Genomic DNA, 57,263 nt, shown 5'->3' with positions numbered 1-57,263 from the left:
GACATCGACCGCTGGATCGAGCAGCAGAAAGAAGTCTGCCGTGATGAAGGCAGGAACTGACGTGGCCGCCTCGCTTTCGTCCGAGATTCACGACGTTTTGCTCAAGACGCAGGACACCTATTACAAGTTGATCCTGGCCGTCGGGCCAGCACGTACGGGCAAGACCGCTGCCCTCACGGAGCTGGCCGCGAAGCACAAGTGGCCACGAATCAATGTCAATCTCTGCTTATCGGAGAAGCTTCTTGAACTGACGCATCGGCAGCGGGCTGTCCGAGTCGCGGGCATTCTTAACGACACAGTGCGAGACGAGACCTCCAACGTCGTTTTGCTCGACAATATCGAGCTACTTTTCGCTCCGGAGCTAGCGCAAGATCCCCTCAAGCTGCTTCAGTCATTATCTCGAAACCGGACGATCGTCGCTGCGTGGCCGGGCAACTTTGATGGTTCCTCACTGACATATTCGGAGCCCGGCCATCCCGAAGCCCGGCGATATCTCACACCCCAAGCGGTGATCGTAAAGGCCAGCGAAACTAATCTGCCGGACATTGAATCGTCTGGGAAGGTGACAAAATGAAATACTCAGATCTTATTCAGTTCGAACCAATTGAAACGGTGGTCCAGCTCCGCGAAGCAGATACCGCCGCTGATGCCCGTCGTCTAGTCGAAACATTTGTCATCTCCGACCGAATGGCCGATCTGCTCAGCGAGCTTGTGATTCCGCAGCTGCAGTTCAGCAAGCCAGCAGACAACAAGGGCATTCTTGTCGTCGGCAACTACGGTACGGGTAAATCGCACCTGATGGCCGTTGTCTCGGCGATCGCCGAGCATGCCGATCTCGTTTCCCGAATGACCAATCCAAAGGTCGCTGAAAAGGCCGCTGATGTCGCCGGCCGCTTCCGCGTCATCCGCGCCGAAATCGGTTCCACTACGATGTCTCTTCGGGAGATAGTGTGCTCGGTTCTGGAGGACGGATTGGCGCGGCTCGGAGTCATCTACGAATTTCCGTCCACCGATGATCGACATGAGAACAAATCCGCATTCCAGGAAATGATGGCCGCGTTTCAGGCCGCGCACCCCGATCGCGGCCTCATCCTCGTCCTCGACGAACTACTCGACTATCTGCGCTCACGCGCTGACCAAGCCCTGAGTCTCGACCTTTCCTTCCTCCGGGAGCTTGGAGAGGTCTGCAAAGGCTCTCGTTTCCGCTTCATTGCAGGTGTGCAGGAAAGCCTGTTCGACAATCCGCGCTTTCAATTCGTCGCCGACACGCTTCGGCGCGTTAAGGATCGCTTCGAGCAGGTCCGCATTGCTCGTGACGATGTCGCTTTTGTCGTGGCTGAGCGAATTCTGAAAAAGGACGCTAAGCAGCAAGCGCTGGTCCAAGAGCATCTGAAGCAGTTCGCGCCACTCTACGGCTCGATGAACGAACGAATGGAGGAGTTCGTTCGTCTCTTCCCCGTGCACCCGGCCTATCTCGACACGTTCGAACGCGTCTACGTGGCCGAAAAGCGCGAGGTGTTGAAGACGCTCAGCGCCGCAATTCGCCGCATCATCGGTCTGGAACTCCCAGCAAACGACACTGGACTCATTGCTTTCGATTCCTACTGGGGCGTGTTGCGAGACAATCCGTCATTCCGATCCGATCCCGCCATCAAAGAGGTCATCGACCGCAGTGGTGTTCTTGATGCGCGCGTCCAGCAAGCTTTCACCCGACCGCAGTACAAGCCAGCAGCGATCCGGATCGTGCACGCGCTTTCGGTCCATCGTCTGACGACGTCCGACATCTACGCACCGATTGGAGCGACGGCGGAGGAGCTGAGAGACGATCTCTGTCTGATGCTGCCCGTTCCCGAAAGGGACGCCGGGTTCCTGCGCACACTAGTTGAGACAGTGTTGAAGGAGTTGCTGCGAACGGTGAGCGGTCAGTTCCTGAGCTTCAACAAGGAAAATGGGCAGTACTTCCTCGACTTGAAGAAGGATGTCGATTTCGATTCCCTCATCGAGAAGCGAGCCGAGACCCTCGGCGATGCACAGCTGGATCGCTACTACTTCGATGCCCTGCGGCGTGTGGTCCTCGAAGACCCGGATGCCGCGCCATACGTCACCGGCTATCGCATTTGGGAACATGAGATCGAGTGGCGGGAACGACGCGCGGGCCGAAGCGGGTATCTGTTTTTCGGCGCTCCAAACGAGCGCTCGACTGCGCAGCCCGCACGCGATTTCTATCTCTATTTCCTGCAGCCCTTCGACACACCCTATTTCAAGGACGAGAAGAAGGCTGATGAGGTCTTCTTCAAGCTGAAGGATCGCGACGACACGTTCGACCGGATGCTGCGCCTCTATGCCGGCGCGCGTGAACAGGCTGCCGATGCCTCGGGCAGCAACAAGAGGATCTACGAGGACAAGGCCGGCGACCATCTCCGTACCCTGACATCGTGGCTCCGCGAACATATGCCGATGGCTGTCGAGGTCGTGCATCAGGGACGGTCCAAGACGCTGCAGGAAGTCGTCCGTGGCAAACTTCCGCCCAATGCGACGGTCAAGGATTACGTCAACACGGCGGGCTCGGCGCACTTGGCGCCCCACTTTGCCGATCGAAGCCCGGAGTATCCCATCTTCAGCGTCCTGGTCACGCGCCAGAATCGCGACCAGGCTGCTCAAGAGGCGCTACGGTGGATCGCCGGTGGCATAAAGAGCAAGCAGGGCACGGCAATTCTCGATGCTCTGGAATTGTTAGACGGCGAGACGCTCAAGCCGCGCAACTCTCGCTACGCCAAGCAGGTGCTCGACGCCTTGAGCCGGAAGGGCCAAGGCCAGGTGCTCAATCGATCCGAGTTGGTCGCGTCGGAAGCAGGCGTCGACTACTGGACGAAATTTCGCATCGAACCTGAGTTTCTGAGCGCGGTCCTGGCCGCGCTCGTTCACAGCGGAGACATCGTCCTCAGCCTTGCCGGCAAGAAGGTGGACGCGGCCGGCATCGATCAATTCGCAAAGGTTGGCATTACAGAGGTCACCGAGTTCAAGCACATCGATCGCCCGCGCGATCTGCCGCTGGGGCCACTCCAGGATCTGTGTGATTTGCTCGACGTGCCCAAGGGCCTCATCGTCAATCCTGCGAACCGGGATGACGGCGTGGCCAAGATTCAACAACGCGCCGGCGAGCTACTCGGCAAGGTCGTCGCCGCCCAGGCACGGGTCCCCGAACTGATCTTCTGGGGCCGCCCCATTCTCTCCGATCAGGAGCAGAAAGACTGGAAAGACCGGCTCGGCAGCCTGAAGGGGTTTCTCGAGTCGCTGCAGCCGTTCAACACGTCCGGCAAGCTGAAGAACTTCCCGCACGACTCGGCGGCGGTGCTCGGCCAGAAGCCGGCGATCGACCTCTCTCGCGAAGTCGACGAGCTTGGCGCAGTTCTTCAGCAGACCAACCCGCTGACCTCCTATCTCGGCAAGGCGGAGGCGCTGCTCGACGCCGGTCATCCGTGGCAGGATGCTGTTCGAACCGCACGCGCCGATCTCATGGCCAAGATCGCTAGCCCCAAGCAGCGCTCGGAAGCCGATTTCAAACGATTTTTGACCCAGACGCTGGGCGATCTGAAGACCAAATATCAGGATGCCTATCTGGCCGCGCATGAACGTGCTCGCCTTGGTGCCAACGACGACAAGCGCAAGGCGAATCTCGCCAAGGATTCACGCCTCGCTCAGATTCAGAGAATCGCCAATGTTGAAATGATGCCGACGCCGCAGCTGCGGGATTTCGAGAACAAGCTGTTTGCGCTGAAGACCTGCTTCCAGCTTGGGCGTCCAGACCTGGACAGCGATCCCATCTGCCCGCATTGCGGCTTCCGTCCGGCGGAAGAACCGGGAGGCGGCGCCAGTGCCAAGAAGGCGCTGACCGACCTCGACGAGGTGCTGAACGCCATCGTCCGCGGGTGGACGGACACGCTACACACCAATCTCGAAGACCCGACCGTGGCTGGAAATATCGAACTGGTCAGCGATCCCGTTGGAAAGCGTGAGCTTCAAAGCTTCCTGAAGAGCAAGACACTGCCAGATCCCGTTAGCCCGGCTTTGGTGACGGCGCTGCGGGATGTTCTTGGTGGCCTGCAGCCGGTGACATTCGGCAGCGGCGATCTGCAAGCCGCACTCTCCGAAGGTGGCCTGCCATGTACCATGAGCGATTTGAAGGAGCGCTTCGATCGCTACGTCGCCAACCTGACCAAGGGCAAAGATGCGTCCAAGGTCCGTATTGTCATCGAATAGGTAGGACCAATGTCAGATGGAGCCACCACGCCAGATTCTTCGGCCTTCCGACGGGCCTCTCTGATTTACCCGCAGCCGGTGGCCATTGCTTGCGGGCGCGTGTTGCGTGGCAGGTCTCATTCGGAGCGATTGGATGCATGTTTGCGTGCCGGTGAAGTGCTCACGCGTTACATCGCAGCAGTGGCGCTATCATCCTTCGCTGCACGCGAGGGCGGCGACGGTCTAAACATCTCTGTCTTAGACGGGAATTTGGCGTTCGGCCACTTCCTGTCCACTGCACAGCAGATAGCTAACATCGAAGTACCTCACCCCTTGGGTCCCTATCTGGCTGCCGGGTTCAAGCCAAAGAAGGGGCAAGTGACAGGAGTTACATACTCTGCGCTGGAGGCGCTGCTGAACCTGCGAAACGAGCTTGGTCACCAGCTCCAAACCATCAACTCTCCCAAGGCTCAAGCGTTGCTCGAAGAGCGCAAGCCAGACGCACGGCTCGCCGAAGCACTGAAGGGCGTTGATGGGCTGCTGATGCTTCCACTGTTCGTCGTCGAAGATCAGCAACTCGTCCAAAAGGTGATCCGAGCCCGCCGCCTTCTGCTCATGGGGGAGTCTGCCGACCCTTCACCGGACGAGGTTGAAGTCACCGAAGGGGTCGACGAGCTTGGTGTTCCATATGTTTCAATCAACGCAACTCTTCTGAGGCTTCCGCCCATCCTCGTTTGGGCGCTTGTCCAACAGCGGGCGAATACGCGTCTTCTCTTTTTAGACAAAGTAGGTCCGCAGACGAGCCGCTATAAGACTGTGGAAGGTGACGAGATAGGTGGGGCGTCGGACCGCGCTGCAGAAATCTCCGCGCTGTGTGGGGGAAAGAAACGACAAGGCGAACGCGTCGAGCTCCGCGATGGTCGGCATCTCGCGCGCGAGTGGGGTGAAAGGCGTCGCCTGATTGAGGACACCGGAGCACGAGGCGAAGGGCTTATTCCATGGGATCATTTCGATCTCGGGACCATCAATTGGTTTGTCAACCGTCTAACGCCAAAGGCAGACGGCTCGCCAGCCGGAGTTATTTGCGAACGCCTGCTCGACGGCCGGACATCGATTAACGCCCACGAACGGCGACAGCTTGTGCTGCTGTTCGGCACGCCTGCGTCCGCGCGTGAGGAACTTCGCCGCGATGTGATGGATCTTCAGGTTATCACCGACCCCCAAAAACGATGGGATGATCGCCTGCTGATCGAGCGCGCCAATCTGTTTGAGACGCTGCGACAGGCGATCGACTTCCTGGCCCGAAATCTCCGGACCATCGGCCTCACCGTGGAGGGACTAACGAACACCACTGGCGCGCCGGACTATATCGCCATTCGCGAAGCGCTCGTGAACCAATTTATCCATCAGGATTATGCTGATCAAACCGCATGTGCACGGGTAGTAGTTCGACCACACGAAACGGTTCTCTTTAACGTCGGCCATTCGCTGGTCGATGTAGCTCGCCTGGAAGAGGGTGGCAGCAGTCAGGCACGTAATCCCCTCGTAGCGAGGGCAATTCGGCTAATCGGCTTTGCGGAGATCGCAGGTTCTGGCTTGCGTCTTCTGCACAGTGCATGGCGCGGTGCTCACCGACCACCTCCAAGAATCGTCTCGGACCGCGATGCAAACAATTTCACGTTGACCCTTGATTGGCGGCCTCCTGCTAAACTGCATGATGAATTGTGGCACCGCCTCGGTGTGAAACTAACGTTGAGCCAGGCGAAGATTCTCAGACTCGTAAAGTCACAGCCACACGCGACGATAGAGACGCTGAGTGAAGCCAGCGGCATGGAGCCGGACGCTGTGCGTGCTGATCTTGACCATCTTGGGTTCCAAAAACTGCTGGAGTGTCACGGCGGTCACTACACCGTGGCGGAACATCTGCGGGAGATCATATGAAAAGGCGGTCCAAAGGAAACGGTGATCTCTTCATTGAGGAGTCAGGGCAACTCCGTTTGGTCGACAAGTCGGTGGAGCAGCAATCGTTGGAGAAGGGCAAGGTCGAATGCCTCGGGATGACCTTCGACAGCGAGGATGCCCGCCGGGGCTATTTCACCGAGCTGCTGCGGGAGAAGCTGGCTGATCCGGAGTTCCGCAAAACTCCCGGATTCCCCAACGGGACCGATGAGGACATCATCCGAATGTCCGATCCGCCTTGGTATACGGCTTGCCCTAATCCCTTTCTCACAGACTTCGTACGCGCATATGGCAAGCCTTACGATCCGAAAGAGCGCTATGAGCGCGATCCGTTCGCGGTCGACACGAGCGTCGGGAAGACTGATGCGCTCTACAAGGCACACGGCTACCACACGAAGGTGCCGCATCTCGCGATCGTCCCTTCGATCCTTCACTACACAGAGCCCGGCGATATCATCCTGGACGGTTTCGCCGGCTCGGGCATGACGGGTGTCGCCGCCCAGTGGTGCGGTTCGGCGCCGGCGGAATATCGTAAACAGATCGAGGCGGTGTGGTCGAAACAGGGACTATCGAAGCCGACATGGGGTGCACGCCGGTCGATCTTGAATGATCTGGGGCCGGCAGCCACGTTTATCGCCGCGAACTACACGTTGCCATTCGATGTGGCAGCATTTTCCCGAGCCGCGCAACGTATACTCACCGAAGTCGACAAGGAACTCGGTTGGATGTACGAGACACTCCACTCAGATGGAAAGACCAGGGGCCGCATCAACTTCACAGTCTGGAGCGAGGTTTTCAGCTGCCCAGAATGCGCTGGCGAAGTTAACTTCGTGGAGGAGGCTCTCGATCCGTCCACAAAGCGTGTCCACGATCACTTCCCTTGTCCGCACTGCACCGCTGTCCTGACAAAGAGCCGCTTGGAAAGGCTGTATGAGACGAGGTTTGATACGGCCATTGGAAGGAATATTAGGACCCCCAAGCGCCGAGCGGCCTTGATTGACTACTCAGTCGGCAACGCCAGGTACGAGAAGATCCCTACATCCGATGACGCGGCGGTGCTTGACAGAGTCGCGGCCATGCCTTTGCCAGCAGAGGTGCCCACGCAGGCAATACCCTACATGCACATGACTCATGAGCGCGCCCGTATGGATTCTGCTGGCGTTACTCACGTGCACGATTTCTTCTTGCGTCGCCAGGCTCAAGTGATGGCTCTCGCCTGGCGGAAGGCGTCTTCAGTCGAAGACTTTCGCATTGCCAATATGCTTCGGTGGTTCCTTGATCACGCTATTTGGGGGATGTCTATTCTTAACAGGTACAAGCCAATCCAGTACGGTCGTCCTGGAGGATCACAGGTTAACAACTATCTGGATGGCGTATACTATGTACCGTCCCAGATTGCGGAGTGCAGTCCTTGGTACAATCTTAGCCCCCGTGCGAAACGGTTACCGACGGCTTTTTCCGAGGGCTCATCTCATTCACGAGGGGTATTTGTCAGCACCGGAACGTGCGCGCGTCTAGGCCTTCCGGATGATTCAGTGGACTACATTTTCACGGATCCCCCGTTTGGCGAGAACAAATATTATGCAGATCTGAATTACCTCGTTGAGTCGTGGCACGGCGTTTGGACAGATGCCGCTCCTGAAGCAATTGTGGATCGCGCCAAAAAGAAGACCATCGCTGAGTACCACGAGTTGATGCGCGCCTGCTTCGATGAATACGCTCGCGTCCTGAAACCTGGACGCTGGATGACAATCGTATTCAGCAATTCATCAAATGCAGTATGGCGGGCCATCCAAGAGGCGCTCGGAACCTCCGGCTTTGTGGTAGCCGACGTCAGGATGCTCGACAAGCAGCAGGGGTCCTTTCGTCAGGTCACGAGCACCGCGGTCAAGCAGGACCTCGTGATATCCGCCTATAAGCCGACCGAGGCTTTAGCTGAACGCTTTGCGTTAGGAACGTCGTCGCCAGAAGGTGCTTGGGCTTTCGTGACCGAGCATCTTGGCCACGTTCCGATTTTCTCCAGTGTTGAAGGCGTCGCTGATGTGGTCGCGGAGCGCACTGCGCAAGTGCTTCACGATCGGATGATCGCCTTCCACGTGCAGCGCCAACTCTCGGTGCCGCTTTCGACCGCGGAATTTCTCGGAGGCTTGACTCAGCGCTATCCCGAGCGCGACGGCATGTACTTCCTGCCAACGCAGGTTGCTGAGTACGACCGCAAACGAAACACGGCCGCCGAACTACGTCAGCTGAGCCTATTCGTCATCGATGAGGCGAGCGCCATTCAATGGGTGCGCCGCGAGGTTCAGGACAAGCCGCGCAGCTTCCAGGACCTCCAGCCCGCGTTCATGCGCGAAATCCAGAACTGGGCGAAGCACGAGCAGACGGTCGAGCTCAAGGAAATTCTCCGACAGAACTGCATCCATTACGACGGCAGTGGACCGGTGCCGAACCAAATCCATTCGTACCTCTCCACGAACTTCAAAGAGTTTCGTAATCTCGCCAAGGATGATCCGGCGCTGACCACCAAGGCGGCGGATCGCTGGTACCTACCTGATCCAGGAAAGCAAGGTGATTTGGAGAAGCTGCGCGAGAAGGCGCTGCTGACTGAGTTCGAGACGTACAAGCAGGCGAAGGAACGAAAACTGAAGCTATTCCGCACTGAAGCGGTGCGTGCCGGCTTCAAGGCCGCCTATGAGGGACAGGACTACAAGACAATTGTCAGCGTCGCGGCGAAACTACCGGAGAACGTGCTGCAAGAAGATGAAAAGCTGTTGATGTACTACGACGTCGCGAGCATGCGTCTCGGTGATGAGTGAGGCGACGTATGCAGGCGGGCGAGTGGTGGCACAGCATTGACCATGATGAACCCTGCCGAGTCGTCGATACAGACACTCTTTGGGGGCAAGCAACATGCCTGGTCTGGCTGCCGCGACGGGGGACTGCCGTCCGGGTGCTGCAGAATCGTCTCGATCCTCTGCAGTCAAGTGAATCTCATCTTCTCGATCGCCTTTCCTATGTTAGCGCCGCCGCTCGCATCGCCGATTCTCTGGAGCGGCACGCATTGGTCGCTCCGCTGGAAGGTACGGTCATCCCGCTGCCCCACCAGCTCCGCGCTCTTCAGCGCGCCATCTCCGGGGATCGCATTCGCTATTTGCTCGCCGATGAGGTTGGGCTCGGCAAGACGATCGAGGCAGGTCTGATCCTGCGGGAGCTGAAGATCCGTGGGCTTGTGCGGAGAATTCTTGTCGTCGCCCCTGCTGGATTGGTCTTGCAGTGGCAATCGGAAATGAAGAGCCACTTCAACGAGGACTTCCGGCTCATTCTTCCCAGCAGCCTGAGCGCGCTCCGTCAGGCGGGCGCCATCGACGAAGACGAAAACCTGTGGCGCTTGCACCAACAGGTCATCTGTCCGCTCGACTCGGTGAAGCCGATCGACTCCCGCCGTGGCTGGAGCCAGGAGCAGCTAGCCCGCTACAATCGTGAACGGTTCGAAGACCTGGTCTCAGCCGGGTGGGACCTGATCATCATCGATGAGGCCCATCGCATTGGCGGCAGTACCGAGCAGGTCGCCCGCTTCAAGCTGGGTGATGCCCTTTCGCAGGCGGCGCCATACCTGCTGCTACTGTCGGCGACGCCGCATCAGGGGAAGTCGGACGCCTTTCGCAGGCTGATCGGGTTTCTCGACGCGGACGCTCTACCCGGCGACGACGCGATTTCGCGCGAAGCGGTAGCCCCCTTCGTCATCCGTACTGAGAAACGCCGCGCGATCGACGCCGAAGGGAACCCGCTTTTCAAGCCGCGCTTCACGCAGCTGGTACCAATCGAATGGGGGGCGGCGCACGCGGAGCAACGGGCGCTCTATGATGCTGTGACGGAGTACGTTCGCGACGGCTACAACCGCGCGATGAAGGAAAAGCAAACCGCCGTCGGCTTCCTGATGATCCTCATGCAGCGGCTGATCACGTCAAGCACCGCGGCAATCCGCACCTCCCTGGAACGAAGACTGGCCGTGCTCGATCTGCCTCAGGGCCAGCTTTCGCTGTTCCCCGAGGACGTGGGAGAGGACTGGTCCGCGCTGGATGGACAGCAACAGCTCGACACTATCCTGAAGACGCGGCTGAAGGGGATCAAGGACGAGCGTAGAGAGGTGGAGCTTCTTTTGTCGGCTGCGCGACGCTGTGAAGCCAGTAGACCCGACGTCAAGGCTGAGGCGCTGCTCGAGCGCATTCAGCAGCAGCAGCGCGAGGAAAATGACCCAATCCTGAAGGTGCTGATCTTCACGGAGTTCGTTCCGACCCAGGTTATGCTTGCCAATTTCCTTGAGCGCCGCGGTTTTACCGTCGTATCTCTCAACGGCGCGATGGACTTGGAGGACCGGCGGCAGGCGCAACGCCGCTTCGCGACCGACGCGCAGATCCTCATCTCCACCGATGCTGGCGGCGAAGGTCTAAACCTGCAATTCTGCCATGTTATCGTGAACTATGATCTCCCGTGGAATCCGATGAAGATCGAGCAGCGGATAGGCCGCGTCGATCGTATTGGACAGAAGCATATCGTGCGGGCGATGAATTTTGCGCTCGAAGGCACCGTCGAGCTTCGCGTGCGGGACGTGTTGGAAGAAAAGCTGGCGAGAATTCTCGAAGAGTTTGGTGTCGACAAACTCGCAGACGTGCTCGACTCCGAAGAGGGCGGCGTCCCATTCGAGGAGCTTTTCGCTCAGGCAATCATCGCGCCCGAGGAGGCCGAGCGCCGTGCATCCGCCCTTGCTGATGAGATACGCCGTCGCGCGGAGGAAGCCCGAGCCAGTTCAACACTGCTTAGCGCAACGGAGCGGTTGGACCCTTCGACGGCTCAGAAGATCGCAAACCATCAGATGCCATATTGGACCGAGCGCATGACTCTAGCCTATCTGCGCAGTCAGGAGTCGACCGGCGCGTTCGTCAAGCCGGCCGTCATCGGCCACGATCTTCGCTGGCCCAATGGAGATACATTCCCTGCGGCTGTATTCAGCCGTGACGCCGCGGATCAGCCAGGTGCCACGCTTATTTCACTTGAAGACGAGCGGGTACGCGGACTCACGAATAGTCTACCCATTTTCGCACCCGGCCAACCGATACCCAGTATCCTGGTCCCCGACGTTTCCAACAAGACAAGCGGCTTCTGGTCATTGTGGCGGATCAGCCTGCATACGCCTGGTGGGCGGGAGCAGCGCTTCCTCGCACTGTTCCTGGCAGAGGACGGCCGCGTGTTTGGCCCGACGGCGCGCACCATCTGGGAACGGTTGATTGACCTGCCGGACAGCTTGAGCCAAGCGGGTGAGGAGATCTCAGGTTCCGCCGCGGTGGATGCGTTTGATTCCAGCCGCAAGGCTGCAGAAGCGCAGGGTGCCTCAGTCTTTGAGGAGCTCGCCGCTGCTCATCAAACGAGCATCATGCGTGAGCGTAAGAAGGCCGCGCACGCATTCGCATCGCGTCGCCGTGCAATCGAGCGGCTCGGGCTACCTCAGGTCCGGGCTCACCGCCTTCGGACCTTGGAGGAGGATAATCAGGCATGGAACCGAGAACTCACGACGCGGGAAGCTGCGCTCCCTGATCTCGCGGCAGTCCTCATCGCTCGCGTGGCGCCGATGGGTGGCAATTCATGAGCACCTCGTCGCCTAGCGGCACATGGCGCGAGCCTATTCTGGCGCAGTTCAGCCACGACATCGCCAGTGTCGCGCGTTTGACCGTCGTGGCGGACCCCGACGAGCTACTGACTGAGCAGGGTATTGTTGACGGTATCCGCCAGCGCGGATTCGAGATCGTGCCATTCGAGGACCATGTCGCATTTCGATACGCCTATGAGCGACGTTTCCGGGAGATTTGGGACAACGGCAACGAGACGAACCTTGTCGTCGTTTTGCGAGCGGCGCGTTCGGACATCAGTGGACTTCCTTTTGACCTGCTTCAGCAGGCGGAACGTGACCGACGGTTGCTTTCGTTCAGTCTCGCGGAGCTGTTCCCTTCACTGGCACCTCATGTCCTTTCCGAGCTCGATCGGAATGAGCTCGATGCCGTGTCTACCGCCCAGCAGCTTTTCAAGCCAGAGGCTATGGGCGAGAACGCGACACGGGATTTTCTTCTGAGAAACGTGTTTCGACTCGATCCTGCGCAAATTCAAAGCGATGCAGACCTGCTCCGCGCCCTTCTGCGGCGCCACTACAGCGGCAAGATAGTTCCGAAGTCGTTGGACGAGCGGTTGATCCACCTGCTGCGGTCCACCGGGCGATGGCACGATTGGCCGCTCGATCAGATTTTACCTAGCCGCGCGAGCTATCTAGAGTTCTTGCAAGAGAGATGGCCCATCTTCTTGCAGCGTCGGTTGGACTGGCAAGAAGGTGGACTGCGCGAGGAGCCCGAACCCTACGATCTAAAGTTCTCAGGTCCAAAGCATCTCCCCTTCGACCACGACGATGTGCGGGTCTACGTCGACAATCTCTTCACGGACGGTTTGCTAATCCCGACGAACAGAGTTTCCCGATCGCTTGTCGACGGAACGTGGATGGCTGTCGGTGTGGCGGGATCCGAGTCCGCCGACCACACATCGCGCTTCCGAAGGCTCCTTGATCTATCGCACTCCAACAGTCCATTGCTGAGCAGCGATCACCATGACTGGGTGCAGGCTGCAGTCCGGTGGGCCGAGATTGTTGCGTTGCGTTGGTCCCTGCACGGAGATGTGGCGTCCGAGGACAAGGATCGCTTCAACGCCGCGCACCAACTGATTGAGCAGAGCTTTTACGCGTGGATGGTCACGCACTACGCCTCTCTGCACAGCCTCTCTTACCTGCCGCGGCCGGTCATGGTTCATCAGATTCCAAAGTACATGGCGCACCGGCTTACCGCGAAGGGAAGCACGACGAAGCTGGCCGTTGTTATCATCGACGGTCTGGCCATGGACCAGTGGGCCGTTGTCCGTCAGGAAATGCCGCATGGGAAATGGGTGACCGAGGACTTCGGCGTCTTCGCTTGGGTGCCGACGCTTACGTCAGTGTCGCGCCAGTCGATCTTTGCGGGCGATCCTCCGTTCTTTTTTGGGCAAAGCCTCTACACGACGGGCAAGGAAGAGCAGCACTGGTCTCGTTTCTGGGAAGATCGCGGTCTCCGGAAAGGCGACGCCGTCTATGCCTGTCAGGGAACGTTGGAAGACGACTATGCCTTCATCGCCAGGGTTAGCGGGAAGCTCGACGAGCCGCGCTGCAGGATCGCAGGCATCGTAGTCGGGACAATCGATCAGATGCTGCACGGCATCGTCACCGGCACCGATGGCATGCACGCGGGGGTCCGTCATTGGGCCAAGAGAGGTGCCCTCTGGCGTCTCCTGGACGCTTTGCTCGATCGTGATTTTGAAGTAATCCTAACTGCCGATCACGGAAACGTTGAAGGCATCGGGATCGGAAAGCCCAACGTTGGCGCAACTGCCGACGAGCGCGGCGAGAGGGTCCACGTGTTCCGGGACGTGCTGCTGCGATCCAACACGTCGGTGACTTATCCCAGTGCTCTGGAGTGGCCGAGCATCGGATTACCTGAGGACTATCATGTTTTGATCGCCCCACCGCTACGCGCCTTTATTGCTGACGGAAGAAGAACGGTGGCCCACGGCGGGATCTGCATCGAGGAAGCCATAGTGCCCTTTGTGACGGTGGCTAAATCGGTATGAGTGTTAGAAAAAAGACTAAGATCGGTTTCGATCGAACGATACATCTTGAATGGCTTGATATTGCCGCCGCGCGACTCTCAAGGGGCGAGGATGTGCCGGAAATTCGTAAGGTCCTATGGGAATTTCTCGAAGATCTCGTTCCGGGCAACACCAACAGCAGTGGACGCGGAAAGACTCTAACGGTTTTGACCCGCATCTGGCTAACTGTAGGCGATCAGGTCGGGCCGTTACGCACCACTGCTCTTAAGCGCCTGACGTCGGCAGGTGGTGAGAACCGTGTGGCCATTCACTGGGCTATGGTCATTGCTACGCATCCGTTCTTCTTCGATGTCGCCACGCACGTTGGAAAGCTCCTGGCATTGCATGGTCAAGCTAACAGAACGCAGATCAAGCGCCGAATGACGGAATCGTGGGGTGATCGCTCTACGTTGGAGCGCACGATCCAACATGTCCTCAAGTCCATGACTCAATGGGGGGTGCTACATGCGGGATCGGAGAAGGGATCGCTCGTCACTTCTCGTACCCCGATTCAGACGTCCGAGGAGATCGCCGAACTTTTGATCCATAGTGTCTTGTTGAGCCAGGGGCGCGGCATGTTGCTATCTCAGTTAGCTAACAACCCAGCCCTCTTTCCGTTCAAGCTGCAGCTGAACGCATCAACGCTCAGAAAGCACCAAGGCCTCCGACTCCAGCGTCAAGGCGATCAAAGCGACTTCGTCGAGTTGGCCTGAAATATTGTGGAACCGAATGTAAACACGACCCCCTGCTGAAAGTGAGCCTTCATGCGCCGGTAAAAGGCGATCAACTGGGATCGGGGTCCAGCGCGGCCGAATAGCACCCCCGCAGAGTAATCGGCCCAGTATGTGTTGTGTCAGCCTGCGTCAACACGAACACGCCGCCTCCAAGTTTCCTCCATCTTTCGCAAAAGTCGTAGTCCTCTGTCCGGAACTCATTTCCAACGACACCGAGCCGGAAAAACTCGATCTGAACGCCATCAAGGTCGTACTGCTTACATTTTGGCTGCATGATTTCGAAGACACCATTGCGAATCAACGCTAGGCCCAAACCAACACGGCTAACTTCTGTGATGTCTTCGTTTCGGGTATTGGAATGCGGGACTACAGCGTATTTGCCCGCTCCCTCGAGCCATTTCGACACTGACTCGTGAGGAGCCCGCGGCGCTTCCGGCAACTCTCTCTTGAGATAGGTACACGCGACGAAATCGCGTTCGGCTGCAATCATGTCTAAGACAAGTTGGGCGTGGAATCCGATATCCGCATCCACAAAAAGGAGGTGCGTAAAACCTTCCCGGAGCACCTTGGTGGCAAGCTTGTTCCGTGCGGCAGTTATGAGCATGCCAGGCACGAATTCGATTAGGTGGTCGACATCGGCTTTGCTTAATTGTTCCGACACTTCGATCAGAGACAGAGCGCATTCATGGCGCACATCGCCTGAATAGGTCGGCACTCCGATCAGAACTCGCGGTCTTCTGGCTAATTTGAGGACCATGAGGCCTAAGCACAGGATTTACGAGGATCTTCAATTATAGATCTAAGCAATCGGCCGGAGCGAGCGGAATTCGAGCTTGCGGTACTAGGCTGGACGCGGCTCAGATAGTAGGGAACGTCGTCCCTAGCGAGACCGGCATGTTGGCGCGTGGCGACTCAGTGGCGACTCCTGCACACAAAGGGCCGCCCTTACCGAGCGGCCCTTTGATTTTATACTGAAATATCATACACTTGTTTGGTTGCGGGGGCAAGATTTGAACTTGCGACCTTCAGGTTATGAGCCTTGCAATGAGCGCCAGAGAGGGATTCGAACTCACGGTGGGACGGCTTCCCGCACGCACCCACGCTTCAAAGCGTGGGCCTTAAGTCACTCAGTCATCTCTGCCGATGCATGCTTGAATAAGAAGTCGCGAGCATTTGGGGCGGTCAGGGCGTTGTAGTCGAAGGTCGGCATCACGGGGGCTGGCGAGTTATGTTGAACCAGCGCGAAATTCGGTGACGTACAGCGATGTTTATTTTACGGATATTCGACGGCCACGTCGATCATCATCTAAGCCATTGATTTTATGGCGCTCCCTAGGGGAATCGAACCCCTGTTTCAGCCTTGAGAGGGCCGCGTCCTAACCGCTAGACGAAGGGAGCGTGTGCTTCAGGGAATAGCCTTGAAATGTGCGGTCGGCAAGGCAAGTCTGAAGCCTTCGCACCGGTGGTTAACCCTGTTGCTTCGGGTCCTCGGGCCGACCCGGTGCACACCCGATCCGGCCTGCCTTAGGGTTCGCTAACGAATTTGAGCTTTCCGGCCGGTTTCAGCGTCTTGGCATCAAAAGTGCGGATTTCGGTCACCCCGCTTATATCCAGCGTCAGCACCAGCCGCTCGCCGGCGACCGCGGTCGAGACGATGCGGGCGCCCTTGGGCAGGGTTTCCGTGATATCCGCCGCGCCAGGGGTGGGGCTTCCCTCGCCGCGGTAAAGACGGTACCCGACGGCGATCAGGACCACGGCCACCGCAAGCGCCGAGGTCAGGCCCGCGATCAGCATCATCCGCCTGACACGCGCGATCAGCGCGGCCTGTTCGGGGGTCGGTTCGGGCGCAACGGTATCGGTCATGCAAGGCTCTTTAGAGCATGATCCGGAAAAGTGGAAACCGGTTTTCCGAGAGGATCATGCGTCAAACATGATGGAACAGAGATCATCGAACGGCGGTCAAAGGCTGGAGGTCACCGTCGGCGGCGACGAGGGGTCGCCCCGCCTCGACCGCGTGCTCGCGGTGCTCCGCCCGGAACTGTCACGCTCGCGGCTGAAAGCGCTGATCCTGGCCGGTTCCGTCACCGCCAAGGGCGCCCCCATCCGCGACCCCGCTTATCATGTCGCGGCCGGCGATACGATCACAATCGACGTGCCCGAAGCCGCTCCGCCTGAGCCTCTGGGCGAAGATATCGCGCTCGATATCGTCTATGAGGACGACGACATCATCGTCATCGACAAACCGAAAGGTCTTGTCGTGCATCCCGCCGCCGGCCACGAGAGCGGCACGCTGGTGAACGCGCTGATCGCCCATTGCGGCGCCAGCCTTTCCGGCATCGGCGGCGTACGGCGGCCGGGCATCGTGCACCGGCTCGACAAGGACACGACGGGCCTGATGGTGGTCGCCAAGAACGACCACGCCCATCAATCGCTGACCGTGCAATTCGCCGATCACGGCCGCACCGGTCCGATGCAGCGCGGCTATATGGCTTTCATCTGGGGCGTACCCAACCGACAGCGCGGCACGGTCACCGCCCCGATCGACCGGCATCCGTACGCCCGCGAGAAGATGGCGGTGCGCCCGGGCGGACGCGAGGCCGTCACTCATTGGGAATTGCAGGCGGCCTATCAGGGGCGCGACGGCAAGCCGGTCGCTTCCCTCCTCGCTTGCCAGCTCGAGACCGGACGGACCCATCAGATCCGGGTGCACCTCGCCCATGTCGGCCACCCCCTGATGGGCGATGCCGTCTATGGCCCGCACTTCAAGACCAAGGCCCGCCACCTCGGCCCCGAGGGCCAGGCGGCGCTAGCCGCCCTCGGCCGGCAGGCCTTGCACGCATATCTGCTTGCCCTGGAACACCCCCGAACGGGAGAACTTTTGCATTGGGAGGCGCCTCTGCCGGAGGATCTCATCCTTCTGCAAAGCGCCCTGGAAGCGGCCCTATGACGCAGGCCTTTCAGGAAAATTAAGCTATACCAATAGGTTATGGCTGCCACACGGGGACGTGACGTCAGCATTCCTTCCCTATTTGTTCGATTTTTGCTATGTTGCATGTGCGTTGAATATCCAACGCGGAACATCGCAGCGTGATTGGCTTTAACACAGCGGTCACCTGCCGGGCCCGCCGCTATCGGGGGCCTGAACCACTGGAGGGCGCTCAAATGGCCCGTACAGCTACGCTGCCGGTTCTCAATGGAGAATCGGGTCTTTCTAGATACCTCGCCGAGATCCGCAAATTCCCGATGCTGGAGCCCCAGCAGGAATACATGCTCGCCAAACGCTGGCGCGAGCATGACGATCGCGACGCGGCACATCACCTTGTCACCAGCCATCTCCGGCTCGTGGCCAAGATCGCCATGGGCTATCGCGGCTACGGCTTGCCGATCTCTGAAGTCGTTTCAGAGGGCAATGTCGGCCTGATGCAGGCGGTCAAGCGGTTCGAGCCCGAGAAGGGTTTTCGTCTCGCCACCTACGCCATGTGGTGGATCAAGGCCTCGATTCAAGAGTACATTCTGCGTTCATGGTCGCTCGTGAAAATGGGAACCACCGCGAACCAGAAGAAGCTGTTCTTCAACCTGCGCAAGGCGAAGAGCAAGATCTCCGCGCTGGACGAGGGCGATCTCCACCCCGATCAGGTAAAGCTGATCGCCAAGCGTCTCGGCGTGACGGATCAGGACGTGATCGACATGAACCGCCGTCTCGGCGGCGACGCGTCGCTCAACGCGCCGATCCGCGACGACGGCGAAGCCGGCGAATGGCAGGACTGGCTGGTCGACAACTCGCCCAACCAGGAAGCCGTGATGGCCGAGCACGAGGAGTTCGATCATCGCCGTCAGGCGTTGAACGGCGCCATCGGCGTGCTCAACCCGCGCGAACGCCGCATCTTCGAGGCGCGGCGCCTGGCGGAAGAGCCGATGACACTGGAAGACCTCGCGGCCGAATTCGGCGTCTCGCGCGAACGCGTGCGGCAGATCGAGGTCCGCGCTTTCGAAAAGGTGCAGTCGGCCGTCAAGGGCACGATTGCCCGGCAGGAAGCCGAACTCGAAGCCGCGCACTGATCGCGGCAGAGGTATGCGGCAGAGGTATCAAGTAACGAAAGCCGGCGGCAACGCCGGCTTTTTGTTTTGGCACTCTGTTTCCACTAACTCGGCCGTCGTCCTCCGCGAAAGCGGGGGACCCAGTACTTCGCGGCGGTCGTGAGACACGGCGCAATAACCGCGGTCTCTGGGATATTGGATCGTCCGCCTTCGCGGAGATGACAGCAGTGGTCTACTCGCCCCACTCCCGCGCCATCTTGGCCAACGCGCAGCCTTCGCAATAGCGGGCGTCTTTGAAGTCGATCCAGTTGTGCGCATAGACGCGATCGAGGGGAATGCCGTAACGCACGCGCAGCACCTTCACCAGGATTCGCCACGCCGCTACTTGCGCATCCGTCGGGCCCCGCGTCACATCAGGATAATTGCCGGCGAATTCGACGCCAACCGAATTGCTGCCGACCACCTGGCGATAGGTCGGACCGTTGTCGATGTATTTGTTGTCGTTGCGGTTGGCGCCGTCGCCATGCGTCGGAACGAGATGTTCGCCGACCGCCCAGTACACCGTGCCGTCGGTTTCGACCCAGACCATCACGCCGCGCCGCGTCGGGTTCTTCGATTGCGCCAGCGCGCCGCCGCGCGCGGAGCCGGCCGGCCCCTCGGTCTGATGCACGATGATGTTGCGCCAGGGATGGGTCTTTGCGGGATCGCCCCATGGCGCCAGCCAGACCATCTTCAAGCCGGGAATATCTGGCATGCCCGACGAGCGCGCGATTGCGGCGAGGTCGGGCGATTGCGCGGAGGCGCAAGCAGGAAGTGAGAGAGCGAATAGTGCCGCCGCGACGAGGCGAAAATTCATGACCGAGGTCCAGTGACGAACCTTGGTAGCACGCCTCAGGCCCGCTTGCGGAGGGCCACGTCCGCGGCCGTTTCGGCCTCGGGCACCAGCGGCGGCGCCGGATCGTAGACAGCAAAGCCGTTCCGGCCGGCCTTCTTGACGTCGTACAACGCATGGTCAGCGGCGGCGATCAGGCGATCCGGGAAGCCGCCCATCTCGCGGGTCCATTGTGCGACGCCGATCGAGACGGCGATCGGAATGTCGTTGCCGGTGCATTGTTCGGCATCCGCGCGGCAGACCTCCAGCACGCGGCGCGCGATCATCGCGCCCTCGCGCAGCGTCGAGGACGGCAACACGATGCAGAATTCGTCGCCGCCGGTGCGTGCCAGCATGTCGCCGGGCCGCAGCCGGGTTTGCGCCATCAGGGTGAAATGCTGCAGGCAGGCGTCGCCCACGGCGTGACCGTAGGTATCGTTGATGCCCTTGAAGCCGTCGAGATCGATCACCAACAGCGCGAAGGGCTGGCCGCTGCGCTCGGAGCGCGCACATTCTTCCGTGAGCCGCTGCACAAGGTAACGGCGATTGCCGACGCCGGTAAGGTCGTCGAGCAGCGCCAGATCCGCGACCTCGTTGCGCAGCCGGTCCATCGCCATCAGCAGGAAGCCGAAATTCAGCGACATCGACAGGAACACCAGCACCAGGATGACGACCGACTGCGCCGGGGTGAAATGCATGTAGGAGAAGCCGGGCCCCATGCCGGTGACCGCGCCGGTCAACCGAACCGCGAGAATGGTCATGATGATAATGGTGACGACGCCGGCCAGCCGGGCGCCCGGATTGATGCGCCCTTCGTGCGGGGTCAGCAACAGCTTCAGGCCCATCGCCATGGGCAGGACTTGGGCGATCGTAAAGACGGTCATCCGCGCTGGCACGCTGTCGTAGACGAAGATGAAAAAGGACAGACCGACAAAGGCAAAGCCGGTGGTCAAGGCGGTACGAAGCCACGAAACCGGCCGGGTGAAGAATCTCTGAATTCCCATCGTGGCAAGGCAGATCGCCAGTACCAGCGTGGTGCCGGCGAATAGCAACGGCACGAGAGAATCCGGGAAGACTACGCGCAGCGTCGCCATCGCAGCGCCCGCCGCCGCCGTGAACGCCGAGCCGGTCCAGAACCGCGCGGCCTCGAACGACGGATAACAGCGCATGACGTAGGCCCAGATCAGGCCCAGCGCGAGAAAATTGATGACGAACACCGTCCACAGCGTCGGAACGCTCAGCATCGCGAACTCAGGACGCGCACGCGTCCCGTCTCCCCTGTTGTCTAGTCGGTTCTGCCTTCTCCCACGACAATCCCCGTCGTCTTACGGGACAAATGCATCTGCGCCGCTTAACGGACCCTGATGGCCGCCGGCCAATCCAAACCGTGGTTTTGAATTGATGAAGATCGCGCGCGTTCGGACATCGTTAAGCATGATGCGCGCGCATGCGAGCGGCAGCGGCGATGCTCGTTTCGGCGAAAAATCGTATCAAAATGCATAACAACTGTGGATAACGTGATGACACCGCCATGACAGCACGCGGCAGCGGCCTGCGAATCTGCTGGGATCGTGTGCGAGGATGTTGCGAGGCTGGCCCTCCGCCAAGCATGCCTCGGTGTCGCGTTTCAATCCATGAAAACCTTGAGAGGATACTATGGCTAAGAAAGCGAAGAAGGCGAAAAAGGCGAAGGCCAAGAAGGCCAAGAAGTCGAAGAAGAAGTGAATTTCGGCCCGGGTGGAGTGCTCAGCTCCGCCCGGGCTCCCAACTCCGGGTTAGTTTTGGAGAATGGCGGGCCGCGGGTCCGCCTTTTTATTTGCGGCTACGAACTCGATATGGATCGCTTGCTGCGCTTCAATGACGGCCGCGCGAAAAGATCTACCGCTCCGCAAGCGCCAGCTTCGCCCCGAGCGCGGCAAATCCCGCCGCAAAGCTGCGGCGCAGCCATGCCATCACCTTCGGCCGGGTGATGACGCGGTCGCGCATCGCGGCCGCGAACAGGCCGTAGAGCGCGAACACCGCAAACGTCATCGCCATGAACGCTGCGCTCAATTCCAGCATCCGCGCCAGCGGATGCGGCTCGTCGAGCGCGACGAATTGCGGCAGGAAGGCCAGGAAGAAGATCGAGAGCTTTGGATTGAGGATGTTGACCAGGACGGCGGTCACGATAACGCGCCGGCTGGAGCGCGCCTTCGCGGCCGGACGCGTGTCGATCGCAAGCGCGCCCGTCTCGCGCAGCGCCTGCCAGGCCATGTAAAGCAGATACGCCACGCCGCACCATTTCAGCGCGGCAAAAGCCAGAGCACTGGTGTGCAGCACGGCGGCGAGCCCGAGCATGGCGGCCAGCATATGCGGCACGATGCCGAGGGTGCAGCCGAAGGCGGCCGCGATACCGGGCCGTGCGCCCAGTGTCAGCGCCACCGCCAGCGTGTACAGCACGCCGGTGCCGGGGGACGCGACCACGATCAGCGAGGTCAACAGGAACGACAGGGTCATGCCCTGCCATTAACACGGCAGCATCGGGCGCGAAAGCAGGGCGGCGGCGCTCACGGGCGCGGTTCGCCGCCGTGCTCTCGTGCATAGACCATGCGCTCCGCCTCGCGGATCACGTCGAGCGGCGCCCAGGGCTTGGCCCAGAACTGCACACCGTCGGGCAATTCCTGATGCAGCGGCTTGCCCGAGGTGACGATCACGCCCATTTCGGGATTGTACTTCCGTGCGATATGCGCGAGTTCGACACCATCCATGTTGCCGGCAAGCTGCACGTCGGTCATCATCAAGACCAGACTGCCGGCAGCGCGCTCCAGCACCAGCTCAGCGGCCTCGGCGCTCTCGCATTCGATCACATCGACCTCACTCTCCTCCAGCAGCAGGCAGATCATGTTCCGCTGCATCGGGTCGTCTTCGACAATGAGGGCCGTTGCGCGATGGGGTTTGGATTGTCCCATATGAACCTCCTCTCAGAATCGCGTCGGCTGGTGATGCCGCCCCTCTGTCGGGTATTCGACACTAAGCGCGGAAACCGCTTTATGGTTCGGTTCCAATTTGCGAAAGTTTGCAGGAACCTACCTAACCTCGACCTGCAAGGAGTCCGATCCGACATGACTGCGATATCTGGACGCGCGGCCGCCGTGACCGGCGCCGCCAGCGGCATCGGCCGCGCGCTGGCGCTGGAACTGGCCGCGCGCGGCTGCGATCTCGCGCTCGCCGACCGCGACGAGGCCGGGCTTCAGCAGGTGGCCGCCGAGATCGGAAAAGCGAACAAGCGCAGGGTAACGATCCACCGCGTCGACGTCGGCGAGCCCGCCCAAATCCAGGAGTTTGCCGACGCGGCCATCGCCGCGCATCCGGAGCTGAACATCGTCATCAACAATGCCGGCGTCGCCCTGCTCGGCGCCTTCAACGAGGTCGATCAGGCGCAGATGGAATGGCTGATCAACATCAATTTCTGGGGTGTGGTGCACGGCACGCGCGCGTTCCTGCCGCATCTGTCGACGCAGCCCGAGGCGCACATCGTCAACCTCTCCTCGATCTTCGGCATCGTCGCCCCGCCCGGCCAGACCGCCTATTGCGCCGCCAAGTTCGCGGTGCGCGGATTTTCGGAAAGCCTGCGACACGAGCTCGCGATGGCGAACAGCCCGGTGAGGCTCTCGGTGGTGCATCCCGGCGGCGTCCTGACCAACATCGTGCGCAACTCCCGCACCGGCAACGGCATCGCCGACAATGCGCGCCGCGCCGAATCGATCGAGCGTTTCGACGCGATCGCCAGGACCACGCCGCCGGCCGCGGCGCAACGCATCATTCTCGGCATCGAGAAAAACCAGCCGCGCATTCTGATCGGCAACGACGCGAAGTTCATGGACCTCTTGCAGAGGTTTCGCCCGGCGACCTATTGGGCGGTGCTGGCGAAGCGGATCGAGAAGATGGGCGCGCAGGCGGCGAAGTGATTTCATTTGTGAGTGACACTGTCGACGCTCAAAGCTGTCATCCCCGCGAAGGCGGGGATCCAGTACGCCGCGGCTTATCGGCTCTATCACTATCGTCTCTGGAATACTGGGTCACCCGCCGGAGCCTGTCATCGGGCGCGCATTCGCGCGACCCGTTGGCGGGTGACGACAAGCGGAATCAACGCGCCACCAGCCGGTCCGCAAAATACCCAATCGTCTTGCGGTAGATCGTCGCCCTGTTCCACTCCCGCATGGCTTCGAAATTCGCAGTGCCTTCGCCGTAGGGCGCGCCGGCCTTGAAGCCCGACACGTGCAGCAGGTTCGCGGTGGAGGCGAGCACGTCGGGCACGCTGTGGCGCAGGTCGACATGGCCGTTGCCGTCGAAATCGACGCCGTATTTGATGTAGGACGACGGCAAAAATTGCGTCTGGCCGATCTCGCCGGCGAAGGCGCCGATCAGGTCGCGTAGCGGGAGATCGCCGCGCTGCACGATCTTCAGCGCGGACAAGAGCTCGCCCTGAAACAGTTCGGTGCGGCGGCAATCATGGGCCATGGTCATCAGCGTGCGGATCACCGGCATCTTGCCGATGTCGCCCTTGCCGTAATCGCTCTCCAGCCCCCAGATCGCGACGATGATCTGCGGCGGCACACCGAACTTCTGCTCGATGCGCGCCAGCAGTGACGCGTGCCTCAGCAGCATCTGCCGCCCGATGTTGATGCGTCCGGGGCCGACGCGGGTCGAGACATATTGCTCGAACGTCTTGTTGAAGGTGCCGCGCTGGCGGCGGTCGAAAGCGAGCACCGCCGGATCCTGCGTGATGCCGGCAAACGCCTGGCCGATCACCGCTTGCGACACGCCGGCCGCCTGCGCCTCCGCCGCCATCGCGGAAACGAAGGTGTTGAAATCGCCGCCACAGCGGGCGGCGTAAGTGGGGGTGGAGAAGATGACGGCGCCGAGAAAAATGGCCCAACGAAAAATGCGCATGCGAATCCCTTGTTCATTCCCGCGTCCGTTATGCCATGGGAAAACGGCGAGCGAAACTCGTCGTCCCCGCGCACGCCCATACGCCGCGGCCGATGTTGTTAAAGCGAACTGGTCGACGGCTTGGCTTCAACAATTGGCGCCTGTGGTTATGGGTCCCTGCGTGCCGCCTTCGCTAAAGCTTCGGCGAGCCCAACGTCAAACCCCGGCGAAGCCTTGGCGAAGACGGGTCGCAGGGACGACGGCGATTGGCTTCGGTGGTGGGAATGCCCTCTACTCGCTACTCCCCGCCGTCGATCTGGCGGCCCATCAGCGCGATCGCCTTCTGATAGACGCCGGCGGCATTCCAGGCCTGGATGGCGGCGAAATTCGGCTCGCCCGGCTGATAGCCGGCGCCCGCGCGCCAGCCATGCGCCCGCAAAAAGTTCGCGGTCGACATCAGCGCGTTGGCCGAGTTTTCGAGATTGCCAGTACCGTAAGCCAAAATGGCTTTTGGCATGAACTGCGTCTGCCCGACTTCGCCATGCATTGAGCCGCGCTGGCTGGCGGAGAGCGCGCCGCGATCGATCAATTGCAACGCCGCGTAGAGGTGCTCCGTAAAATATTCCGAGCGCCGGCAGTCATAGGCGAGCGTCGCGATCGAGGCGAGCATATTCTGATTGCCGCGCTGGCTGCCGAACCCGGTCTCCATCCCCCAGATCGCGAGCAGCGGCCCCGGCGGCACGCCGTAGCGGCTCTGAATGGAGGCAAACAGCGCGGCCTGCGATTGCTTGAGCTGGCGCCCCCTGGCGACGATGGTGGTGGCGCCGCGCTTGGCGAGAAACTGATCGAGCGAGAGTTTGAAACTGCGCTGGCCGCGGTCGGCATTGATGGTCGTCTGCGCATAGTTCGTCGCCATCAGGGCCTGGATGGTCGAGGCGCTGATGCCCTTGGCGCGGGCCTCGCCGGCGAACTCCTGCTTCCAGGCAGCGTAGCCCGCGGCACTAGTGCCGCATTGGGCTGCGTGAGCTTGGGAGCTTAAGGATGCGAACAATGTGACGGTGACGCTGAAAGCAAATGCGATACGAAGCATGGAAAGACCATTCCTGAGAGAGCACTGCAAATACGCATCGGTTTCTAGCACGTCCGCAGCCGCGCTTCGAGAGTTGCGGCAGATGCATGGGCAGAATCTGCTAACCCTTGGCCTCTCGAAAACGGCCATGATTGCGACTAATTTGAATAGATCGATATGCCGGCCGTTCGTTGAACCGCCGCGTCGAATTGGTGGCGCCGTAGCGCCAACGCGTGGGCGAACGCCCGACTTGGCCCTTCCCAAGGACAATGGCCATGACCAGGTCCAGCGGTTTCAAAGTCGGAATGGGAATTGTGATCGCCGCGCTCGCGGCAATCCCGAAGACGGCCGCCCAAACGCCGACGCTTTCCGTAGACCCTTCACGATTGCCTCGTCTCGGCACCATCGACGAGCGTTTTCAATCGTACAACGTGGAGATGGTCGAGGTCACCGGCGGACGGTTCTGGAGGCCTTACAAAGCGAGTGCCTCGGCGCCATCTGCTCGGGGCGCCGATAACGCCGAAAATATCCCGGCGGGCGCGAACCCCGACCGCTACGCGTATCGAGCGCCGATCGACCTGTCGAACCGCCGGCTGCGTATATTGGCGGCTGCGCTGGCCCCAGCCTACCTGCGCGTCAGCGGCACCTGGGCCAATAGCACCTACTTTGCAGAAAGCGATGCGACGCCGCCGACGCCGCCTGATGGCTTCCGCGCGGTGCTGAGCCGCGAGCGCTGGAAAAGCGTCATCGACTTTGCTCGCGCCGTCAGCGCAGAGATCGTGACGTCGATGGCCATAAGCCCCGGCGTCCGGGACGCTGCAGGCCGATGGCGGAGCGATCAGGCGCGTCGCTTGTTCGCCTACACCAGATCTATCGGCGGCAGAATTGCCGCCACCGAGTTCATGAATGAGCCGACGCTGGCCGCCATGGGACGCGCGCCGAAAGGATACGATGCGGCGGCCTACGGGCGGGATTTTAAAGCCTTTGTTGCATTCATCAGGGCCAGCGAACCGGATGTGATCGTTCTGGGCCCCGGTTCGATCGGCGAGGCGACAGCGTCGCAATCACCCCCGCAATCCAGCTCCGATTTTCTCCGTACACAGGATCTGCTTGCTGCATCCGGTCCCGGCATCGATGCTTTTTCCTATCATCACTACGGCGCCCTCTCGCAACGATGCTCCGGGATTCCGGGCCAGACCACACCAGAGGCCGCGCTTTCGGAAAGCTGGCTTAAGAGCACGGAGCAAACGCTCGCGTTCTACCGATCGCTGAGGGACGAGTTCGCGCGTGACAAGCCGATGTGGCTGACCGAGACCGCCGAGGCCGCCTGCGGCGGCAATCCCTGGGCTTCCACTTTCCTCGATACGTTCCGATATCTCGATCAACTGGGCCGGCTTGCCAGGGCCGGCGTCCAGATGGTGGCGCACAACACGCTGGCGGCAAGCGACTACGGCCTGCTTGACGAGACGACGTTGCGGCCGCGGCCAAACTACTGGGCGGCGCTGCTTTGGCGCAGGCTGATGGGCACGACCGTTCTCGACGCCGGCGTGCACGATGGCGTGCACCTCTACGCGCATTGCCGACGAGACGTGCGTGGCGCCGTCACACTGCTCGCCATCAATACGGACAGGACGAGCGCCGCAAAGCTGCGATTGCCCGCGGCCAGCGAGCGTTACACGCTGTCGGCAGATGATCTGCAAAGCGCCGGCGTAAAGCTGAATGGAACGGTCTTGGAGCTCGGCCCGAATGACGATCTTCCGCCGCTTGCGGCGGTGACATCGCCGCCGGGTTCGATCGAGATCGCGCCGGCCACGATTGCTTTTCTCACGGTCGAAGGTGCTGGAAACCCGGCATGCCATTGAATTTTTCCCGGATGCCGGTCGCACGCTTGCGCGGCGGATTGATCAGGCTCACCAGCGTGTAGCTGATGATCAGCAGCAAGAACCATGATCCGAGCTTATTGATCGACACCATCGACCAGCCGTGCCGCTGTGACGGATAGAGCCAAATCTTGGTGAACGTGCCGATATTTTCCGAAAACCAGATGAAAAGCGAAACCAGCACGAGCCCGAGCAACAGCGGCATCGAACGGTGATCATGCCAAACCCTGAAGTAGACGCGAGTGCGCAAGAGCAGCCAGGCGGCCCAGGCGAACAGCAGCCAGCGCAGATCGATCATGTAGTGGTGGCTGAAGAAGTTGACGTAGATCGCGATGCTGAGCACGGCCATCGCGACGCGCCGCGGGTGACCTGTGAACTCGAAATCGAACAGCCGCCATGCGCGGCACAGATAGCTGCCGATGCAGGAATACATGAAGCCCGAGAACAGTGGCACGCCGCCGATCCGGAAGAAATTGGGCTCCGGATAGATCCAGGAGCCGACAGAGGTCTTGAAGATTTCCATCGCCGTTCCGACGACGTGATAGATCAGGATCACCTTTGCTTCCTCAAGAGTCTCCAGCCGGCCCGCGAGCAGCGCGGCCTGAACGGCGATCATGCAGAGAAACAGAAAGTCGTAGCGGGCAAGCGGCGCGCTTGCCGGATAAAAGAGCCAGGTTGCGACCATCAGGAAAACGGCGATGCCGCCGAACAGGCACGCCCATGCCTGCTTCACGCCAAAACGGAGGAATTCGTAAAGCGCTGAAGTCCAGCGACGGCGGGCCATGAAGCGGCCGAGCCGACGCTCGCCCGCGATGAAAGGGCGCAGCGGCGGCCAGATCGCGGCGGCGCTTGGGTTGGGATGCGGGGAAACGGCAGGCGCTGTTGCGAGGTCATGCACGCGGCGGAGCGTGGCTAGGGATCGCGATCAAAGCTGGGCAAAGATTTGCAGATTTCTCCGAGATAAAGTGCAGTTTCATTCTGCGTTCAGCCGAAGGCAGAGCATGGTGCTCGCCAGCGCTGAAATGCCTAGCAGCACGAGCACACCGGAGAATCCGCTCAGCGCGAACACGATGCCGCCGAAGGTTACCCCGACCGTTCCGCCGAGAAAGCTGCACGAATTGAGCATGCCGGAGCCCTTCCCCGCCTGCAGTGGTGGCAGTGTCGCAAGTCCGAGCCGCGGCGCCGATGCGTAGACAAGTGCTATCCCTGCGCCGGCGACAAACACGCCGGGCATCAGCAGGGCGAACTTTGCGTGCGTCTGAAACGACAACCAGATGATGGCGCAGCCGACGGCGAGGAAGAGCGATCCGCCTGTCAGCATGCGCCGCATACCGATCCTCATTGCAATCAAGGGAGCCGCGCGCGCGAAGGCAAGCAGCGCAATCGAGAGCGGCACAAGGGAAAGGCCCGCCGCTACGGCGGACATGCCAAGCCCATCAACGGCCTGCGCAAAGAGGTTGTAGTAAAGCAGCAGCGTCATGATGTCGAACATCACGAGAAACAAGAGGCCGGCGGCAATCGCGAAATTCCGGTTCGCAAACAGGCCGAAGTCGACCAGCGGCTGAGGGCGCCGCGTCTGCGTCCGCAGCAATAGAGGAAACGCGATCACCGCCAGCACAAGCGGGACGATGGCAGACAGCGGGTTGGTGCGGACATGTGCCAGCGCCTGCAATCCCGATATCAGCGTCACCATGAAGAGTGCGAGAAGGCCAAGTCCGACCCAGTCCATCGAAATCGCGCGCCGGCCGCCGGCGCCGGGATGCCGCAGCAGCATCAGGCCGGCGGGCACCATCGCAATGACGTTCAGCCAGAAGATGAAGCGCCAGCCCGCGTAATGCGTCACGGCTCCGCCGACGAGCGGCCCGATGCTGAAGCCGAGCATCAGAAAACCGGTCCAGGCGCCGATCGCCTCGGGACGCCGCTCGTCAGGTGCGGCTTCGGTCACCGCCGCAAGCGTGCCGGCCACCGCAAACGCGGCTCCCAGCCCTTGCAGCGCCCGCGCGCCGACCACCACGAAGCCGACCGGCGCCAGCGCGATGAGCAGCGACGCAAGTGCGAACACGGCTATGCCGGCAATCGAGGACCTTCGCGCGCCGAGCTGATCCGCCGCGCCGCCGCCGACAATGATGAAGATGGCGGCGGTCAGGAGGTAGGCATTGACCACCCATTCGAGCTCCGCCGGACCAAGCTGCAGGCTGCCCTTCATGTCGGGAAGCGCCGCCATGATCGCCGTGCTGTTGTCGCCCACCGCCAGCATGGCAAGGCAGCAGGCCATCACTACGGGCTTGAGGTTGCTCTTCGCGTGGGAGGTTGCCGGCATCACCACCGCCCCTTCCGTTCGTTCCGGGCGAACAATATGCCGGCAAAGCGGTCATAGATAAATCGCGTCCACGCCGTCTCGCAAGGCAGACCGGCGCGCAGCCAGGATGATTGACAGCGGCGCCTCTATCGAGGACAAGCCGCGCATGCCAAAGAAACCCGGGACCAATCCCAAAGGCGAGTTCGCCTTTTTCAATGTCGTCTACGAAGACGACTCGCAGCGCTCCAACCGGCGCGTGCCTGCCGAGTTGCTCGGGGGGCTCGACGGCGACGAGCCGGCGCGCGGCTACATCATGGAGCAGGACCGCGAGATCGCCGAGAAATCCGGCCGCCCGCAGCTCAAGATCAAGAGCATCAGCCGCGTTGGGGCGAAGAAGAAGTAGGCTCGCAGGCAAGGCCCCGATTGCATCAATCAACGTCGCGACCGCCGGAGAGCGTGTTGTCCACGTGCTCAATTACAAGCGAGCAAGCGGCACCCCTCTCCCTAACCCTCTCCCGCAAGGGGAGAGGGAACCCTACCGCCGATGCGTCCCTGACTCGTGCCAATTACATGGGACAGCCAAGATGCACATCAGGGATAGCCGATGCAATGTGAGGTGAGCACACTGGTACGGCTCCCTCCCCCCTTGCGGGGGAGGGTTGGGAGAGGGGTGGCCCCGGGCGCTGGCGTGAGAATTTGGCGCGACCTGAGCAAACAAGAACGGCGGGCTTTCGCCCGCCGTTCTTGTTCGATGGATGCCCGGGTCCCGTCTTCACCGAGGCTTCGCCGGGCAAATGACAGGCAGTACTAGTTGTCGAGGAAGCTCCGCAGCTTCCGGCTTCTTGACGGGTGCTTCAGCTTGCGCAGCGCCTTGGCCTCGATCTGACGGATACGCTCTCTCGTCACCGAGAACTGCTGGCCGACTTCTTCCAGCGTGTGGTCGGTGTTCATGCCGATACCGAAGCGCATGCGGAGCACGCGTTCTTCGCGCGGGGTGAGCGAGGCCAGAACCCGCGTGGTGGTTTCGCGCAGGTTGGACTGGATCGCCGCGTCAATGGGGAGGATCGCGTTCTTGTCCTCGATGAAATCGCCGAGGTGCGAGTCTTCCTCGTCGCCGACAGGCGTTTCAAGCGAGAGCGGCTCTTTTGCGATCTTCAGGACCTTGCGGACCTTCTCCAGGGGCATGCCGAGCTTTTCGGCGAGCTCTTCCGGCGTCGGCTCGCGGCCGATCTCGTTGAGCATCTGGCGGCTGGTGCGCACGATCTTGTTGATGGTCTCGATCATGTGCACGGGGATGCGGATGGTGCGGGCCTGGTCGGCGATCGAGCGCGTGATCGCCTGCCGGATCCACCACGTGGCGTAGGTCGAGAACTTGTAGCCGCGGCGGTACTCGAATTTATCGACCGCCTTCATCAACCCGATATTGCCTTCCTGGATCAGGTCGAGGAACTGCAGGCCGCGGTTGGTGTACTTCTTGGCGATCGAGATCACGAGACGCAGGTTGGCCTCGACCATTTCCTTCTTGGCCTGGCGCGCCTCGCGCTCGCCCTTCTGCACGCCGTGCACGATCTTGCGGAATTCGCCGATCTCAAGACCCGTCAGCGCCGCCAGCGACTGGATCTCGTGGCGCAGCTCCTTGATGCGGTCCTTCTCGTGATGGACGAAATTCTTCCAGCCCTTGGCCGATAGTTTCGAGACACGGTTGAGCCAGCGCGGATCGAGCTCCGAGCCCTGATAGTTGCGCAAAAAGTCTTCGCGCGCGACGCCGTGGCTGTCGCCGAGGCGCAAGAGGCGGCCCTCGAACGAGACCAGCTTCTTGTTGATGTCGTAGAGCTGCTCGACGAGGCTGTCGATGCGGGCCTGGTTGAGGCGCAGCGACTTCACCTCGACGATGATCTCGTCCTTCAGCTTCTTGTACTTGCGCTCCTGCGAGGGCGAGAGCGACTCGCTCTGAAGCTGGTTGGCGATGTCCTGCTCCTGCAGGCGGCGCAGCTTCTTGTATTCGGACGCGATCTTGTCGAAGGTCTCGACCACCTTCGGCTTCAGCTCGGCCTCGATCGCGGCAAGCGACATCTGGTTTTCGAACTCGTCGTCGTCCATGTCGCCTTCGGCGGCGGCTTCCGCCGGATCCTTCTCTTCCGTCTCCACATCGCCCGCGGGCGCTGCGCGGAACGGGGTCGCCGACGGGGGAGCAGCCGGCGGTGCGACATGCGCGGGCGCGGCCTCGCCGTTGGCTGCCTGGCCGTCGCCTGCGGGGGCGGCGATCATCGCCGGGTTCATGTTGTTCTTGGCGTCGGGGCCGGCATAGGTGGCTTCGAGATCGATGATGTCGCGAAGGAAGATCTTTCCTTCGTTGAGCTCATCGCGCCAGATGATGATGGCCTGGAAGGTCAAGGGGCTCTCGCAGAGACCCGCAATCATCGCCTCGCGGCCGGCCTCGATGCGCTTGGCGATCGCGATTTCGCCTTCGCGGGACAGCAATTCCACCGTGCCCATCTCGCGCAGATACATGCGGACGGGATCGTCGGTGCGCTCGCCGGGTTCGGACTTCTTGACCTCGGTGACAGCCTTGGCCGTGACCTCGACAAGCTCGTTGTCGGTGTCGTCGTCGGCCTCTTCCTTCTCGGCCTCCTCGTCGGCCTCTTCGGCCTCGGAGACGTTGATGCCCATGTCCGAGAGCATCGACATGATGTCCTCAATCTGCTCCGGCGAGGTGGTGTCGGAGGGCAAGACTTCGTTGAGCTGATCGAAGGTCACGAAGCCGCGCTTCTTGGCCTGCTTGATCATCTTCTTGACCGCGGCATCCGTCAGGTCGAGCAACGGCGACGGCGCGTCGGGGCTATCCTTCTCAGGGGCGTCCGCTGCCTTGTCGTCTTTTTCCTTGTCCTTAACCTGCAGCGTCTTTGCCTTGGTGGCCATTCATCAAGCTCCCGAAACGCGCTTCATGCGGGCGTGCGTCGCCGCCCGCGCTCTTCAACTCAATTCCTCGAGATGACGTCGTTCGATCGTCACCTTGCTCTGTTCATTCGCCTTCGCATGATCGGTCGAAAGCGGCACCCGCTTTTCCGCACCATGGTTACGACGCGCAAAGGGCGGCGCAGACCATCGCCACCCCTGCCTTCCGCATCACCGGTTCTGTCTTTCGTAGCCCGAAGGCCCTTAAGCTTTGCTTAACCCTGTTTTTGCCGCCAAATCATGGATTTGGCGAGTCTTTTCGCGGGCTCAGCCAAGGCCGTCCGCATCATTTTTTATCGTCAAACGCTTTTGCGGAACCGGCCCGAAAGCTCGCCAAAGCCCTCAATCAGGGCCTCGGTGCCGTCGAGGGAGTCCAACCGGGCGCCGACATCCTTCAGCCATGCCAGATTGGCCTCGCTGGTCTCCTCGGCCAATGCCAGTTCGGCATCTTTCTTCTCCCTAAGTAGGGCGTGCGTTTTCTGATGCAAGACAACGAGTTGCTGCCAGGTGGCCAAAACGTCTTCGCGGGCCGCGCCAGGGCGGGCGGCCCACACCGCCGCGGTCGTGATCGCCCGCTCAACCCGTTGTAGAACCTCGCTTAATCCGCGGGTCGCGAGATCGGCGCGCATTTTTTCGGCCTGCTCCTCGACATCGGGGGAATGGTGATGGTCGTTGGCGAAGGCGGCGATAATGCCGGCGCGGAGCTTGTTGGCCTCGGGATGCGCCAGTTCCAGGGCGGCCACCTCCTCCAGATGATCGTGTAGCAGCCAAGGATGGTTAATCAGGGATTGCAGGATCAAGGCTTCGCGGCGGGACATCGCGCTGCGCTGGCCGCGCATGATCGGGCTGGTCGCAAGCTGGGGGCTCGCCGCCTGGTAGGGGCCGGGGGCGATTCCTGAAGCTATCCCCGGCGGGCGGCCGCCGCGGGGGGCGAATCGGCCGGCCGGGCCCGCTCCGCGCGGGGCAAACGTGCGGGGTGATTCGGGGCGGCCGGGCCGGAAATTACCCCGGCCGTAACCGCCGCGGCCGGCATCGGGCGCAAAGGTGCGCTGCAGGCGCTCGGCGAGATCCTGGCGATAATAGCGACGCACGACCTCGTCGCGGATGCCGTTAGATAGTTCGTTGATACGCGCCTCCAGCGCGGCGCGCCGTTCGGGAGTCGCAAACGTGCCGCCCTCGATCTCGCGCGACCAGATCATATCGGCGAGCCCGCGCGCGGCGCCGATCACCTCTTCGATCGCAACCCGTCCCCCGGTGCGGGCGAGGTCATCGGGGTCCTGCCCCTCCGGCAGCAGCGCAAAGCGCAGGCTTTTGCCGGGCGCGAGATTGGGCAGCGCGAGGTCGGCAGCGCGGTACGCTGCTTTTTGCCCGGCGCGATCGCCGTCGAAGCAGAGGATCGGCTCGTCCGCCATCTTCCAGAGCAGTGCGAGCTGGTTTTCCGTCAAGGCCGTACCAAGCGGCGCCACCGCACCAGCAAAGCCCGCGGTGACCATGGCGATGACGTCGACATAGCCTTCGACCACGATCAGCGGCGAGCCGTCATGCGCCGCCTGTCGCGCGGGGCCAAGGTTGTAGAGATTGTCGCCCTTGTGAAACAGCGGGGTTTCCGGCGAGTTCAAATACTTTGCCGGAACGTCCTTTTCCAGCGCGCGGCCGCCGAAGGCGATGACGCGACCTCTGGCGTCCGCGATCGGAAACATCACCCGGTCGCGGAAGCGGTCGAAGGGAACTGGCTTGTCCTCGCCGGAGACCAACAGCCCCGCTTCCACCATGTCGTCGGTGGAGATGCCCTGCGCGCCCAGATGCTCCTTCAGCGCAAAGCGCTCGCCCGGGGCATAGCCGAGGCGAAACTGCACTTGCGTCGCCGCCGAAATGCCGCGGTCGCCGAGATAGCCGCGCGCCTTGGCGCCGTGGCGCGAGGCCAGCGTGTCGGCAAAGAATTTTGCCGCGAGTTCCATCACGTCATGCAGCGTCTTGCGCCGCTGCTCGTGGCGCGCGGCATCCGGCGTTGCCGCCGGCAGCGGCAGGCCGGCCATGGCGGCGAGGCGCTCAACAGCCTCCGGAAACGAGACGCCTTCCGTCTCCATGACGAAGTCGAAAATGTTGCCGTGCTTTCCGGTAGAGAAGTCGTGGTAAAATTGTTTCTGGTCGTTGACCGTGAAAGAGGGCGTCTTCTCCTGCTGGAACGGCGACAACCCCTTAAACTCCCGCCCCGCCCTCTTCAATTTCACACGCCGGCCCACGACTTCCGAAACCGGAAGCCGGGCGCGCAGTTCGTCGAGAAATTGGGGCGTGAAGCGCATGGATCAGGTAGCTGCCAGAGTCGTGGGGCTGTGCCAACCGATTAGGGATACAGGGACGGGCCGTTAAAAGGCGAGGGCTGGCCGGTTTCTCGCCGCTATTCACAGCCCCTTCTGTCATTCCGGGGCGATGCGAAGCATCGAACCCGGAATCTCGAGATTCTCTGGTGCGCAATTGCGCACCAGAGTTCGCTTCGCGCCCCGGAATGACAGCGGAAGCTTGAATCGCGTGCAGTTCCGCGCTTCCATGTCCCGTATGTTCACGGTGTTCCGGGGTGGCAGGAGCGGGGCGTGGCGGGTGACGCGGTTTGCGCCGGTCAAGGGCGCGTCGCTCTCGCCGACGCCTTCGCTGTCGGTCGTGCATTCGCTGTCGATCACGCTGCCGATCCTGCCCTCGCCGACCTCATGGCGACTCGCCGGCTTCGCCAGCCATCTGCGCTATACCGAGCGCGCCGAGAAGACACAGCTTGATGCCGTGCGGGCGGAGATCGGCCGACCTGAGGCGACCAATGCGGCGCTGATCCCGATCAAGAAATCGGCGGCGTGGTGGGAGCTGACGCAGGAGGAGCGGCGGCAGATCTTTGAGGATAGATCTCACCACATCGCGGCGAGCCTGAAATACCTGCCGGCGATCGCCCGCCAGCTCTATCACAGCCGCGACCTCGGCGAGCCCTTCGACTTCCTGACCTGGTTCGAATACGCGCCCGCGGATGCCGACGCGTTCGAGGAGTTGGTCCGCACGCTGCGCGCGACCGAGGAATGGCACTATGTCGAGCGCGAGGTGGATATCCGGCTGGAACGGGAAAGGCTTGATGCGGGGTGAACGGCTCGCGTGCCCGGATGCAGCGCCTCGTGCCCCGGATGCTGCGCAGCACCGAAAGCGCGTTCACGCGCGTCTCGACGCGCTATGGTGATGCGCTGCTGAGCCGGGGCCCACGCTTGCGGCATAACGGAAGCGTGGGTCCCGGCTCTGCGGCGCAGCGCACTGGACAATGCTTCGCATCGCCAGGAACGCTGCACCGCGTCCGGGACACGAGAGCTAGTTCTCCAGAAACCTGCCCGAGGCGATACGCGGCAGGCCGGTGACCGGCCAGTTGTAGATATAGGTCCACGCCTCGCCGGCGGTGCCGTCTTGCAGCGACAGCGGCAGCATGCGGCGGATGTATTCGGTCGGTTCCGGAAACCCGGCGCCGCAGGCCTCATACATGTCGAGTTCGGCCAGCAACGCGTCGCGATCGCGCAGACGATAGAGCTCACCGAACACGACGTCGTTGGCGTCATCCGACAGCACCAGCCCCGGATAATGCTTGATGAGATAGAGCCGGCCGCGGCAGGTGGCCGTGCCCAAAAAATCCGCACTGCGCGACAATAGTTGCGCCATCGGATGGTCGAAGCCGCGCATCAGCGTGCCGTAAACGAACAGTCGATCTGAAATCATGGAATTTCTATGTCATTGCGCGCGAAGCGATGCAATCCGCCGGGCGGTCTATCGCCAAAACCGTCTTGTGGGGAAGCATCCGGAGCGGCATCGTTAAGCCATCATCGATTCGGATACGTCTCCTCGACCAACAACGCTCAAGGAAGATACGTTGAACGACGCCGCCGGCCCCGCGCTGCTCCTCAGCGCCGAGGATGTTCCTCCAGTCCACGAATTTAACACCGCAGGCCGCTCGCCGTTTCTGCTCACCTGCGATCACTATGGAAGGCTCATTCCGCGCGTGCTCGGCGACCTCGGCCTGCCCGAGAGCGAACTGACGCGCCATATCGCCTGGGACATCGGAATTGCCGGCGTCGCGGAAGCGCTTTCAAAACATCTCGATGCCCATCTGATCGTGCAGCGCTACTCACGGCTCGTCATCGACTGCAACCGCCCGCCGCACGTCGCGAGCTCGATCCCGCGCATCAGCGAGGCGACCACGATTCCCGGCAATGAAGGCATTTCGCGCGAGGCGGCCGCAATACGGCGGGCGCAGATCTTCGATCCCTACCACCGGCGCATCGACGAGATCATCGACCAGCGCGGCAACGCTGCCATGGCGACGGTGCTGGTGTCGCTGCACAGTTTCACGCCCGTCTATGCCGGGATTGCACGGCCCTGGCACATCGGCACGCTCTACCACCGCGACAAGCATCTGCCGCCACGCTTGCTGCAAGCGTTGCGCGCCGAGGGCGATCTGGTGGTCGGCGACAACGAGCCTTATGCGGTCAGCGACGACACCGACTACACGATCCCGGTGCATGGCGAGGCGCGCGGGCTGATGAATACGGGGATCGAAATCCGTCAGGATTTGATCTCGGATCCCGCGGGCGAGAAGGCATGGGCGGAGCGGCTGGCGCGGATACTTGGGGAGGTTGAAGTGACGCTGCGGGCGCAGCAGTTAGCTTGATTGCGCTGATTGGCCCGACGAAGCGCTTACCGCGCCCGCGTCAGTGCCAGCCAGATGCCGCCGCCGATCATGAAGCCGCCGGAGACGCGCGAGACCAGCCGCGTTCGCTGCTTGGAGAAGAACATCCGCGCGCGTCCGGCCAGCAGCGCATAGACCGCGTCGGTCGATGCCGCGATCACCATGAAAGTGACGCCGAGCACCGCCACCTGCGGGAAGTGGTCCTTCTCCATGTCCACGAACTGCGGAAGAAACGCGCCGAAGAACACCAGCACCTTCGGGTTGCTGAGCAGCACCAGAAATCCCTGCAGGAAAAATCCGCCGCGCGGCGGCGGTGGCGGCTCGTCGGCGTTGACGCCTTCCGCAGGCGACCAGATCAGCTTGATGCCGAGCCATATCAGATAGGCGGCGCCCGCAAAGCGCACCCAGTCGAACCAGTAGCCCATCGTCGCCATCAGCGATGTCAGCCCGATCGCGACGGTGCCGATCACGATCGCCATAGCAGTTTGCACGCCGGCGCAATTGATCAGCGCCGCGCGGGTGCCGTGCCGCAGGCCGTTCGCGATCAGCAGCGTGACGACGGGACCCGGCAACAGCGCAAGCGCAATACAGGCGGCGACAAAGGCGAGATAGACCTGAAGGGACATGTGGGTGAACTCGGTGGGAGAGCGGTTACGTCATTATGCATGACGGGGGCGAGAGATGGAAGCCGCGCTTCTGCTCCCTCTCCCCGCTCTTTGCGGGACAAGAACGAGCGGCGCTACCGTCCCTCCATCGCGGCCATCACCCACCGCGTCATTTCATTTTCGCCAAGCAACGCCAGCGCCTCCCGCCGCACCCTCATCGCGTCGGCCTTGCCATGCGCGACTGCGACCAGCAGGTCGCAGCGGCGTGACACTGCGACGCCGATGGCGGTATGCCGCGTGCCGCCGGTCATTGTGAGATCATAGGCGCGGCTACGTCCCGGCATGTCGGCGACAGTGATGACATCGCCCGCTTGGATCGGCGTAAAGCGTTCGCTCAGCAGGTCGAGATCGGCGACGCGGTCGACTTCGTCGTCGTCGGCGACGCCGCGATCGCAATTGCAGAAGCCGATTTTCGGCCGAACGTATACCTCGATGCCATCACTACACGACGCGCCGCGGCAACGAAAGGCGCGTCCCGCGGGCCAGCCATCGCGCGGGAACGACCAGGCGATCTCCTGCCAAGAGCCTTTCAGTTCGCCTTGCTGTTCGCCTTGGCGCGGCACGATGTGCTGGTAGGCCGCAGCGCCCGACAACGCGCCGAGCGCGGCGGCCGCAACAACGATGACCGGCCAGCGCCGCATTGCCGGCACCCTCACGGCAGGCCGGCAACGGCGCGCGCCGGGCCGGTCAGTTCCAGGATGTGCAGGCCGGTATTGGCGCGGTCGACGATGTAGATGTAGCCGCGTTCGTCGGTTTCGACATTGTTGGTCTGGATCGCGACCTTGCAGCGATCCTTGCCGTCGATCTTGACGCAGCGCTTGTCGGTCGCGGCCGTGATCGACGGGATGAAATAGCCGACCTCCTTGGGATGATAGGGATCGCGAATGTCGAGCGCGCGAACGCCGGCATTGAAGAAGGCGATGAAGGCCATCTTCTTGTAGAAGACCTCTGCCATGCTCTCGTTGGAAGAATGCGCGCCGAACCGCCCGCCCCGCTCGCAGAACGTTCCGCTCGCCTCCGGCACCGTGTAGCTCGAGATCATCATCGGCGCCTTCTCGACCGTAACGTCAGCGAACCACACCATCTGCCGCGGCTCGTTGCATTCGTTCAGGATCGACTCATTGACGATCATCACGACGTCGCGGGTCTTGCCGTCCTTGTCGCGCGCGAATTCCGCGATCGGCATGCCCGGCATCGGAAACGCCGTATGCGCGCCGATGAACGGCGACATGGTCAGCCGCGCAATTTCCGGCGAGCGCAGATTGTCCGGGGTTGGCTCTTTGGGCCCGTTAAGCAGTTTCTCGCGATCGACGATCTGCAAAATCCCGCCCTTGTTGGTGCCGTAGCCGAAATAGACCCGCTTGCCGGAAGGTCCCGTCGAGATCGGCCCGTGCAGTTCGGTCGGCACTGCACCGGTCGAGCCCGGTTCCTGGCCGGGCAGACCGAAATCGCGGATTTTCTGCGGGTGCGCGGGATCGGAGAGATCATAGACCTGCGTCATGCGGCGCGTGCGCCAGTCCGGTGCGCCCGACACCAGGAAGGCAATGCCGGTGTCGCATTCCCACCAGCTCTTGTGCGTGTCCTTCAATCCCGCAATCCGTGTGATCAACACGGGATTGGCGGGATCGGCTACGTTCCAGATTTCATGCGCCTCGCCGCCAAAGGTCCGCAGCATATAGACCGCGTTGCGATCGCCCTTCGGCAGCGCCCTGCCGTCGCAAATTCGCACCATCTGCGCGCCGCCGCCTTCATATTTGCCCTCCTGACCCGGAAGGTGGCGCAGATATCTCGGCTGTGAAGGATCGGTGACGTCGACGATCGACGTGCCGTTCGGCTCAGTCTTGCCGGTCTGCGGATTGAGCGGCGCGGGAATCTCGTCGCTGCCGCCGTGATGGCCGATATAGGCGATCCAGCGGTCGCCCTGATGGTGGATGGTGGGCTGGTAGGCGCTGCGCGCCTGCAGGTCGCTGGTTCCAACCAGCTTCATGTTGAGCGCTTCAGGCGGCGCCCCAATCACTTGTTGCTGCGCGAAAGCGATGCCTGGCGATGCGAGGAAACAGATCGCGAAAGAGGCTGCGAGTTTGAGGCGACCACTCATGTTCCACCCCGACTGTTTAAGGCCAGTCTGCGCTGGCTGACCGCACGATAACACAGGCTGTGGGCCGCGCCCAACACACGCTCTTGACATGCAACCTTTTGGTTGCCTAATATCTACCCCATGGATGAGGTCTTCAAAGCGCTTGCCGATGCGTCGCGGCGCTCGCTGCTGGACAGGCTTCACGCCAGAAACGGACAGACGCTGAACGAACTTTGCGACGGCCTCGACATGACGCGGCAGGCCGTCACCAAGCACCTTGGGATTCTCGAGGCGGCCAACCTCGTCACGACACTGAGACATGGCCGCGAGAAGCTGCACTACCTCAATCCGGTTCCGATCCATCAGATCGGCGAACGCTGGATCAAGAAATTCGAGCGCGGGAAACTCGCCGCGCTCTCTGAGTTGAAACGACGGTTGGAGAAGCGTGATGAGTAAGCCGGAATTCGTCTACGTCATCTATATCGAGACCACGCCGGAGAAATTGTGGGAGGCACTGACGTCCAGCGAGTTCTCCAAACGCTACTGGTTCGGCACCGAACTGAAATCCGACTGGAAGGTTGGTTCGCCGCTGGCGCTGGTCATGAACGGCACCACGACCGATACCGGGGAGATTCTCGAGGCCGATCGGCCGCGGCGGCTCTCCTACACCTTCAAGCACGTGACCAACGAGGCATACCGCAACGAGAAGGCTACGAAGGTGGTCTTCACTATCGAGCAGCACGGCAGATCCGTGAAGCTCACGCTCACGCATGAAGGTTTTGCAGAGGGCAGCAAGCTGTTGGACGGCATCTCCAAGGGATGGCCGGCCATTCTGTCCAGCCTCAAGAGCCTGTTGGAATCCGGCACTGCGCTCGAAATTCCGGTTTCCGCTCTCGGCATCGAAGGTGCGTCATGAACGTCAAGAACTTCAAGCCTGCCATTGTCTACACCATCTACATCGCCTCGACGCCGGAGAAAGTGTGGGAGGCACTGACGCAAGCGGAGTTTTCCAGGCAGTATTTCTCCGGCCAGGCGGTCGAGGTCGATCTCAGGGTCGGCGGCGCCTTCATCATGCGCACGCCGGACGGCGCGCTACATATCTCGGGCGAGGTTATCGAGTGCGAACCGCTGAGGAAGCTCACCGTCACTTTCAACGTCAACTGGCCGGCGCTGCTCGAAAAGCTCGGGCCGACGCTCGTCACCTACGAGATCGAGCAGGCCGGCCATGTAGTCAAGCTGACGATGCTGCAATCGCATGACCGGGAGATCAGCGACGACATCCTGTCCGGCGGACGTACAGGCTGGCCCGCAATCCTGTCGAGCCTGAAGAGCCTGCTGGAGACCGGCAACGCGCTGACGATCCAGATGCAGCCGCCGGAGCGGATGCTGGCCGCGCTGAAGGAATTGGGGATCGGGACGCCGTAGGCGGTGGCCCTCCTCCCCAATATTAGCGTGCTGATTCTGGCGCACGCCGTGCGTGCTATTGGCGACGACTCGTGGTACCCTGCAGCTATGGCGAAACAGAAGAACGTTGCGACAAAAGGTGCGAAGTCTAGGCGGTTCGTGCTCGGAAGCGATCGCTTTGCCAAGATCAGCGAAGTCGAGGGTATCGAGCTCACGCCGGCAATGAAAAAGCGCGCCAGCGATGCGCGGACCAAAGGCCTCGCGGCGGAAGAATATCGCCAGGCAATCATTCGCAGCCATCGCAAGGGCTGACCGACCGCATGTATGATGCGATCGAAGATCCCTACACCTACAAGAACTCGACCGTGCTGGTGAACAAGCTCGACTTGCGGATCTGAGCGCGGAACGAAGCACCGATGAGCCTGCGCACACGTCTATTGATACTGGTTATCGCCGCGATGCTGGTGCCGGCCATCCTTGTGGGACTGCGCTTCGTCCAGAATCGCGCAAGCGAAATCGACGCCGCACGCGCCAACCTGTCGGCAACCGCCAACGATATCTCAAGCGACCTCGACGAGAAAATTCAGGGCACGGCCCAGCTTCACTATGGTCTCGCCCGCGCCCGCGATCTCGATACGCGCGACAAGGCGGCTTGCTCCGCCTTCCTGTCCGCCGTGCGCGAAGAGTATCCGCGCTACACCGGTATCTTGACCATCAATCCGGACGGCAGCCTGTTCTGCGACTCGTTGCGAACCGATCGGACGCTCGATCTCAGGGATCGCGAATATTTCAAGCGGGCGCTGGTTGCACACGGCACCGTCACGCTCCAGCCTGTGTTCGGCCGGTTGACGGGGACCTCCGTGTTGCAGATCGCCTATCCCGTTCGCTCGGATACAGCAGAGCTGAAATTCATCCTGCTCGCCTCGTTCAATCTGAAGAAATTCGCCGATGACCACGACAAGCGGCTGTCGAACGACAATCAGATTCTGCTCGTCGACAGGAACGGCACGATCCTCGTCGCGCCCGAGGGCAAGGACTGGACTGAACTGACCGGCACATCGATCGCAACTTCGGAGCTGTTCCGGTTTGCGGCCTCGCCGAATGATGAGCCGTTTCGCGAAGTAACTGGGCGGGACGGCCGAACCCATGTCTGGACCGCCGCGCGCTCCCCCTCGGTGCGCGATGCCGGACTTTACCTTATGGTCGGGCGGGCCAAGGACGGTCTGGTGGCCGCAGCCAATCGCCGCCTCTACGAGGACCTGGCGATGCTTGCGGTGGCCTCGCTGCTGTTGCTCGCAGGCGTATGGGTTCTGGCGACGATGAGCATCGGCCGTCAGGTCGGACGCCTGGCTGCGATGGCGACGAAGCTCGGAGTTGGCGATCTGAGCGCGCGGATTGCTCCACCCCATCCACGCGGCGAGCTCGGCGGGCTGATGACATTGCTCAACGGGACCGCTGAATCGCTCCAGCATCAGCGCGCCGCCATCGACGAGCTCAACCAGAAACTCACCCAATCCCAGAAAATGGAGGCGATGGGTCAACTCACCGGCGGCGTGGCGCATGATTTCAACAACCTGTTGACCGTCATTCTCGGCAATGCGGAGCACCTTGCCGAGAAGCTTGCGACACACAAGGAATTGCAAAAGATCGCCGAGAGCATCGCGACCGCTGCCGAACGCGGCTCGGACCTGACGCGCAGCCTGCTCGCGTTTGCGCGCAAGCAGCCCTTGATGCCGAAGCACATCGACATCGGCCAGAAGATCGTCGGCATGGAGCAGTTGCTGCGCCGGACGCTTGGAGAGCATATCGAATGTGAATTCCGGCTTGATCAAGACCTGTGGCAGGTCAGTGTCGATCCCGGACAACTGGCGTCGGCACTGCTCAATCTGGTGCTGAATGCGCGCGACGCCATGCCGCTCGGCGGCAAGCTGACGGTCGAGGTGCAAAATACGTCACTCGGTGAATCCGACGTGGACGTCAACGGCGAGGCGCGTCCCGGCGATTATGTGATGATCGCCGTGACGGATATCGGCACCGGCATGACGGCTGAAGTCGCCAGCCGCGCCTTCGAGCCGTTCTTCACCACCAAGGAGGTGGGGAAAGGTACCGGTCTCGGCCTGAGCATGGTTTACGGATTCGTGCAGCAATCCGGCGGGTCGATGCAGATACGCTCCAAACCGGGGCACGGCACCGCGGTCAAGCTGTTCTTCCCCCGCGTTGGGACAATTCAGACGACCGCCGCGCTGTCCACCGGTCAGCCGGCCGCGCCCACCGGCAGCGAGACCATTCTCGTCGTCGAGGACGACGACATGGTGCGCCGCTATGTTGAAGGCGAATTGAAGGCGCTCGGCTATCGCGTCATCGTCACGCCCAACGCGCGCGCGGCGCTCGAAATATTGCGCGGCCCGGACAGCATCCATCTTCTGTTCACGGATGTCGTGATGCCCGGCGGCATGTTCGGAACCGAGCTTGCGAAGCAATCAGCCCGTCTGCGGCCTCAGTTGAAGATCCTTCTGACTTCCGGCCATAGCGAACATCCGGTCGAGGCGATCGATGGGGCCGGCCGCTACGTACGGATTTTGAACAAGCCCTACCGTCGGCACGATCTGGCATCGATGCTGCGTTCGGTCCTGAAGGCGCGTTGACGGATTATCCTCACCGTCGTCCCTGCGAACGCATTCTTTCCTAAAACCTTGGCCGCGGACCCTGCGTTCGCAGGGACGATGGCGAGGGTTGTGCTCCCGCCCTCATTGATGCGGGCATTGCAGCCGGTGTATGCAGACAGCGTATTGATCCTGGTCAAGCCTGCCCGGATGACGTCACCGCCGCGCAGGTGGCTCCCCGCCCACTCTGCAGCGGCCGGTACGCGGGATTGCGCTTGTCAGGATCGGGACATCAGCAGCAGGGCGACAACAAGATTCACCACGAACAGTATCGCATCGATGGCAAAAATCCGAAGCATCGGGCCCCTCAACACGGGCCAATACGCCACCCCGACCCGCCCGCCGCGCATCAGGACCGGGAGGTTGTAGGCGAACTGGCTGAAGTGACACGCGGCAAAGAACAGGAATAACGCAAGCTGCGCGTCGTAGGCCTGAAAGAAGGGCGGCCGGAACGCCAGGAGATACAACGACAGAAGACCGATCGGCAGATTGATCGCGCCCAGAAATGCCACGCTGGCCGACAAGGTCGGGGCGATTGGATTGCCACGCTCCTCTCGGGGAACCAGTATCTTCAGCGTATTGCCCTGCGCGATGCTGAACTGCATGAAGGCGGCGCCGAACCAGAGCGCATTAAGGAGCAGAACAGAATCCGAAAATCGCATGGCTACTTTCCGTAGAAGGCCTCGCTGCGCACCACACGGCCGGCTTTGTCGAAGTCCATGAACTCGCTGGCGCGGCTATCGCCCAATTGCCACCACACTGTCAGGCGCGCAATCGTGTCGTCCCAGCTCCAGTTCAGGATTTTCAGGTCTGCGCTCTTGATGCCGCCGTAGGCTCTCTGCCAGTAGGCGCGGATGTTCTCGGCGCCGGCGACTACCGGGGATTCCGTCAATTTGAGCGCCAACGGGCTGCGCATCTCGGCGTTTTCGGCGAAGTGCGAAACGACCGCGTCGATATCGACCTTGCGCCAGTTCGCGCACCACGCCTCGACAAAGCGTCCGGCCGCCGCGCGGTCCATTGCCTGTTCCCTCATGCTCGCGCCCTCCCTCGGTGCAACTGCCGGGAAGAGATGACACAGGGCGGCCCTAACGTCAACTATATTGACGTGAGAACATTGTCAGTTGTTGTCGGCAATGACCCCCATGACGGCCATCCAGGCGGCAGCGCCGGGTGGGCCGACACGATCGAACGCCTCGCGCAGAACCTTGCGCTCATGGTCCGATGCCCGTTGCTCAACGCGTTTTCCTGCTTCCGTCAGCCGCAGCAATTTGGAGCGATGCTGCTCGGGCGACCGCTTCGATGTCAGGAGTTTACGCTGCAGCAACAGGTTTAGCGGCCGGTTCACGGCTTGCTTGGATATGCCGAGGATCTCGATCAGCGCGCCGATCGAGATGTCAGGCTGTCGCGCAACCACGTAGAGAATGCGATGGTGCGGACGTGAGAGGCCGACCGTGGCGAGATACTGGTCGGCCGAGAGCGTCATGCCGCGCCAGCCGTAATACATGAGCTCCAGCGCCGCATCCAAATCGTGGAGCTTCCTGAGCGAGGCGCGGTGCAGGCCCGCGGCGTGAGAAGTATTTTTTTGCATGTACCTACCGCGTCGAATTGACAGAAAAAGGATCTACCCCAGCGCCCGCAACTCGCGCCGCAGCACCTTGCCTGTCGCGGTCATCGGCAGCGTGTCGGCGAACTGCACGAAGCGCGGGTATTCGTGGGCGGCAAGCTGCACTTTCACGAACTCCTGGATTTCGCGCGCCAGCGCATCGCTCGCGGCAAAGCCCGGGCGCAGCACGATCCAGGCCTTGATGGATTCGGTGCGGATCGGATCGGGAATGCCGACCACCGCCGACATCGCCACCGCCGGGTGCTTCATCAGCGTGTGCTCGATTTCCGACGGGCCGACGCGATAGCCGGCCGTGGTAATCACGTCGTCCTCGCGGCTGACGTACCAGAAATAGCCGTCCTCATCCTGCACGCCGAGATCGCCGGTCAGCAAGAATTCCCCGGCATATTTCTTCGCGGTTGCTTCCGGATTCTTCCAGTACTCGATCATCGTGCATGGGCAGGGCTGGCGCACGCCGATGATGCCGCGCTCACCCCTCGGCAATTCCTCGCCGTGATCATTGACGATGCGGACGTCGAAGCCGGGTGTCGCCTTGCCCATCGAGCCGGGGCGGATCGGAAACAGGTTCGAATTGCTGCCGATCACGAGGTTGCATTCGGTCTGGCCGAACACCTCATGCGCGTTGATGCCGAAGGTTTCGCGCACCCAGCCGAGCAATTCGCCGCCGAGCGATTCACCGCCGGTAAAAATGCTGCGCAGCTTTACGCCGGAATTTTTCACGCCGGCCTGCCGCATCAGTTTCAGCGCGGTCGGCGGCAGGAACGTGTTGCGGATGCTTAAGTCCGCCATCATCGCCATCGCCGCCTGCGGCTCGAATTTGCGCGCGCGATGGCCGACCAGGGGAATGCCGTGATACCAGAACGCCAGCAGGCCGTTGATCAGCCCGCCGATCCAGGCCCAGTCGGCCGGTGTCCACATCAGGTCGCCGGGCCGCGGCAAGAAGTTGTGGCACATCTCGACATTCGGCAGATGGCCGAGCACCACGCGATGCGCGTGCAGCGCGCCCTTCGGATTGCCTGTGGTGCCGGAGGTGTAGATGATCAGGGCGGGATCGTCGGCTGCGGTGTCGACGGTGGCAAACTCCGGCGACGCGGCCTTCAGCGACGACCAGAACGGCTTTGTTCCGGCAGGCGCGCGGTCGCCAATGACGTAGACGTTCTTTAGTTCAGGAAGACGATCGCGTATTTTCGCTAATTTCTCCCAGCCGCTCTCGTCGGTAACGACAGCCTTCGCCTCGGAGTTCGACAGGCGGAACTCCAGCGCGTCCTCGCCGAACAGCGCGAACAGCGGGATCGAGATCATGCCGGAACGAAACGCGGCGAAATGCGCGATCGGCAGTTCAAGAGATTGCGACAGGAACACTGCGACGCGGTCGCCGCGCGACAGGCCGTCGGCTTTCAGCACGTTGGCAAAACGGCGCGACTGCTCCGCGACGTCGTCGAAGGATGTGCGCGTCGTGGCGCCGCCCTCGTCGAGATAGATCAGCGCCAGCCGGCCTGAGCCATCGGCATGGCGGTCACAGCATGCGGTCGCCATGTTGAAGCGAGCGGGGATGTCCCAGCGGAAGTTGCGGTAGAGCTCGTCGTAGGTTGAGGCTTCGGTGAGCATGTTGGGCGACCCATCCCTAACGTCCGTCATGGCCCGGCTTGTTGCCTGCCATCAACGTTCTTGTTGCTTACCGCGAGTTTAAAGACGTTGATGCCCGGGACAAGCCCGGGCATGACGCGGAGAGACGTTTTGCAGCCCTGACTTAATTCTACCGCATCATAGCTGTTCAAACCCTCATCCTGAGGAGCCCGCGAGAAGCGGGCGTCTCGAAGGATGCAGGCCGCAGATGGGGCCTCATGGTTCGAGACGCGCTTCGCGCTCCTCACCATGAGGAACTCATGAAGCAAGGCTAAGGTGCCCGCGCCTTCTCCATCGCGAGCTCTGCCTCGAGGCTTGCGAGGTCCCGATAGATCGAGGCGACGGCGAGCACGCGGCCGTTGCGCTTATACTGCAGCAGGCAATCCTTGCCGGGGATGTCGCCGTCGACGGTGATTTCGTCCCACTTCTCGGCGTAACCGACATAATTGATCGGCACATCGTAGTGCTGGCTCCAGAAAAACGGCACCGCATGGAACGGCTCGCGCTGCCCGAGCATGTTGCGCGCCGCGGTCTGGCCCTGACGCTCGGCCACCACCCAATGTTCGACACGAATGGTCTCAAGGGAATGCGGATCGGGCCAGCGCGCAATATCGCCCGCGGCATAGATCCCGGGGATGCTGGTTTCCAGATAGGCATTGACCGTGACGCCGCGATCGATCGCCAGCCCCGCCTGCTCGGCCAATTCAAGGCGCGGACGCACGCCGACGCCGACGATCACGATATCGGCGTCGATCGCGCCGCCGCTTTTCAGCGTCGCGCGTTTGCCGTCGATCCCGGTTACGGTGTCGCCGAGATGGAAGATGACGCCGTGCTCTTCATGCAGGGCACGAACGAAGTCGCCCAGCTCTGGCCCCAGCACACGCTCCATCGGCCGCTGCTCGAGGCCTACGACATGAACCTCGATATTTCTGGCGCGCAGCGACGCCGCAACCTCGAGCCCGATAAAGCTGGCGCCGATCACGACGGCGCGTCGCGCGCCGCCGGCCGATGCGATGATGGCGCGGGAATCGGCCAGCGAGCGCAGCACGTGGACGTGTGGCTGATCTGCGCCCGGTATCGGCAGGCGCACCGGCTCCGCGCCGGTCGCCAGCAGCAAGCGGTCATAGGGGATGGTCTCGCCGCCTGATGTGACGACATGGCGCGCGTTGGGATCAATTGACGTGACCTCGGTGTTGAGCCGCAGGTCGATCTTCGCCTCGGCGTAGAAATCATCCGGCCGCAACGGCACCCAGTCCTCCGGCGCGCTGCCGGCGAGATAGTCTTTTGACAGGTTCGGCCGGTCTACCGGTGCCGCTGCGTCATTGCTCAGCATCACGATGCTGCCGCGATAATCCTGCCGCCGCAGCATTTCGACTGCGGCAAAGCCTGCCGCGCCACCGCCGACGATCACGATTTTGCCGGGCGCATCGACGGCGCCCTTCACCTGCGGCTTGGGCTGCTCCCGCTTCTCCCGAACGAAGATGCGACCGTCTTGCTGCTCGACCTTCCAGACCGCGACCGGACTGAGCGCCGGCGCCCGGATCGCCTCGCCCGTGCGCAAGTCGAAACAGGCGTGGTGCCAGGGGCAGCGGATTCCCTGGCCAGTCACGAGGCCTTCGGCGAGCGGACCGTGATAATGGGTGCAATGGGCGCCGATCGCGAAAATTTCCGGTCCCGAACGCACCAGCAGCACTTCATCGTCGCCGACATGGCCGAGCAACATCTGGCCCGCGAATTCGGACGGGGCTATGCCCTTTGACAGATCGGGACCGGCGGGCAGAGCTTGCTGGTCAGCCATGCCTTCCTCCACTCGCGTTGCGCTACGTCATCGCTCCGAGTTTGACTCAAACGATGTTTCATCAGCGCGAAGGTTCCCGAGCGTAAAAAATTTATCCTGATAGCGCCGCCTTCACGAGGCCGCTGGCCTTGCCGAAATCCATCTGGCCGGCGAATTTCGCACGCAGCACGCCGATCACCTTGCCCATGTCCTTCATGCCGGCGGCGCCGGTCTCGGCAATGGCGGCCGAGATCGCGGCCTTCACCTCGTCGTCCGACATCTGCTTCGGCAGATAGGCTGATATCACCGCGATCTCCTCGCGCTCCTGCGCGGCAAGCTCGGCGCGGCCGCCTTTGTCGTAGAGCTCGACCGATTCCTGGCGCTGCTTGATCATCTTCTGCAGCAAGCCGAGCACGTCGGCGTCCGACAGCGGCGGCTTGCCCTGCCCACGCGCGTCGATATCGGCGTTCTTGATGGTCGAATTGACCATGCGCAGCGTGGAGAGCTTGCGCTCGTCCTTTGCCCTCATGGCGTCCTTGACCGCATTGTTGATGTCGTCGCGCAGCATGATTTCCTCGCTGAGAATGCAGAGAATTAGGTCTCGCACAGAGACGCTCGGTTAATCCTCCCGGCCTATATAAGGACTGGCATGAAGGTCGAAAAGCAGTTTGCTGCGCTGGTATTGTGTCTTGTGGTGCTTTGGGCAAGCCGTTTTGCCCCCCTTTCGTGCGAAGCTCTTGGCGATCATCGCGTTGAAGCACCGTCGTGGCTGGCGATCGCCGCTGTGGGCGTACTCCTGACCGTTTGTATGTATCCGCTCGCGCACGACGCGGTTTCTTTCCTGACATGCCGGCTGGGTTGGGAGGCAGGCTTCGATCATCTCAAGATCTATCCGGGCGACCCTCCTGCGCCGAACGCGCGGCCTATATCCCTGAAGACCAAATTGCTCCTGCTCTACCCGCTTGATCTTGCTACCGTGATCTTCTTCCTGCTGCCTTTGTGGACGAAGGTCGCCTACTGCGGCTAGGGAACGCGCGGGACCAGCTCGAATTGGTCAAGCCAGATCGTACGTTTCAGGCCGATTTGGCCCAAATCGGCTGGGGCCGGCGGAACTAGCGGTCAAACATGCCGTAAACGCATGTGAATCCCGCGCTTTTCTTGGCCTTCCGGCTTTGACGCGCGGGGGTGCTTGCGACTATGAAGTGCGCTCATGACAACATCTGAAAATGCTTCAGCCTGGCCGGACCATAAACCGACCGCGCTCCTCGTGCTTGCCGATGGTACCGTGCTGGAGGGATTTGGCCTCGGCGCGGAAGGCCACGCCGTCGGCGAAGTCTGCTTCAACACCGCGATGACCGGTTACGAGGAGATCCTCACCGATCCCTCCTATGCCGGGCAGCTCATCACCTTCACCTTCCCGCATATCGGCAATGTCGGCACCAACGACGAGGATATCGAGACGGTGAACATGGCGGCGACGCCGGGCGCGCGCGGCGTTATCCTGCGCACGGCCATCACCGATCCCTCGAACTACCGCGCCACGCGGCACCTCGATCAATGGCTGCGCGCCCGCGGCATCATCGGGCTGTCGGGCATCGATACCCGGGCGCTGACGGCGCTGATCCGCTCCAAGGGCATGCCGAACGCGGTGATCGCGCATGCCAAGAACGGCGTGTTCGACCTGCACGGCCTGAAGGAAGAGGCGCGCGAATGGCCCGGCCTGGAAGGCATGGATCTGGTGCCGATGGTGACGTCGGGCCAGCGCTTTACCTGGGACGAGACGCCGTGGGCCTGGCAGAACGGCTTTGGCCGGCAGAGCGAACCTGAGTTCAACGTGGTCGCGATCGACTACGGCATCAAGCGCAACATTTTGCGGCTGCTGGCCGGTGAAGGCTGCAAGGTCACGGTGGTGCCGGCGACGACCTCGGCCGAAGACATTCTGGCGATGAAGCCGGACGGCGTGTTTCTTTCCAACGGCCCGGGTGACCCGGCCGCGACCGGCAAATATGCGGTGCCGGTGATTCAGCAGGTGATCCAGTCCGGCACGCCGACGTTCGGTATTTGCTTGGGTCATCAGATGCTGGGCCTGGCCGTCGGCGCCAAGACCAAAAAGATGCATCAGGGCCATCACGGCGCCAATCATCCGGTCAAGGACGAAACCACCGGCAAGGTGGAGATTACCTCGATGAACCACGGTTTTGCCGTCGACCAGGCGACCCTGCCCGAGGGCGCGATGCAGACCCACATCTCGCTGTTCGACGGCTCCAATTGCGGCATCGAGCTCAAGGGCAAGCCGGTATTCTCCGTGCAGTATCACCCGGAAGCCTCGCCGGGGCCACGCGACTCGCATTACCTGTTCAAGCGGTTTGCGGATCTGATGCGAGAGAAGAAGCGGGCGTAAGCCGCTCTCGTGCCCCGGATGCTGCGCAGCGCGCCGCTCTTGCGGCGTGAAGCGCTGCTGATCCGGGGCCCTACCTTCCATCCATCCCCAAAATGGGTCCCGGCTCTGCAGCGCAGCGTACCGGACGATGCTTCGCATCGCCGGGAGCACGCTGCGCTGCGTCCGGGACACGTGAGTTGCCTGCATCAATCCGATTTTTTATGATGACCATCATTGTACTCAAACCTGCAGGCACAATTGGATGCACGATGAACCCGCCGCCACCAATGTCGAATACGGCGTGGCACCGACCGACGTCATGGCCTCGATGTCCGGCCTCGACTTCGTGCGCGCCATCTTTGAAGGCAAGTTGCCGGCGCCGCCGATCAGGCAGAATGTCGAGCCGTTCGATTCCACCGCCGAGAAGGGACATGTGGTGTTCTACAGCGTGCCCGGCTTCCGGCATTACAATCCGATCGGCTCGGTGCATGGCGGCTATGCCGCGATCCTCTTGGATTCCGCGATGGGCCTTGCCGTGCATTCCGCCCTTCCCGCCGGCAGCGGCTACACCACGCTGGAATTCAAGATCTCTTTCATCAGGGGCATGACAAAGGACACCGGCCCTGTGCGCACCGAGGGCAAGACGCTCAATGTCGGCCGCCGCGCCGCCACCGCCGAGGCGCGGATTGCCGACGCCAACGGCCGCCTGCTCGCGCATGCGACGACGACGTGTCTGGTTTTCGAGATTCCGAAGGGAACGTGAAGCGCGGAGGGCGGTTTTGAAGGTGTAGAATTGTAGGGTGGGCAAAGCGACTTGTCCGCCGTAGCTCAACGAGCGAAGGCGGGAGCGTGCCCACCATCTTGCACGCGGTAAGACTCGGTGGGCACGTCGCTAGCGCTCCTTTGCCCACCCTACAAATCCGCCTTGTGGAGAACACCCATGTCCATCGTCAGCGCCGATGTCGAGCCGCTCACCTTCGTGTTCGAGGATGATGGCCTCGTGCCCAATAATCCCCTGCCGTTGCTGGTTTACAAGGGCGCGGTCTATGTCGCCAACGATCACCCGGAAAGGACCATCGAGGCGCTGTTCGGCGGCAATGGCTGGGGTGCGATGTGGCGCAACGGCGTTTATGACTACGCACACTACCACGCCACGGTGCATGAGGCGCTCGGCGTCGCCCGCGGCCGGGCCCGCGTCCGCTTCGGCGGCAGCAACGGCAAGGAGCTCGAAATCACGCCGGGCGATGTCGCGATCCTTCCCGCCGGCACCGGGCATCAATGCGTGTTCGCCAGCCCTGATTTCTGCGTGGTCGGCGCCTATCCGCCGGGACCGCCGATGCAGATCACGCGCCCGACGCCGGAGAACCACGCCAAGGCGCTGAAGACGATCCCAGAAGTGAAGCTGCCGAAGACCGATCCGGTGCTGGGCGAAGACGGGCCGCTGGTGCGGCTATGGAAGCGCGGCACGCGATGAGGCGGGGCGCCGTCATCCGCGCCTGGCAATCGGGACATTAGGTTCGGACAAAGCCTCCGGCATCGGCTCGCTCGATGCTGGCCGCCATGCAGCATAAAGGCACTGTCGCGCAGGCCCGCTTAAATTGATTATCGGAATCGCGCAGCAGCGCGTTCTTTGCGCGCGTCGATTAGCGCGGCGTAATCCACCGCCCTGTGTAGGGAACATGGCGGGTTACGCTTCGGCTAATTCTACTGCGTCATAACTTCTCAGCCCCTCATCCTGAGGAGCCCGCGAGAAGCGGGCGTCTCGAAGGATGTAGGCCACAGACGGGGCCTCATGGTTCGAGACGCGCTTCGCGCTCCTCACCATGAGGGTTTATGACGCAGTAGGGCTAACCCGCCCCACTCCGGCCACTCACGCCACGTTGGCGCCTTCCTGGCGGCTGGCCTCGAACAGGAACCAGGTGCGGCGCTCGGTCTCGTCGATGAAAGTCTCGAGCAGGCCCGCAGTGCCGGAATCCTCATGCTCGTCGGCAAGCTTGTGCGCCTTGCGCATCGCCGCCGCCACATGCTTGTTGTCTTCCATCAGTTCGCGCAGCATTTCGCGCGGCGGCACGTAGTCCTCGTTATTGTCCTTGATGGTCTGCAGCTTGGCGACCTGCCCGATCGAGCGCAGCGTGGTGCCGCCAAGTTTGCGGACCCGTTCAGCGAGTTGGTCGGTGGTGGCAAAGATCGCTTCCGACTGCTCGTCCAGCAGAAGGTGATAGTCGCGGAAATGACGGCCGCTGACGTGCCAGTGGAAATTCTTGGTCTTCAGATAGAGTGCAAACGCGTCCGCCAGCAGCGTATTGAGTGAGGCGGAGATCTTGTCCACGGCGGCCGGCGGCAGGTCGGTCGGCGTATCGAGGTCGGCGGATACCTTGTCGGATTTATTGCTGGTTTTGCTCACGTTGAACCTTCCTGTTAGGAATTGGGCACGACGGCATTGGCAGCGAGCGCCGGACCGTCTAACGCCCCACCTAGGTACCGGTTCCGTTGCCGGAACCCCCAGTTTTGCCGGACCCGACTGCGATGGACGAATGGATCGACTACTACGACTCCACGCATACGATTTATGTGAGCAGGCTGCATCGCGACCTGCATTTCCAGATCATCGCACGCGATATCATCGGCTATATCGCTTCGCCCGACTCGGTCGTGCTGGACTATGCCTGCGGCGAAGCGCTGTCGGCTGCCAAGGTGGCGGACGCCTGCGCAAAACTCTATCTGGCCGAACCGGCGCCCGGCGTCCGCGGCCGGCTGATCGCGCGGTTTGCGCCGAACACCAAGATCCGCGTCCGTTCGCTCGAGGATCTCACGCGAATGGCGGAAAGCTCGGTCGATCTCGTCGTCATGAATTCGGTCGCGCAATACATGACGCCAGGGGAGCTGGATTCGGCGCTTGCCGTCATTCGCCGGTTGTTGAAGCCCAACGGACGGCTGGTAGTGGGTGATGTCCTGCGCCCCGACGTCGGCATGTTCAGAGATGTGCTGGCGCTCTTGAAATTCGCACGCTCTCACGGTTTCCTCAAAGACGCCCTGTACGGACTCGCCAGCACGGCGCTGTCGGACTACCGCCAACTGCGCACGCGCGTCGGGCTGCAGCGCTACAGCGAAGACGAGATGATCGAGAAGCTCGCCACCTCAGGCTTCACCGCCTCCCGCGCGCATCAGAATATCGGCCACAACCCGTGGCGGATGACGTTCGTCGCGCGGCACGCATTCCAACGCCATTGAGCACGACGCGCGCTAGGGTTGTTAACCCTAAAGCACGGTAAGGATGGTTCACCGCGCCGTGATGGGCAATGATTGCTACGGCCCGGTGGCGGAAGCGTCGACGCGGGAGCAGTGCAATGCTCTTTATCCTGGTTCAAATCCAGGCCGGGCCTCCACGCTTCGCCCTGACGGGCTACGCGTGGCGCAGCCACGCCGGAGACCGGCGGGGCAAAGCGTGTCCGGCGTAGCTTGAGCAAAGCGAAAGCGTAGACGGACTGGCCTCCTCGCTTCGGACCGAGCGCCAAATCCCTGAATTCCCCGTTGATGGCCCGTTTTTGGGGGTTTCGCGGGTGCGGAATCTGGTCTAAAGACCACCCGCGCGCGAGGGTGACCCGCGCTCTTGGCTTAGGGGACGCGCGGCTGCGCGCCCTTTTTTTGTGCCCAAAATCCAGTCTGAGAGCTGATGCCCAAAAGAACTGATATCTCCACCATCCTGATCATCGGCGCCGGTCCCATCGTGATCGGCCAGGCCTGCGAATTCGATTATTCCGGCACCCAGGCGGTGAAGACGCTGAAAGAAGAGGGCTACCGTATCGTCCTCGTCAATTCCAATCCGGCCACGATCATGACCGATCCGGAATTGGCTGATGCGACCTATATCGAGCCGATCACGCCCGAAATCGTCGCCAAGATCATCGAGAAGGAGCGCTACGTCATCCCTGGCGGCTTTGCGCTGTTGCCGACCATGGGCGGCCAGACCGCGCTGAACTGTGCGCTGTCGCTGCGCCGTCAGGGCACGCTCGACAAATTCGACGTCGAGATGATCGGCGCCACCGCTGACGCGATCGACAAGGCCGAAGACCGCCAGCTCTTCCGCAACGCGATGGAGAAGATCGGCCTTCAGACGCCGAAATCACGGCTCGCCAATGCCTCGGCGCTGAAGAAGTCCTATCGCGACAAATACCTCGCCGAACGCGAGAAGCTATCCGGCGACGCGCTGGATGAGCTCGAACGGCAATGGACGATCGGCGAAAACGAGCGCCGCAAGCGCTATCAAGAGCATGCGCTGGGCGAGGCGATGATGGCGTTGTCCGAAATCGGACTGCCCGCGATCATCCGCCCCTCCTTCACCATGGGCGGCACCGGCGGCGGCATCGCCTACAACAAGGAAGAATTCCTCGACATCATCGAACGCGGGCTCGACGCTTCCCCGACCAACGAAGTGCTGATCGAGGAATCCGTGCTCGGCTGGAAAGAGTTCGAGATGGAGGTGGTGCGCGACAAGAAGGACAATTGCATCATCGTCTGCTCGATCGAGAACCTCGATCCGATGGGCGTGCACACCGGCGATTCCATCACCGTGGCGCCGGCGCTGACGCTGACCGACAAAGAATACCAGATCATGCGCGATGCCTCGATCGCGGTGCTGCGCGAAATCGGCGTGGAGACCGGCGGATCCAACGTGCAGTTCGGCGTCAACCCCGACGACGGCCGCATGGTGGTGATCGAGATGAACCCGCGCGTGTCGCGCTCCTCGGCGCTCGCATCAAAAGCCACCGGCTTTCCGATCGCAAAAGTCGCCGCCAAGCTCGCGGTCGGCTACACGCTCGATGAAATCGCCAACGACATCACCGGCGGCGCCACGCCCGCCTCGTTCGAGCCGACCATCGACTATGTCGTGACCAAGGTCCCCCGCTTTGCGTTCGAAAAGTTTCCCGGCGCCTCCGCCACGCTGACGACCTCGATGAAGTCGGTCGGTGAAGTCATGGCGATCGGCCGCACGTTCCAGGAGAGCCTGCAGAAGGCGTTGCGCGGGCTCGAGACCGGACTGACCGGGCTCGACGAGATCGAGATCGAGGGGCTCGGGCGCGGCGACGACAAGAACGCGATCCGCGCCGCGTTGGGCACGCCGACGCCGAACCGCATCCTGCAGGTGGCGCAGGCGATGCGACTCGGCTGGTCGAACGAAGACATCTTCAATTCCTGCAAGATCGATCCGTGGTTCCTCGCCGAGATGCGCGGCATCATCGACATGGAAGCGAAGATCAGGACGCACGGCCTGCCGCCGAACGGCTATGGCATGCGCATGCTGAAGGCGATGGGCTTTTCCGACGCACGGCTTGCCGTGCTGTCTGAATCCACCGAAGCCGAGATCACCGCGAAGCGTCACGCGCTCGGCGTACGCCCCGCTTTCAAGCGCATCGACACCTGCGCCGCCGAATTCGCCTCCCCCACCGCCTACATGTATTCGAGCTATGAAGCGCCGTTTGCGGGCGCGCTGGCCGACGAGAGCGCGCCCTCCGACCGCAAGAAGGTCATCATTCTCGGCGGCGGCCCGAACCGGATCGGCCAGGGCATCGAATTCGACTATTGCTGCTGCCACGCCTGCTTCGCGCTCGACGATGCCGGGTATGAAACCATCATGATCAACTGCAATCCGGAGACGGTGTCGACCGACTACGAC

General features: G+C 61.7%; 49 protein-coding genes and 3 tRNA genes (2 of these 52 only partly in view). 27 read left to right on the top strand and 25 right to left on the bottom strand.

Annotated features, from left to right (window positions below; genetic code table 11):
* The 8 genes in view from mads1 to YUO_RS43975 are tightly spaced (at most 9 nt apart) and all read left to right on the top strand, a layout consistent with a single transcriptional unit that may run on beyond the window.
* Positions 1-60 carry the final stretch of a methylation-associated defense system helix-turn-helix domain-containing protein MAD1 gene (gene mads1 / locus YUO_RS0128000; protein ID WP_028350241.1) on the top strand. It extends 135 nt beyond the left edge of the window, so only the last 60 of its 195 coding nucleotides appear in the window; its start codon lies off the left edge, out of view; the stop codon is at positions 58-60.
* A complete protein-coding gene (gene brxF / locus YUO_RS41915; protein WP_063830324.1) occupies positions 44-574 on the top strand; it encodes a BREX-3 system P-loop-containing protein BrxF in 531 nt (176 codons plus the stop codon). Before mads1 ends, brxF begins: the two co-directional genes overlap by 17 nt.
* Complete coding sequence (locus tag YUO_RS0127990) at positions 571-4,260, top strand: DUF6079 family protein (protein ID WP_028350240.1); 3,690 nt, start codon at positions 571-573, stop codon at positions 4,258-4,260. The genes brxF and YUO_RS0127990 overlap by 4 nt, the downstream gene beginning before the upstream one ends.
* Positions 4,261-4,269: 9 nt before the next feature.
* Positions 4,270-6,180 carry an ATP-binding protein gene (locus YUO_RS0127985; RefSeq protein ID WP_156908797.1) on the top strand — a complete coding sequence of 637 codons (1,911 nt, stop codon included), beginning with the start codon at positions 4,270-4,272 and terminating at the stop codon, positions 6,178-6,180.
* A complete protein-coding gene (locus YUO_RS0127980; RefSeq protein ID WP_083754739.1) occupies positions 6,177-9,014 on the top strand; it encodes a DNA methyltransferase in 2,838 nt (945 codons plus the stop codon). Before YUO_RS0127985 ends, YUO_RS0127980 begins: the two co-directional genes overlap by 4 nt.
* An 8-nt stretch (positions 9,015-9,022) precedes the next feature.
* On the top strand, positions 9,023-11,842 hold the full coding sequence (locus YUO_RS0127975) for a DEAD/DEAH box helicase (protein WP_028350237.1): 2,820 nt from the start codon (positions 9,023-9,025) through the stop codon (positions 11,840-11,842).
* Complete coding sequence (pglZ, locus tag YUO_RS0127970) at positions 11,839-13,893, top strand: BREX-3 system phosphatase PglZ (RefSeq protein ID WP_028350236.1); 2,055 nt, start codon at positions 11,839-11,841, stop codon at positions 13,891-13,893. The genes YUO_RS0127975 and pglZ overlap by 4 nt, the downstream gene beginning before the upstream one ends.
* A complete protein-coding gene (locus tag YUO_RS43975) occupies positions 13,890-14,624 on the top strand; it encodes a hypothetical protein (protein WP_051379679.1) in 735 nt (244 codons plus the stop codon). The genes pglZ and YUO_RS43975 overlap by 4 nt, the downstream gene beginning before the upstream one ends.
* 70 nt (positions 14,625-14,694) lie before the next feature.
* Here YUO_RS43975 and YUO_RS0127960 read toward each other — a convergent pair whose 3' ends face one another.
* The 4 genes from YUO_RS0127960 to YUO_RS0127945 all read right to left on the bottom strand — a co-directional run bounded on the left by YUO_RS0127960 (position 14,695) and on the right by YUO_RS0127945 (position 16,508).
* The gene (locus tag YUO_RS0127960; protein WP_156908796.1) at positions 14,695-15,360 is read right to left on the bottom strand and encodes a hypothetical protein; all 666 of its coding nucleotides are present in this window, start codon (positions 15,358-15,360) and stop codon (positions 14,695-14,697) included.
* 277 nt (positions 15,361-15,637) lie between these two features.
* Positions 15,638-15,737: transfer RNA gene (locus tag YUO_RS46540), tRNA-Leu, on the bottom strand.
* 231 nt (positions 15,738-15,968) lie between these two features.
* Positions 15,969-16,043: transfer RNA gene (locus tag YUO_RS0127950), tRNA-Glu, on the bottom strand.
* A 126-nt stretch (positions 16,044-16,169) separates the two neighbouring features.
* Positions 16,170-16,508, bottom strand: a complete 339-nt coding sequence (locus tag YUO_RS0127945; protein WP_028350234.1) for a hypothetical protein — start codon at positions 16,506-16,508, stop codon at positions 16,170-16,172.
* Between the two features lie 70 nt (positions 16,509-16,578).
* Between YUO_RS0127945 and YUO_RS0127940 the strand changes: the two genes are divergently transcribed.
* Together YUO_RS0127940 and rpoH are read left to right on the top strand one after the other, a co-directional pair.
* On the top strand, positions 16,579-17,592 hold the full coding sequence (locus YUO_RS0127940) for an RluA family pseudouridine synthase (protein ID WP_028350233.1): 1,014 nt from the start codon (positions 16,579-16,581) through the stop codon (positions 17,590-17,592).
* A 215-nt stretch (positions 17,593-17,807) separates the two neighbouring features.
* A complete protein-coding gene (gene rpoH / locus YUO_RS0127935; protein WP_028350232.1) occupies positions 17,808-18,704 on the top strand; it encodes an RNA polymerase sigma factor RpoH in 897 nt (298 codons plus the stop codon).
* A gap of 211 nt (positions 18,705-18,915) precedes the next feature.
* Here the strand turns inward: rpoH and YUO_RS0127930 are convergent, their stop codons facing one another.
* The 4 genes from YUO_RS0127930 to YUO_RS0127910 all read right to left on the bottom strand — a co-directional run bounded on the left by YUO_RS0127930 (position 18,916) and on the right by YUO_RS0127910 (position 22,502).
* Complete coding sequence (locus tag YUO_RS0127930) at positions 18,916-19,539, bottom strand: peptidoglycan recognition protein family protein (RefSeq protein WP_028350231.1); 624 nt, start codon at positions 19,537-19,539, stop codon at positions 18,916-18,918.
* Between the two features lie 35 nt (positions 19,540-19,574).
* Positions 19,575-20,798: a GGDEF domain-containing protein gene (locus YUO_RS0127925; protein WP_028350230.1), complete on the bottom strand. Its 1,224-nt coding sequence runs from the start codon at positions 20,796-20,798 to the stop codon at positions 19,575-19,577.
* A 634-nt stretch (positions 20,799-21,432) separates the two neighbouring features.
* Positions 21,433-22,050 (bottom strand): LysE family translocator, encoded by a 618-nt coding sequence (locus tag YUO_RS0127915; RefSeq protein WP_028350229.1) that lies wholly within the window; start codon positions 22,048-22,050, stop codon positions 21,433-21,435.
* 50 nt (positions 22,051-22,100) lie between these two features.
* The gene (locus tag YUO_RS0127910) at positions 22,101-22,502 is read right to left on the bottom strand and encodes a response regulator (RefSeq protein WP_028350228.1); all 402 of its coding nucleotides are present in this window, start codon (positions 22,500-22,502) and stop codon (positions 22,101-22,103) included.
* Between the two features lie 153 nt (positions 22,503-22,655).
* Here YUO_RS0127910 and YUO_RS0127905 point away from each other — a divergent pair, with 153 nt between their 5' ends.
* Positions 22,656-23,501, top strand: a complete 846-nt coding sequence (locus YUO_RS0127905) for an SDR family NAD(P)-dependent oxidoreductase (RefSeq protein ID WP_028350227.1) — start codon at positions 22,656-22,658, stop codon at positions 23,499-23,501.
* 178 nt (positions 23,502-23,679) lie between these two features.
* Here YUO_RS0127905 and YUO_RS0127900 read toward each other — a convergent pair whose 3' ends face one another.
* Positions 23,680-24,486 (bottom strand): lytic murein transglycosylase, encoded by an 807-nt coding sequence (locus YUO_RS0127900; RefSeq protein ID WP_028350226.1) that lies wholly within the window; start codon positions 24,484-24,486, stop codon positions 23,680-23,682.
* Between the two features lie 277 nt (positions 24,487-24,763).
* Entirely contained in the window at positions 24,764-25,555 is a 792-nt protein-coding gene (locus tag YUO_RS0127895) for a lytic murein transglycosylase (RefSeq protein WP_028350225.1), read from the bottom strand.
* A 254-nt stretch (positions 25,556-25,809) separates the two neighbouring features.
* Between YUO_RS0127895 and YUO_RS41905 the strand changes: the two genes are divergently transcribed.
* Complete coding sequence (locus YUO_RS41905; RefSeq protein ID WP_035727815.1) at positions 25,810-27,396, top strand: glycosyl hydrolase family 79 N-terminal domain-containing protein; 1,587 nt, start codon at positions 25,810-25,812, stop codon at positions 27,394-27,396.
* Here YUO_RS41905 and YUO_RS41900 read toward each other — a convergent pair.
* Both YUO_RS41900 and YUO_RS0127880 read right to left on the bottom strand, forming a co-directional pair.
* Positions 27,359-28,312, bottom strand: a complete 954-nt coding sequence (locus tag YUO_RS41900) for a DUF817 domain-containing protein (protein WP_051379678.1) — start codon at positions 28,310-28,312, stop codon at positions 27,359-27,361. The genes YUO_RS41905 and YUO_RS41900 overlap by 38 nt on opposite strands.
* Before the next feature lie 75 nt (positions 28,313-28,387).
* Positions 28,388-29,734 (bottom strand): MFS transporter, encoded by a 1,347-nt coding sequence (locus tag YUO_RS0127880; RefSeq protein ID WP_028350224.1) that lies wholly within the window; start codon positions 29,732-29,734, stop codon positions 28,388-28,390.
* Between the two features lie 145 nt (positions 29,735-29,879).
* On the opposite strand from YUO_RS0127880, the gene YUO_RS0127875 reads away from it, so the two are divergent.
* Positions 29,880-30,116, top strand: a complete 237-nt coding sequence (locus YUO_RS0127875) for a hypothetical protein (protein WP_028350223.1) — start codon at positions 29,880-29,882, stop codon at positions 30,114-30,116.
* A gap of 404 nt (positions 30,117-30,520) precedes the next feature.
* Here the strand turns inward: YUO_RS0127875 and rpoD are convergent, their stop codons facing one another.
* On the bottom strand, positions 30,521-32,632 hold the full coding sequence (gene rpoD / locus YUO_RS0127870; protein ID WP_028350222.1) for an RNA polymerase sigma factor RpoD: 2,112 nt from the start codon (positions 32,630-32,632) through the stop codon (positions 30,521-30,523).
* A gap of 335 nt (positions 32,633-32,967) precedes the next feature.
* On the bottom strand, positions 32,968-34,971 hold the full coding sequence (gene dnaG, locus YUO_RS0127860) for a DNA primase (protein WP_028350221.1): 2,004 nt from the start codon (positions 34,969-34,971) through the stop codon (positions 32,968-32,970).
* Between the two features lie 253 nt (positions 34,972-35,224).
* Here dnaG and YUO_RS0127855 point away from each other — a divergent pair, with 253 nt between their 5' ends.
* On the top strand, positions 35,225-35,791 hold the full coding sequence (locus YUO_RS0127855) for a chlorite dismutase family protein (RefSeq protein WP_028350220.1): 567 nt from the start codon (positions 35,225-35,227) through the stop codon (positions 35,789-35,791).
* Between the two features lie 216 nt (positions 35,792-36,007).
* Here YUO_RS0127855 and YUO_RS0127850 read toward each other — a convergent pair whose 3' ends face one another.
* Positions 36,008-36,406, bottom strand: a complete 399-nt coding sequence (locus tag YUO_RS0127850) for a gamma-glutamylcyclotransferase family protein (protein WP_028350219.1) — start codon at positions 36,404-36,406, stop codon at positions 36,008-36,010.
* 151 nt (positions 36,407-36,557) lie between these two features.
* On the opposite strand from YUO_RS0127850, the gene YUO_RS0127845 reads away from it, so the two are divergent.
* On the top strand, positions 36,558-37,355 hold the full coding sequence (locus tag YUO_RS0127845) for an N-formylglutamate amidohydrolase (protein WP_028350218.1): 798 nt from the start codon (positions 36,558-36,560) through the stop codon (positions 37,353-37,355).
* A 26-nt stretch (positions 37,356-37,381) separates the two neighbouring features.
* On the opposite strand, the gene YUO_RS0127840 is transcribed toward YUO_RS0127845, so the two are convergent.
* The 3 genes from YUO_RS0127840 to YUO_RS0127830 all read right to left on the bottom strand — a co-directional run bounded on the left by YUO_RS0127840 (position 37,382) and on the right by YUO_RS0127830 (position 40,136).
* Positions 37,382-37,999, bottom strand: a complete 618-nt coding sequence (locus tag YUO_RS0127840; RefSeq protein WP_028350217.1) for a LysE family translocator — start codon at positions 37,997-37,999, stop codon at positions 37,382-37,384.
* Positions 38,000-38,112: 113 nt separating this feature from the next.
* Positions 38,113-38,679, bottom strand: a complete 567-nt coding sequence (locus YUO_RS0127835; protein WP_028350216.1) for a hypothetical protein — start codon at positions 38,677-38,679, stop codon at positions 38,113-38,115.
* Positions 38,680-38,690: 11 nt separating this feature from the next.
* Positions 38,691-40,136: an LVIVD repeat-containing protein gene (locus YUO_RS0127830; RefSeq protein ID WP_028350215.1), complete on the bottom strand. Its 1,446-nt coding sequence runs from the start codon at positions 40,134-40,136 to the stop codon at positions 38,691-38,693.
* A gap of 120 nt (positions 40,137-40,256) precedes the next feature.
* On the opposite strand from YUO_RS0127830, the gene YUO_RS0127825 reads away from it, so the two are divergent.
* The 5 genes from YUO_RS0127825 (at position 40,257) to YUO_RS0127805 (ending at position 44,164) form a co-directional block, all read left to right on the top strand.
* Positions 40,257-40,571: an ArsR/SmtB family transcription factor gene (locus tag YUO_RS0127825; RefSeq protein WP_028350214.1), complete on the top strand. Its 315-nt coding sequence runs from the start codon at positions 40,257-40,259 to the stop codon at positions 40,569-40,571.
* Positions 40,564-41,031 carry an SRPBCC family protein gene (locus YUO_RS0127820; RefSeq protein ID WP_028350213.1) on the top strand — a complete coding sequence of 156 codons (468 nt, stop codon included), beginning with the start codon at positions 40,564-40,566 and terminating at the stop codon, positions 41,029-41,031. The genes YUO_RS0127825 and YUO_RS0127820 overlap by 8 nt, the downstream gene beginning before the upstream one ends.
* A complete protein-coding gene (locus tag YUO_RS0127815) occupies positions 41,028-41,540 on the top strand; it encodes an SRPBCC family protein (RefSeq protein ID WP_028350212.1) in 513 nt (170 codons plus the stop codon). The genes YUO_RS0127820 and YUO_RS0127815 overlap by 4 nt, the downstream gene beginning before the upstream one ends.
* Positions 41,541-41,543: 3 nt before the next feature.
* The gene (locus tag YUO_RS0127810; RefSeq protein WP_235782846.1) at positions 41,544-41,831 is read left to right on the top strand and encodes a hypothetical protein; all 288 of its coding nucleotides are present in this window, start codon (positions 41,544-41,546) and stop codon (positions 41,829-41,831) included.
* A 104-nt stretch (positions 41,832-41,935) separates the two neighbouring features.
* Positions 41,936-44,164: an ATP-binding protein gene (locus YUO_RS0127805; RefSeq protein WP_028350210.1), complete on the top strand. Its 2,229-nt coding sequence runs from the start codon at positions 41,936-41,938 to the stop codon at positions 44,162-44,164.
* A gap of 236 nt (positions 44,165-44,400) precedes the next feature.
* Here the strand turns inward: YUO_RS0127805 and YUO_RS0127800 are convergent, their stop codons facing one another.
* The 6 genes from YUO_RS0127800 to YUO_RS0127770 all read right to left on the bottom strand — a co-directional run bounded on the left by YUO_RS0127800 (position 44,401) and on the right by YUO_RS0127770 (position 49,777).
* Positions 44,401-44,844 carry a hypothetical protein gene (locus YUO_RS0127800; RefSeq protein ID WP_028350209.1) on the bottom strand — a complete coding sequence of 148 codons (444 nt, stop codon included), beginning with the start codon at positions 44,842-44,844 and terminating at the stop codon, positions 44,401-44,403.
* Positions 44,845-44,846: 2 nt separating this feature from the next.
* Positions 44,847-45,215, bottom strand: coding sequence for a nuclear transport factor 2 family protein (locus YUO_RS0127795; RefSeq protein ID WP_028350208.1), 369 nt, complete (start codon positions 45,213-45,215; stop codon positions 44,847-44,849).
* Between the two features lie 84 nt (positions 45,216-45,299).
* Positions 45,300-45,770, bottom strand: a complete 471-nt coding sequence (locus YUO_RS0127790) for a MarR family winged helix-turn-helix transcriptional regulator (RefSeq protein ID WP_028350207.1) — start codon at positions 45,768-45,770, stop codon at positions 45,300-45,302.
* 33 nt (positions 45,771-45,803) lie between these two features.
* Entirely contained in the window at positions 45,804-47,414 is a 1,611-nt protein-coding gene (locus YUO_RS0127785; protein ID WP_028350206.1) for an acyl-CoA synthetase, read from the bottom strand.
* A 289-nt stretch (positions 47,415-47,703) separates the two neighbouring features.
* Positions 47,704-49,230, bottom strand: coding sequence for an FAD-dependent oxidoreductase (locus YUO_RS0127775; RefSeq protein ID WP_028350204.1), 1,527 nt, complete (start codon positions 49,228-49,230; stop codon positions 47,704-47,706).
* A gap of 91 nt (positions 49,231-49,321) precedes the next feature.
* Positions 49,322-49,777 (bottom strand): GatB/YqeY domain-containing protein, encoded by a 456-nt coding sequence (locus tag YUO_RS0127770; RefSeq protein ID WP_028350203.1) that lies wholly within the window; start codon positions 49,775-49,777, stop codon positions 49,322-49,324.
* Between the two features lie 81 nt (positions 49,778-49,858).
* Between YUO_RS0127770 and YUO_RS0127765 the strand changes: the two genes are divergently transcribed.
* The 4 genes from YUO_RS0127765 to YUO_RS0127750 all read left to right on the top strand — a co-directional run bounded on the left by YUO_RS0127765 (position 49,859) and on the right by YUO_RS0127750 (position 53,063).
* Positions 49,859-50,236, top strand: coding sequence for a hypothetical protein (locus YUO_RS0127765; protein ID WP_028350202.1), 378 nt, complete (start codon positions 49,859-49,861; stop codon positions 50,234-50,236).
* Between the two features lie 183 nt (positions 50,237-50,419).
* Positions 50,420-51,610, top strand: a complete 1,191-nt coding sequence (gene carA / locus YUO_RS0127760) for a glutamine-hydrolyzing carbamoyl-phosphate synthase small subunit (protein ID WP_028350201.1) — start codon at positions 50,420-50,422, stop codon at positions 51,608-51,610.
* A 241-nt stretch (positions 51,611-51,851) separates the two neighbouring features.
* The gene (locus YUO_RS0127755) at positions 51,852-52,352 is read left to right on the top strand and encodes a PaaI family thioesterase (RefSeq protein ID WP_028350200.1); all 501 of its coding nucleotides are present in this window, start codon (positions 51,852-51,854) and stop codon (positions 52,350-52,352) included.
* A 177-nt stretch (positions 52,353-52,529) separates the two neighbouring features.
* On the top strand, positions 52,530-53,063 hold the full coding sequence (locus tag YUO_RS0127750; RefSeq protein ID WP_028350199.1) for a cupin domain-containing protein: 534 nt from the start codon (positions 52,530-52,532) through the stop codon (positions 53,061-53,063).
* A gap of 396 nt (positions 53,064-53,459) precedes the next feature.
* Here the strand turns inward: YUO_RS0127750 and YUO_RS0127745 are convergent, their stop codons facing one another.
* Positions 53,460-53,993: a Dps family protein gene (locus YUO_RS0127745; RefSeq protein ID WP_028350198.1), complete on the bottom strand. Its 534-nt coding sequence runs from the start codon at positions 53,991-53,993 to the stop codon at positions 53,460-53,462.
* A 122-nt stretch (positions 53,994-54,115) separates the two neighbouring features.
* Between YUO_RS0127745 and YUO_RS0127740 the strand changes: the two genes are divergently transcribed.
* The 3 genes from YUO_RS0127740 to carB all read left to right on the top strand — a co-directional run.
* A complete protein-coding gene (locus tag YUO_RS0127740) occupies positions 54,116-54,820 on the top strand; it encodes a class I SAM-dependent methyltransferase (RefSeq protein ID WP_028350197.1) in 705 nt (234 codons plus the stop codon).
* Positions 54,821-54,899: 79 nt separating this feature from the next.
* A tRNA-OTHER gene (locus tag YUO_RS0127735) sits at positions 54,900-54,975 on the top strand.
* A 287-nt stretch (positions 54,976-55,262) separates the two neighbouring features.
* Positions 55,263-57,263, top strand: partial view of a carbamoyl-phosphate synthase large subunit gene (gene carB / locus YUO_RS0127730; protein ID WP_028350196.1) — the 5' portion only. It continues 1,464 nt past the right edge of the window; 2,001 of the gene's 3,465 nt are visible here — the first part of the coding sequence; it begins with the start codon at positions 55,263-55,265; its stop codon lies off the right edge, out of view.

Source organism: Bradyrhizobium murdochi, from assembly GCF_000472965.1.
In the GTDB taxonomy this organism is placed as follows: Bacteria; Pseudomonadota; Alphaproteobacteria; order Rhizobiales; family Xanthobacteraceae; genus Bradyrhizobium; species Bradyrhizobium murdochi.
Note: the sequence above shows the minus strand (reverse complement) of the source record. Positions and strands in the feature narration are given on the sequence as shown.

What these genes read in the sequence shown, in the direction of transcription:
- brxF (WP_063830324.1), top strand. Translation starts at nt 44, where the DNA reads ATGAAGGCAGGAACTGACGTGGCCGCCTCGCTTTCGTCCGAGATTCAC.
- YUO_RS0127990 (WP_028350240.1), top strand. Translation starts at nt 571, where the DNA reads ATGAAATACTCAGATCTTATTCAGTTCGAACCAATTGAAACGGTGGTC.
- YUO_RS0127985 (WP_156908797.1), top strand. Translation starts at nt 4,270, where the DNA reads ATGTCAGATGGAGCCACCACGCCAGATTCTTCGGCCTTCCGACGGGCC.
- YUO_RS0127980 (WP_083754739.1), top strand. Translation starts at nt 6,177, where the DNA reads ATGAAAAGGCGGTCCAAAGGAAACGGTGATCTCTTCATTGAGGAGTCA.
- YUO_RS0127975 (WP_028350237.1), top strand. Translation starts at nt 9,023, where the DNA reads ATGCAGGCGGGCGAGTGGTGGCACAGCATTGACCATGATGAACCCTGC.
- pglZ (WP_028350236.1), top strand. Translation starts at nt 11,839, where the DNA reads ATGAGCACCTCGTCGCCTAGCGGCACATGGCGCGAGCCTATTCTGGCG.
- YUO_RS43975 (WP_051379679.1), top strand. Translation starts at nt 13,890, where the DNA reads ATGAGTGTTAGAAAAAAGACTAAGATCGGTTTCGATCGAACGATACAT.
- YUO_RS0127945 (WP_028350234.1), bottom strand. Translation starts at nt 16,508, where the DNA reads ATGACCGATACCGTTGCGCCCGAACCGACCCCCGAACAGGCCGCGCTG.
- YUO_RS0127940 (WP_028350233.1), top strand. Translation starts at nt 16,579, where the DNA reads ATGGAACAGAGATCATCGAACGGCGGTCAAAGGCTGGAGGTCACCGTC.
- rpoH (WP_028350232.1), top strand. Translation starts at nt 17,808, where the DNA reads ATGGCCCGTACAGCTACGCTGCCGGTTCTCAATGGAGAATCGGGTCTT.
- YUO_RS0127930 (WP_028350231.1), bottom strand. Translation starts at nt 19,539, where the DNA reads ATGAATTTTCGCCTCGTCGCGGCGGCACTATTCGCTCTCTCACTTCCT.
- YUO_RS0127925 (WP_028350230.1), bottom strand. Translation starts at nt 20,798, where the DNA reads ATGCTGAGCGTTCCGACGCTGTGGACGGTGTTCGTCATCAATTTTCTC.
- YUO_RS0127915 (WP_028350229.1), bottom strand. Translation starts at nt 22,050, where the DNA reads ATGACCCTGTCGTTCCTGTTGACCTCGCTGATCGTGGTCGCGTCCCCC.
- YUO_RS0127910 (WP_028350228.1), bottom strand. Translation starts at nt 22,502, where the DNA reads ATGGGACAATCCAAACCCCATCGCGCAACGGCCCTCATTGTCGAAGAC.
- YUO_RS0127905 (WP_028350227.1), top strand. Translation starts at nt 22,656, where the DNA reads ATGACTGCGATATCTGGACGCGCGGCCGCCGTGACCGGCGCCGCCAGC.
- YUO_RS0127900 (WP_028350226.1), bottom strand. Translation starts at nt 24,486, where the DNA reads ATGCGCATTTTTCGTTGGGCCATTTTTCTCGGCGCCGTCATCTTCTCC.
- YUO_RS0127895 (WP_028350225.1), bottom strand. Translation starts at nt 25,555, where the DNA reads ATGCTTCGTATCGCATTTGCTTTCAGCGTCACCGTCACATTGTTCGCA.
- YUO_RS41905 (WP_035727815.1), top strand. Translation starts at nt 25,810, where the DNA reads ATGACCAGGTCCAGCGGTTTCAAAGTCGGAATGGGAATTGTGATCGCC.
- YUO_RS0127880 (WP_028350224.1), bottom strand. Translation starts at nt 29,734, where the DNA reads ATGCCGGCAACCTCCCACGCGAAGAGCAACCTCAAGCCCGTAGTGATG.
- YUO_RS0127875 (WP_028350223.1), top strand. Translation starts at nt 29,880, where the DNA reads ATGCCAAAGAAACCCGGGACCAATCCCAAAGGCGAGTTCGCCTTTTTC.
- rpoD (WP_028350222.1), bottom strand. Translation starts at nt 32,632, where the DNA reads ATGGCCACCAAGGCAAAGACGCTGCAGGTTAAGGACAAGGAAAAAGAC.
- dnaG (WP_028350221.1), bottom strand. Translation starts at nt 34,971, where the DNA reads ATGCGCTTCACGCCCCAATTTCTCGACGAACTGCGCGCCCGGCTTCCG.
- YUO_RS0127855 (WP_028350220.1), top strand. Translation starts at nt 35,225, where the DNA reads ATGTTCACGGTGTTCCGGGGTGGCAGGAGCGGGGCGTGGCGGGTGACG.
- YUO_RS0127850 (WP_028350219.1), bottom strand. Translation starts at nt 36,406, where the DNA reads ATGATTTCAGATCGACTGTTCGTTTACGGCACGCTGATGCGCGGCTTC.
- YUO_RS0127840 (WP_028350217.1), bottom strand. Translation starts at nt 37,999, where the DNA reads ATGTCCCTTCAGGTCTATCTCGCCTTTGTCGCCGCCTGTATTGCGCTT.
- YUO_RS0127835 (WP_028350216.1), bottom strand. Translation starts at nt 38,679, where the DNA reads ATGCGGCGCTGGCCGGTCATCGTTGTTGCGGCCGCCGCGCTCGGCGCG.
- YUO_RS0127830 (WP_028350215.1), bottom strand. Translation starts at nt 40,136, where the DNA reads ATGAGTGGTCGCCTCAAACTCGCAGCCTCTTTCGCGATCTGTTTCCTC.
- YUO_RS0127825 (WP_028350214.1), top strand. Translation starts at nt 40,257, where the DNA reads ATGGATGAGGTCTTCAAAGCGCTTGCCGATGCGTCGCGGCGCTCGCTG.
- YUO_RS0127820 (WP_028350213.1), top strand. Translation starts at nt 40,564, where the DNA reads ATGAGTAAGCCGGAATTCGTCTACGTCATCTATATCGAGACCACGCCG.
- YUO_RS0127815 (WP_028350212.1), top strand. Translation starts at nt 41,028, where the DNA reads ATGAACGTCAAGAACTTCAAGCCTGCCATTGTCTACACCATCTACATC.
- YUO_RS0127805 (WP_028350210.1), top strand. Translation starts at nt 41,936, where the DNA reads ATGAGCCTGCGCACACGTCTATTGATACTGGTTATCGCCGCGATGCTG.
- YUO_RS0127800 (WP_028350209.1), bottom strand. Translation starts at nt 44,844, where the DNA reads ATGCGATTTTCGGATTCTGTTCTGCTCCTTAATGCGCTCTGGTTCGGC.
- YUO_RS0127795 (WP_028350208.1), bottom strand. Translation starts at nt 45,215, where the DNA reads ATGAGGGAACAGGCAATGGACCGCGCGGCGGCCGGACGCTTTGTCGAG.
- YUO_RS0127790 (WP_028350207.1), bottom strand. Translation starts at nt 45,770, where the DNA reads ATGCAAAAAAATACTTCTCACGCCGCGGGCCTGCACCGCGCCTCGCTC.
- YUO_RS0127785 (WP_028350206.1), bottom strand. Translation starts at nt 47,414, where the DNA reads ATGCTCACCGAAGCCTCAACCTACGACGAGCTCTACCGCAACTTCCGC.
- YUO_RS0127775 (WP_028350204.1), bottom strand. Translation starts at nt 49,230, where the DNA reads ATGGCTGACCAGCAAGCTCTGCCCGCCGGTCCCGATCTGTCAAAGGGC.
- YUO_RS0127770 (WP_028350203.1), bottom strand. Translation starts at nt 49,777, where the DNA reads ATGCTGCGCGACGACATCAACAATGCGGTCAAGGACGCCATGAGGGCA.
- YUO_RS0127765 (WP_028350202.1), top strand. Translation starts at nt 49,859, where the DNA reads ATGAAGGTCGAAAAGCAGTTTGCTGCGCTGGTATTGTGTCTTGTGGTG.
- carA (WP_028350201.1), top strand. Translation starts at nt 50,420, where the DNA reads ATGACAACATCTGAAAATGCTTCAGCCTGGCCGGACCATAAACCGACC.
- YUO_RS0127755 (WP_028350200.1), top strand. Translation starts at nt 51,852, where the DNA reads ATGCACGATGAACCCGCCGCCACCAATGTCGAATACGGCGTGGCACCG.
- YUO_RS0127750 (WP_028350199.1), top strand. Translation starts at nt 52,530, where the DNA reads ATGTCCATCGTCAGCGCCGATGTCGAGCCGCTCACCTTCGTGTTCGAG.
- YUO_RS0127740 (WP_028350197.1), top strand. Translation starts at nt 54,116, where the DNA reads ATGGACGAATGGATCGACTACTACGACTCCACGCATACGATTTATGTG.